The sequence below is a fragment of the Burkholderia sp. ZZQ-2 genome, assembly GCF_050768715.1.
Classification (GTDB): Bacteria; Pseudomonadota; Gammaproteobacteria; order Burkholderiales; family Burkholderiaceae; genus Burkholderia; species Burkholderia cepacia.
Genome location: NZ_LDVA01000036.1, coordinates 1 through 56,382 on the forward strand (window position 1 = coordinate 1; position 56,382 = coordinate 56,382).

At 67.1% G+C, this 56,382-nt stretch carries 53 protein-coding genes and 2 pseudogenes (1 of these 55 only partly in view); 29 read left to right on the forward strand and 26 right to left on the reverse strand.

Translation table 11 applies throughout. The annotated features are described in order from the left end of the window. The 4 genes and pseudogenes from ABY44_RS00890 to ABY44_RS00905 all read right to left on the reverse strand — a co-directional run. Positions 1-866, reverse strand: a pseudogene (locus tag ABY44_RS00890) (chemotaxis protein CheA); the annotation flags it as partial. A gap of 44 nt (positions 867-910) precedes the next feature. Beyond that, on the reverse strand, positions 911-1,192 hold the full coding sequence (locus ABY44_RS00895) for a hypothetical protein (RefSeq protein WP_011354481.1): 282 nt from the start codon (positions 1,190-1,192) through the stop codon (positions 911-913). Between the two features lie 75 nt (positions 1,193-1,267). Further along, positions 1,268-1,858, reverse strand: a complete 591-nt coding sequence (locus ABY44_RS00900) for a hypothetical protein (protein WP_034195965.1) — start codon at positions 1,856-1,858, stop codon at positions 1,268-1,270. A 111-nt stretch (positions 1,859-1,969) separates the two neighbouring features. Further along, positions 1,970-2,296 carry a hypothetical protein gene (locus tag ABY44_RS00905; protein WP_027789515.1) on the reverse strand — a complete coding sequence of 109 codons (327 nt, stop codon included), beginning with the start codon at positions 2,294-2,296 and terminating at the stop codon, positions 1,970-1,972. A gap of 1,742 nt (positions 2,297-4,038) precedes the next feature. Here ABY44_RS00905 and ABY44_RS00910 point away from each other — a divergent pair. Genes ABY44_RS00910 through ABY44_RS00930 form a run of 5 tightly spaced genes read left to right on the forward strand, consistent with a single transcriptional unit; the run spans position 4,039 to position 10,501 of the window. Then, positions 4,039-4,392 (forward strand): hypothetical protein, encoded by a 354-nt coding sequence (locus tag ABY44_RS00910; RefSeq protein ID WP_027789516.1) that lies wholly within the window; start codon positions 4,039-4,041, stop codon positions 4,390-4,392. Continuing rightward, positions 4,385-5,392, forward strand: coding sequence for a UDP-glucuronic acid decarboxylase family protein (locus tag ABY44_RS00915; protein ID WP_060173294.1), 1,008 nt, complete (start codon positions 4,385-4,387; stop codon positions 5,390-5,392). The genes ABY44_RS00910 and ABY44_RS00915 overlap by 8 nt, the downstream gene beginning before the upstream one ends. Next, complete coding sequence (galE, locus tag ABY44_RS00920) at positions 5,389-6,378, forward strand: UDP-glucose 4-epimerase GalE (protein WP_060173295.1); 990 nt, start codon at positions 5,389-5,391, stop codon at positions 6,376-6,378. Before ABY44_RS00915 ends, galE begins: the two co-directional genes overlap by 4 nt. A 35-nt stretch (positions 6,379-6,413) precedes the next feature. After that, the gene (locus ABY44_RS00925; RefSeq protein ID WP_060086278.1) at positions 6,414-7,817 is read left to right on the forward strand and encodes a UDP-glucose dehydrogenase family protein; all 1,404 of its coding nucleotides are present in this window, start codon (positions 6,414-6,416) and stop codon (positions 7,815-7,817) included. A 26-nt stretch (positions 7,818-7,843) separates the two neighbouring features. Next, the gene (locus tag ABY44_RS00930; protein WP_060173296.1) at positions 7,844-10,501 is read left to right on the forward strand and encodes a glycosyltransferase; all 2,658 of its coding nucleotides are present in this window, start codon (positions 7,844-7,846) and stop codon (positions 10,499-10,501) included. A gap of 44 nt (positions 10,502-10,545) precedes the next feature. Here ABY44_RS00930 and ABY44_RS00935 read toward each other — a convergent pair whose 3' ends face one another. Further along, positions 10,546-11,469, reverse strand: coding sequence for an AraC family transcriptional regulator (locus ABY44_RS00935; protein ID WP_027789521.1), 924 nt, complete (start codon positions 11,467-11,469; stop codon positions 10,546-10,548). A gap of 181 nt (positions 11,470-11,650) precedes the next feature. Here ABY44_RS00935 and ABY44_RS00940 point away from each other — a divergent pair, with 181 nt between their 5' ends. After that, a complete protein-coding gene (locus ABY44_RS00940) occupies positions 11,651-12,112 on the forward strand; it encodes a (2Fe-2S)-binding protein (protein WP_021162969.1) in 462 nt (153 codons plus the stop codon). A 2-nt stretch (positions 12,113-12,114) separates the two neighbouring features. Further along, positions 12,115-14,325, forward strand: coding sequence for a molybdopterin cofactor-binding domain-containing protein (locus tag ABY44_RS00945; RefSeq protein WP_431640745.1), 2,211 nt, complete (start codon positions 12,115-12,117; stop codon positions 14,323-14,325). A 221-nt stretch (positions 14,326-14,546) separates the two neighbouring features. On the opposite strand, the gene ABY44_RS00950 is transcribed toward ABY44_RS00945, so the two are convergent. Next, positions 14,547-14,690 carry a hypothetical protein gene (locus ABY44_RS00950; RefSeq protein ID WP_230948742.1) on the reverse strand — a complete coding sequence of 48 codons (144 nt, stop codon included), beginning with the start codon at positions 14,688-14,690 and terminating at the stop codon, positions 14,547-14,549. A 405-nt stretch (positions 14,691-15,095) separates the two neighbouring features. On the opposite strand from ABY44_RS00950, the gene ABY44_RS00955 reads away from it, so the two are divergent. Together ABY44_RS00955 and ABY44_RS00960 are read left to right on the forward strand one after the other, a co-directional pair. Further along, complete coding sequence (locus ABY44_RS00955) at positions 15,096-15,494, forward strand: winged helix-turn-helix domain-containing protein (protein ID WP_027789523.1); 399 nt, start codon at positions 15,096-15,098, stop codon at positions 15,492-15,494. Between the two features lie 515 nt (positions 15,495-16,009). Continuing rightward, positions 16,010-16,192: pseudogene (locus ABY44_RS00960) on the forward strand (lytic transglycosylase); the annotation flags it as partial. Positions 16,193-16,211: 19 nt separating this feature from the next. Here the strand turns inward: ABY44_RS00960 and asnB are convergent. Together asnB and ABY44_RS00970 are read right to left on the reverse strand one after the other, a co-directional pair. Next, positions 16,212-18,179: an asparagine synthase (glutamine-hydrolyzing) gene (gene asnB, locus ABY44_RS00965; RefSeq protein WP_060173299.1), complete on the reverse strand. Its 1,968-nt coding sequence runs from the start codon at positions 18,177-18,179 to the stop codon at positions 16,212-16,214. Between the two features lie 277 nt (positions 18,180-18,456). Beyond that, positions 18,457-19,290 carry a helix-turn-helix transcriptional regulator gene (locus ABY44_RS00970; protein WP_060173300.1) on the reverse strand — a complete coding sequence of 278 codons (834 nt, stop codon included), beginning with the start codon at positions 19,288-19,290 and terminating at the stop codon, positions 18,457-18,459. A 284-nt stretch (positions 19,291-19,574) separates the two neighbouring features. Here ABY44_RS00970 and ABY44_RS00975 point away from each other — a divergent pair, with 284 nt between their 5' ends. After that, positions 19,575-20,480 (forward strand): helix-turn-helix transcriptional regulator, encoded by a 906-nt coding sequence (locus tag ABY44_RS00975; RefSeq protein WP_060173301.1) that lies wholly within the window; start codon positions 19,575-19,577, stop codon positions 20,478-20,480. A 115-nt stretch (positions 20,481-20,595) separates the two neighbouring features. Here ABY44_RS00975 and ABY44_RS00980 read toward each other — a convergent pair whose 3' ends face one another. Together ABY44_RS00980 and ABY44_RS00985 are read right to left on the reverse strand one after the other, a co-directional pair. Then, positions 20,596-22,242: an NRAMP family divalent metal transporter gene (locus ABY44_RS00980; protein WP_060173302.1), complete on the reverse strand. Its 1,647-nt coding sequence runs from the start codon at positions 22,240-22,242 to the stop codon at positions 20,596-20,598. 116 nt (positions 22,243-22,358) lie between these two features. Continuing rightward, complete coding sequence (locus ABY44_RS00985) at positions 22,359-22,496, reverse strand: hypothetical protein (RefSeq protein WP_162923104.1); 138 nt, start codon at positions 22,494-22,496, stop codon at positions 22,359-22,361. Positions 22,497-23,565: 1,069 nt separating this feature from the next. On the opposite strand from ABY44_RS00985, the gene ABY44_RS00990 reads away from it, so the two are divergent. Then, positions 23,566-23,835, forward strand: coding sequence for a hypothetical protein (locus tag ABY44_RS00990; protein WP_060173303.1), 270 nt, complete (start codon positions 23,566-23,568; stop codon positions 23,833-23,835). Positions 23,836-23,943: 108 nt separating this feature from the next. Further along, entirely contained in the window at positions 23,944-25,431 is a 1,488-nt protein-coding gene (locus tag ABY44_RS00995; protein ID WP_060173304.1) for a carbohydrate porin, read from the forward strand. Between the two features lie 96 nt (positions 25,432-25,527). Here the strand turns inward: ABY44_RS00995 and treA are convergent, their stop codons facing one another. Beyond that, on the reverse strand, positions 25,528-27,291 hold the full coding sequence (gene treA / locus ABY44_RS01000) for an alpha,alpha-trehalase TreA (protein WP_060173305.1): 1,764 nt from the start codon (positions 27,289-27,291) through the stop codon (positions 25,528-25,530). A 311-nt stretch (positions 27,292-27,602) separates the two neighbouring features. Between treA and ABY44_RS01005 the strand changes: the two genes are divergently transcribed. Both ABY44_RS01005 and ABY44_RS01010 read left to right on the forward strand, forming a co-directional pair. Continuing rightward, on the forward strand, positions 27,603-28,991 hold the full coding sequence (locus ABY44_RS01005) for an MFS transporter (RefSeq protein ID WP_027789532.1): 1,389 nt from the start codon (positions 27,603-27,605) through the stop codon (positions 28,989-28,991). A 381-nt stretch (positions 28,992-29,372) separates the two neighbouring features. Further along, positions 29,373-30,584 carry a winged helix-turn-helix domain-containing protein gene (locus ABY44_RS01010; protein WP_060173306.1) on the forward strand — a complete coding sequence of 404 codons (1,212 nt, stop codon included), beginning with the start codon at positions 29,373-29,375 and terminating at the stop codon, positions 30,582-30,584. 61 nt (positions 30,585-30,645) lie between these two features. Here ABY44_RS01010 and ABY44_RS01015 read toward each other — a convergent pair whose 3' ends face one another. Further along, entirely contained in the window at positions 30,646-30,864 is a 219-nt protein-coding gene (locus ABY44_RS01015; protein WP_006480837.1) for a DUF1653 domain-containing protein, read from the reverse strand. Between the two features lie 57 nt (positions 30,865-30,921). Beyond that, positions 30,922-31,365, reverse strand: a complete 444-nt coding sequence (locus ABY44_RS01020; RefSeq protein ID WP_059698627.1) for a GNAT family N-acetyltransferase — start codon at positions 31,363-31,365, stop codon at positions 30,922-30,924. Positions 31,366-31,570: 205 nt separating this feature from the next. Here ABY44_RS01020 and ABY44_RS01025 point away from each other — a divergent pair, with 205 nt between their 5' ends. Both ABY44_RS01025 and ABY44_RS01030 read left to right on the forward strand, forming a co-directional pair. Continuing rightward, positions 31,571-32,194 carry an HAD hydrolase-like protein gene (locus ABY44_RS01025; RefSeq protein ID WP_059587015.1) on the forward strand — a complete coding sequence of 208 codons (624 nt, stop codon included), beginning with the start codon at positions 31,571-31,573 and terminating at the stop codon, positions 32,192-32,194. A gap of 383 nt (positions 32,195-32,577) precedes the next feature. Then, a complete protein-coding gene (locus ABY44_RS01030) occupies positions 32,578-33,156 on the forward strand; it encodes a DUF4142 domain-containing protein (RefSeq protein WP_060173307.1) in 579 nt (192 codons plus the stop codon). Positions 33,157-33,262: 106 nt separating this feature from the next. Here ABY44_RS01030 and ABY44_RS01035 read toward each other — a convergent pair whose 3' ends face one another. Both ABY44_RS01035 and ABY44_RS01040 read right to left on the reverse strand, forming a co-directional pair. Beyond that, complete coding sequence (locus ABY44_RS01035) at positions 33,263-33,862, reverse strand: GNAT family N-acetyltransferase (RefSeq protein ID WP_059698621.1); 600 nt, start codon at positions 33,860-33,862, stop codon at positions 33,263-33,265. A gap of 62 nt (positions 33,863-33,924) precedes the next feature. Continuing rightward, positions 33,925-34,839 carry a LysR family transcriptional regulator gene (locus tag ABY44_RS01040; protein WP_059698619.1) on the reverse strand — a complete coding sequence of 305 codons (915 nt, stop codon included), beginning with the start codon at positions 34,837-34,839 and terminating at the stop codon, positions 33,925-33,927. A gap of 109 nt (positions 34,840-34,948) precedes the next feature. On the opposite strand from ABY44_RS01040, the gene lysA reads away from it, so the two are divergent. Next, on the forward strand, positions 34,949-36,187 hold the full coding sequence (lysA, locus tag ABY44_RS01045) for a diaminopimelate decarboxylase (RefSeq protein WP_060173308.1): 1,239 nt from the start codon (positions 34,949-34,951) through the stop codon (positions 36,185-36,187). 46 nt (positions 36,188-36,233) lie between these two features. Here lysA and ABY44_RS01050 read toward each other — a convergent pair whose 3' ends face one another. Further along, positions 36,234-36,935 carry a helix-turn-helix transcriptional regulator gene (locus tag ABY44_RS01050; RefSeq protein WP_060173309.1) on the reverse strand — a complete coding sequence of 234 codons (702 nt, stop codon included), beginning with the start codon at positions 36,933-36,935 and terminating at the stop codon, positions 36,234-36,236. Between the two features lie 77 nt (positions 36,936-37,012). On the opposite strand from ABY44_RS01050, the gene ABY44_RS01055 reads away from it, so the two are divergent. After that, positions 37,013-37,381: a VOC family protein gene (locus ABY44_RS01055; RefSeq protein ID WP_059525640.1), complete on the forward strand. Its 369-nt coding sequence runs from the start codon at positions 37,013-37,015 to the stop codon at positions 37,379-37,381. 58 nt (positions 37,382-37,439) lie between these two features. On the opposite strand, the gene ABY44_RS01060 is transcribed toward ABY44_RS01055, so the two are convergent. Next, complete coding sequence (locus tag ABY44_RS01060) at positions 37,440-38,327, reverse strand: DMT family transporter (RefSeq protein ID WP_060173310.1); 888 nt, start codon at positions 38,325-38,327, stop codon at positions 37,440-37,442. Between the two features lie 126 nt (positions 38,328-38,453). Between ABY44_RS01060 and ABY44_RS01065 the strand changes: the two genes are divergently transcribed. Next, positions 38,454-39,911 (forward strand): PLP-dependent aminotransferase family protein, encoded by a 1,458-nt coding sequence (locus ABY44_RS01065; RefSeq protein WP_060173311.1) that lies wholly within the window; start codon positions 38,454-38,456, stop codon positions 39,909-39,911. A 165-nt stretch (positions 39,912-40,076) separates the two neighbouring features. Here the strand turns inward: ABY44_RS01065 and ABY44_RS01070 are convergent, their stop codons facing one another. Beyond that, complete coding sequence (locus tag ABY44_RS01070) at positions 40,077-41,510, reverse strand: nicotinate phosphoribosyltransferase (protein ID WP_060173312.1); 1,434 nt, start codon at positions 41,508-41,510, stop codon at positions 40,077-40,079. 74 nt (positions 41,511-41,584) lie between these two features. Then, positions 41,585-42,625, reverse strand: a complete 1,041-nt coding sequence (locus tag ABY44_RS01075) for a bifunctional nicotinamide-nucleotide adenylyltransferase/Nudix hydroxylase (protein WP_021162996.1) — start codon at positions 42,623-42,625, stop codon at positions 41,585-41,587. Between the two features lie 181 nt (positions 42,626-42,806). On the opposite strand from ABY44_RS01075, the gene ABY44_RS01080 reads away from it, so the two are divergent. The 3 genes from ABY44_RS01080 (at position 42,807) to ABY44_RS01090 (ending at position 45,269) form a co-directional block, all read left to right on the forward strand. Further along, positions 42,807-43,259: a type II toxin-antitoxin system RatA family toxin gene (locus tag ABY44_RS01080; RefSeq protein WP_027789550.1), complete on the forward strand. Its 453-nt coding sequence runs from the start codon at positions 42,807-42,809 to the stop codon at positions 43,257-43,259. A gap of 212 nt (positions 43,260-43,471) precedes the next feature. After that, positions 43,472-44,359, forward strand: coding sequence for a DUF4261 domain-containing protein (locus tag ABY44_RS01085; RefSeq protein ID WP_059698609.1), 888 nt, complete (start codon positions 43,472-43,474; stop codon positions 44,357-44,359). Positions 44,360-44,480: 121 nt separating this feature from the next. After that, positions 44,481-45,269, forward strand: a complete 789-nt coding sequence (locus ABY44_RS01090) for a lysozyme inhibitor LprI family protein (protein WP_060173313.1) — start codon at positions 44,481-44,483, stop codon at positions 45,267-45,269. A 173-nt stretch (positions 45,270-45,442) separates the two neighbouring features. On the opposite strand, the gene ABY44_RS01095 is transcribed toward ABY44_RS01090, so the two are convergent. From ABY44_RS01095 to ABY44_RS01120, 6 genes are read right to left on the reverse strand one after another with little or no spacing between them, the layout of a single operon-like run. Next, the gene (locus ABY44_RS01095) at positions 45,443-45,829 is read right to left on the reverse strand and encodes a hypothetical protein (RefSeq protein WP_060173314.1); all 387 of its coding nucleotides are present in this window, start codon (positions 45,827-45,829) and stop codon (positions 45,443-45,445) included. Between the two features lie 26 nt (positions 45,830-45,855). Next, complete coding sequence (gene speD / locus ABY44_RS01100; RefSeq protein ID WP_059686731.1) at positions 45,856-46,239, reverse strand: adenosylmethionine decarboxylase; 384 nt, start codon at positions 46,237-46,239, stop codon at positions 45,856-45,858. Continuing rightward, on the reverse strand, positions 46,236-46,385 hold the full coding sequence (locus ABY44_RS01105) for a hypothetical protein (protein ID WP_153489189.1): 150 nt from the start codon (positions 46,383-46,385) through the stop codon (positions 46,236-46,238). The genes speD and ABY44_RS01105 overlap by 4 nt, the downstream gene beginning before the upstream one ends. Continuing rightward, entirely contained in the window at positions 46,382-47,899 is a 1,518-nt protein-coding gene (locus ABY44_RS01110; RefSeq protein ID WP_060173315.1) for a DUF4178 domain-containing protein, read from the reverse strand. The genes ABY44_RS01105 and ABY44_RS01110 overlap by 4 nt, the downstream gene beginning before the upstream one ends. A 9-nt stretch (positions 47,900-47,908) precedes the next feature. Then, positions 47,909-48,949, reverse strand: a complete 1,041-nt coding sequence (locus tag ABY44_RS01115; RefSeq protein WP_060173316.1) for an SPFH domain-containing protein — start codon at positions 48,947-48,949, stop codon at positions 47,909-47,911. A gap of 27 nt (positions 48,950-48,976) precedes the next feature. Further along, positions 48,977-49,363, reverse strand: a complete 387-nt coding sequence (locus ABY44_RS01120) for a DUF350 domain-containing protein (RefSeq protein ID WP_027789557.1) — start codon at positions 49,361-49,363, stop codon at positions 48,977-48,979. Between the two features lie 121 nt (positions 49,364-49,484). Here ABY44_RS01120 and ABY44_RS01125 point away from each other — a divergent pair, with 121 nt between their 5' ends. The 6 genes from ABY44_RS01125 (at position 49,485) to ABY44_RS01150 (ending at position 55,182) form a co-directional block, all read left to right on the forward strand. Next, the gene (locus tag ABY44_RS01125; protein WP_431640750.1) at positions 49,485-50,999 is read left to right on the forward strand and encodes a polyamine aminopropyltransferase; all 1,515 of its coding nucleotides are present in this window, start codon (positions 49,485-49,487) and stop codon (positions 50,997-50,999) included. Next, a complete protein-coding gene (locus tag ABY44_RS01130; protein ID WP_060173318.1) occupies positions 50,999-52,618 on the forward strand; it encodes an NAD(P)-binding protein in 1,620 nt (539 codons plus the stop codon). Before ABY44_RS01125 ends, ABY44_RS01130 begins: the two co-directional genes overlap by 1 nt. Positions 52,619-52,742: 124 nt before the next feature. Further along, positions 52,743-53,501: an N-acetylmuramoyl-L-alanine amidase family protein gene (locus ABY44_RS01135; RefSeq protein ID WP_060173319.1), complete on the forward strand. Its 759-nt coding sequence runs from the start codon at positions 52,743-52,745 to the stop codon at positions 53,499-53,501. Between the two features lie 54 nt (positions 53,502-53,555). Next, positions 53,556-53,945 (forward strand): lysozyme inhibitor LprI family protein, encoded by a 390-nt coding sequence (locus tag ABY44_RS01140; RefSeq protein WP_059698594.1) that lies wholly within the window; start codon positions 53,556-53,558, stop codon positions 53,943-53,945. Positions 53,946-54,007: 62 nt separating this feature from the next. Then, positions 54,008-54,586, forward strand: a complete 579-nt coding sequence (locus ABY44_RS01145) for a hypothetical protein (protein WP_060173320.1) — start codon at positions 54,008-54,010, stop codon at positions 54,584-54,586. A gap of 50 nt (positions 54,587-54,636) precedes the next feature. Beyond that, a complete protein-coding gene (locus ABY44_RS01150; protein ID WP_060173361.1) occupies positions 54,637-55,182 on the forward strand; it encodes a GNAT family N-acetyltransferase in 546 nt (181 codons plus the stop codon). On the opposite strand, the gene ABY44_RS01155 is transcribed toward ABY44_RS01150, so the two are convergent. Next, positions 55,162-56,097 carry a LysR family transcriptional regulator gene (locus ABY44_RS01155; protein WP_060173360.1) on the reverse strand — a complete coding sequence of 312 codons (936 nt, stop codon included), beginning with the start codon at positions 56,095-56,097 and terminating at the stop codon, positions 55,162-55,164. The genes ABY44_RS01150 and ABY44_RS01155 overlap by 21 nt on opposite strands. Positions 56,098-56,246: 149 nt before the next feature. On the opposite strand from ABY44_RS01155, the gene ABY44_RS01160 reads away from it, so the two are divergent. Beyond that, positions 56,247-56,382 carry the start of an FAD-dependent oxidoreductase gene (locus ABY44_RS01160; RefSeq protein WP_060173321.1) on the forward strand. It continues 1,043 nt past the right edge of the window, so the window shows 136 of its 1,179 coding nt (coding positions 1-136); it begins with the start codon at positions 56,247-56,249; the stop codon falls past the right edge of the window.

Sequence of the window (56,382 nt, forward strand, 5' to 3'; positions counted from 1 at the left end):
GCCGGCGCGGCGGCAACCGGCGCGATCGACGGCACGGGCACGGGTACCGGCACCGACACGGGCGCCGCCTGCACCGAGGTCGTCGCCACCGGGCGGACCTGCGCCGGTGCCGGCGCGGCTGCGCCCAGCGGCGGCAAGCCCATGCGGTCACGCACGATCGGATCGCGATACTTCACGTCGTCGGCGACCGTCGCTTCCACGCTCGGCGCCACGTTCGAACGTGCGAGCGGCGTCGTCGTGCCCGGGCACAGATGCCCGGTCGCTTCCACCGCACGCCGGTTCGCGTCGCTCTGGCAGAGCAGCGCGAGCGCCACGTCGGTCAGGCCCATCGCACGGAATTCACGCGCATCGAGACGCCGCACGCAGGCCTGGTCGACCAGCGTCGTGCCGCCCGTCGCGCCGAACCCCGGGAACGACACGCCGACGCTCACCGATCCCATGCAGGTATCGGACAGCGTGGTCGTGAGGCCCGGCGCCTGGATCGCGGGGTTCGTCTTGATCGTCTGCGTGCCGGAGTAGTTGACGTTTTCCGACGACTGGGTGTTGTACGGGTTGGTGCCGGGCGCGCCGGACGACTGCAGCGACTGCGGCGTCACGTTCGTGCCGCCGCTCGTGCTGGACGGCATCGTCACGTTCACGTTCACGCTCGAATTGCCGCTGCTGCGAACCCCGCTGGAGCTGGTGGCGTTACCGCCGCGCGAGCTCGTGGTGTTCGTGTTCATGCTCGAGCCGCCGCCCTGGCTGACTGCCGTCGACGACGTCGACGACTGCGCGCTCGAAGTCGAATCGGCGGTTTGCGCTTGGGCGCCGATCGTGGTCATCGCGAACATCGCAGCGCATGCCACCTTGATCCTGTTGCTGTTCATTTCACTCTCCGGACGAGGTTTTACCTCCCACCCAGGCAACCGTACTAATTCCCCTGATTCCCTTCAGCTTTGCCTGCTTCCCCGAACTGCTTCCAGCCGTTGCCCAGCTGGGACCACGAGCCGGCCGACATGCCCTGCCACTGCTGGGCGTCTGGTCCGCCGATGGCACTGCCCGAAGAAAGCGTTTGTTGTTCTGACGGTTTGGTTGTCTGGTCAGGGTTGTTTGACGTCTGCAAATTCGATTGCACGTCGTTGGCAATACGGTCAGCGCCATACGCCGTCAGAGACGCGAGCATCAGAGCGGCGGCAATCAGTTTCTGCTTCATGCCAACTCCTTACGTGACAACAATGTGGGCAAAAGAGACCAGCGTCGCTGGGAAACTGGTCCCCCCCACACCTGACTAATGACTGCTTCCGGTCGCACTTGAACTGGCGTTGCTTCCGCCCGATGCGGACGGCGAGCCGGCCGAACCGGTACTCCACACGGTCGACGAGTTGTAGTGATTCGAACCCGTGATCGCGCCTGACCCAGCACTGCCGGTCAGCCCAGCGGCACCCGCGTTGGCATTGCCCTGGTCGTTCGCGCTGCTGGCCGTGTAGTGGTTTGCACCCAGCACGATCGTGGCACTCACCCCTCCCGACAGCGCATTCGCGTTCTCGTTCGTTTTGCTGTTTCCACCGTACGAGCCTGCGGCACCGATACCGCCGCCTGCCGCGAACGCGCCCCCGTTCGTGCCCGAACCGCTGGCCGTCGAGGTCGTGTTGTGGAAGGCGGATGCCGTGCCGGCGGAACCAGCGGGTGTCACCGTACTGCCCGCGTTCGCGCCCGCCGTCGAAGTCGAATTGCTGGTATAGCTGCCAGAGCCGACCAGAACCGAACCGGAAACACCCGCCGCAACGGACTGTGTCTGGTTGGTCGTGGAGGAACCCGCTGCCAATGCAGCCGACGATATGACGGTGAGCGCTGTCGCGAAAATGACTTTGGCTTTCATAGCAATTCCTTGCTGTGAGTAAGTTCGGCGGTGGCGGAGCCGGGTCTACCCCCATCGAGCGGAACCCGGCATCCGTACCGCCAGCCAATGACGAACGCTACGCGTCGCGGCTTAATAGTGGTGAACCGTCCAGCCGATCGAGCCGGCATTCGCGCCGCTGGTGCCACCTGCCTGTGCGCCACCGAAGCCGAAACCGCTAACCGACGACGATTGCGTGTGGTTCGTGTACGAGACCGAACCGCTGCCCGGGCCACCGGCAAGTGCGCCGGCTGCACCGAGTGCCGAGCCGGAATCGGTCGCGGTGAAATGGCCGAAGCCGGCAACGCCTGCCATCGTCGAACCGCCGCTCGACGAGCTGCTGCTCGACACCGTGCCGCTACCTGCGAACGCTGCACCCGAAACCGCCAGAACTGCTGCTGCAATCAGAAGCTTCTTCATGGTCGACTCCAAAACGGCGTGGACGGAGTGAGTCAGGAAGATCGCACGCCATCAACCTTCCTGACTTGAGCAATCCTCGAAATTAAGGATCACTATCAAATTAAGAAATCATGCTGCCTTTTCAATTTCTGTTTTTGCGAATTTGGCCAGACGAAGCTTAGTCTCGTGTTTTTTGGTTATCCAAATTTTTTTGGTAGGTGTTTTCTATTATTTTTATGAACATTGGATTTATTAAAAAAACACAATCGGCCTGACAAGCCGGAAAGATGCAGACACATTTCCGGCCCGCGATATTCGATACCCCGCCGGTCGGCGTGCCGGCACGCGGCACTCCATTCCGGAATCGAAAATTCGCGAATACATTAACCACCGCAAATGCAGCGACGTTGAAAAATACACCTTTTATTCAGGCGACAACGGGCCTGCATTGCAGCCAGGTGGCATGTCGTCTCCCTGAGCTGTCGACGAAAGGTCTTCCGGATAATCCGGCCGACGGGCGTTCGATCTAATCCGGCCGGCGCCGGCATGGGCCAGGCGCGATCGAAGCGGCCCTGCACGGCCGAAGACGAATCGGCATCACGCTGTCCGGCACGAACAGCCTGATCCATCCCGATGAACCGAATGAAAGTGAGTGTCGCTGTCGCCCGACTGCCGTGCGGCGCGACAACCGCGCCAGCACGCGAAGCGCGCGGCGGGCAAGAAACCGGGACAGCGCAACCCGCGATGCTGGCACAGCGTCGCGAGCGTCACCCCGGCCTTTCCGACTACCCCACTGATGCGCAAAGTACGCGCCGATCAACCTACAGCTTATGGTCTTCATCGCCGTTTCCCCGACTGCTTATTGACGAGTTGGCCGCCCCACCTGTTCGTTGCTTCGTGTCGACCGCCCGCCGGTGCGTCCAGTACCGCAAGCAGCGTGCCACTCGTTATTCCACCGGAGATTGCACACGGCAAACGGCCGCCACGGCTGCCTGCATCGCCAGGAACGACATTTTTTGTTTCAGGAATGTATCGTAATGGCGGTTCGACACCCCCGGCGCTTGTCGGGCGCCGCGACGCAACTGCCGGATTTGACGGACGAATCCGGCTCGCAGGCATGGGCCGGGTGGTCAGATGAACGAGTGTTTCAAACTTGAGAAGCGCATGGCCGCGCAGGGCCGGCGGAGCCGGCATTTCGGGTTGCGAACCGCCGGTCGACGTGCGTACGGCCCCTGCCGTGCCATCACAAACGAGAATCGATTCGCCCGGCACAATGCCCGGAGAGCCCGGTACATCAGCCTCCTGCATGCCGTCGGCACGCGTTTCTCCGGATGACCGAAACGAATTTGATTCATTCGTGAAAATACCGACAGGATCACGCTCTACTCAAGCGTCGAAATAACCGTAAAAATTAAAACTTTCGCACCGGCGTAATAATTAAAACAAATGAAAACACGCGGCCTCGCCCGGACGCCACACAACATTTTTTCACTTTCATTCCCTAGCCTTTCATTCACCCGATCTCCAGATGGGCTGCACGTTCGAGAAACGTTTTAGTCCTTTATCCGCTCATTTCTCATTGATGAAACATTCCCGTTCAACACCTTCTTGACGAATCGAATCCCGCAAAATCCTGATTTATCTCGTGTTTCGTCGTATCGAATCGCATCGATCCGGCAATCGGCCTGCCTGCTTTTCTGGCCCCACGATTCACGCATGAAACAGAAGCGCGCATATCACGCTGCAATCTCGCCGCCGCGCCCGTGCGCATCGTGTCGACATCGTTCATGGCATGCCGATTGCCTGATATCCGGCTCTCACCGAGCGGCACGCCGTGGCACAAGATCACGAACGGCGGCCTGCTCGTCAATCAGCGTATCGGGGAAAAGGCGATGAAGATCACCACCGATCGATCGACGCTCGCGTCGTTCAAGCATCAACGGGGTAGTCAGCGAAACCGGAGCGCCTGTCGCGGCGCTTCGTCGACATCCGCACATGCGAACCGGCGCTTGCCGAAGCGACACCCGTGCAGCGGGATGGAACGCGTGCGCGCCGCCGTCGAACTGATCGACGTGTGGTTCCCCGAGCTGAACGACGAAGGTGAAAGCCATGAATGACAGGGTCACGCTCGAGACGCGCGCCGGGCAGCGTGTCCTCGTCACGGGCGGCGCCGGCTTTCTCGGCAGCTATGTATGCGAGCGCCTGGTCATGGAAGGCGCATCCGTCACGTGCATCGACAGCCTGCTGACGGGGCGCAAGCTCAACGTCGCCGACCTGAAGGCGTCCGGCCGCTTCGAGTTCGTGAAGGGCGACGTCTCGCTCGGCCTGCCGCAACTGCAGGTGGACGAGATCTGGAATCTCGCGTGCGCGGCATCGCCGCCCACCTACCAGATCGATCCCGTCCACACGATGATGACGAACGTGCTCGGCATGCACCACTGCCTCGCGCTCGCGCGCAAGACGGGCGCGCGCGTGTTCCAGGCGTCGACCAGCGAGATTTACGGCGACCCGGCCGTGCATCCGCAGACGGAAACCTATCGCGGCAACGTGAACACGATCGGCCCGCGCGCGTGCTACGACGAAGGCAAGCGCGCGGCCGAGGCGCTGTGCTACGACTACTACCGCATGCACGGCATCGACGTGCGCGTCGCGCGCATCTTCAACACCTACGGCCCGCGGATGTCGCCGCGCGACGGCCGCGTCGTGTCGAACTTCATCGTCGGCGCGCTCAACGGCGCGCCGCTCGAGATCTACGGCGACGGCATGCAGACACGCTCGTTCTGCTTCGCGACCGATCTCGTCGACGGCTTCTTCTGCCTGATGAGTGCCGAGCGCAACATCGGCACGCCGGTCAACATCGGCAACCCCGGCGAATTCACGATGCTCGAACTCGCGGAGAAAGTGCTCACGATGACGGGCTCGAAATCGGAGATCCTGTTCCGGCCGCTGCCGATCGACGATCCGCACCAGCGCAGGCCCGACATCTCGATCGCGGCGGCCGAGCTCGGCTGGCGGCCGGCCATCGATCTCGACGAAGGGCTGCGCCGGACCGTCGACTATTTCAGCCGGGAACTGTGGCTCGAGCCGGTGCTGCGCATGACCGGGGCCACGGCATGAAGGTGCTCGTGACAGGCGGAGCGGGCTATATCGGCAGCCATACCTGCAAGGCGCTCGCGGCCGCGGGACACGAGCCGGTCGCCTACGACAATCTGTCGACCGGCCATCGCGACGCCGTTCGGTGGGGGCCGCTCGTCGCGGCCGACATTCTCGATCGCGACGCGCTGTCGAAGGCATTCGCCGTGCATCGGCCCGACGTCGTGATCCATTTCGCCGCGCTCGCCTACGTCGGCGAATCGGTGCTCGCGCCCGAGCGCTATTACACGGTCAACGTCACGGGCACCTGCATGCTGCTGAGCGCGATGCGCGCGGCCGGCGTCGGACGGATCGTGATGTCGTCGTCGTGCGCGACGTACGGCATTCCGGATGCGCTGCCGATCTCGGAACGCACGCCGCAGCGGCCGATCAATCCGTACGGCTTCACCAAGTACGCGATGGAACGGATGGCCGCCGATTTCGAGCGCGCGTACGGAACCAGGTGGGTCGCGCTGCGCTACTTCAACGCGGCAGGCGCGGACCCTGACGGCATGATCGGCGAATGCCACGAACCGGAAACGCACGCGCTGCCGCTCGCGATCCGCGCGGCACTCGGCACGGGCGACGCGTTCCAGGTGATGGGCACCGACTACCCGACGCCCGACGGCTCGGCGATTCGCGACTACGTGCACGTGAGCGACCTCGCCGACGCGCACCTGCAGGCGACCGCCTATCTGTGCGGCGGCGGCCACAGCGTCGCATTGAATCTCGGCACCGGCAAAGGGACGTCGGTGCTCGACGCGCTGCGCGCCGTCGAAGCCGTGACGGGCCGCCGCGTGCCGACGGTGACGGCCGCGCGCCGCCCGGGCGACCCGCCCGAGCTGTACGCCGACGCCACGAAAGCCGCGCTCGTGCTCGGCTGGCGGCCGCGTTTCACCGCGATCGAACCGATGGTCGAACACGCCGCGGCATGGTTTCAGAAAGCACTGCAAGTCGAATCCGGCAAGTGAGCAAGTTTCCTTGAACGCCACCCAGGGGAATCACCATGAATGTGCGGATCGCCATCGTTGGCACCGGTTACGTCGGGCTGGTGAGCGGCGCGTGCTTTGCGGATCTCGGGCATGACGTCGTCTGCATCGACAACAATCGCGGCAAGATCGACGCGCTGAACGAAGGCCGCATCCCGATCTACGAACCGGGCCTCGACGCACTCGTCGCACGCAACGTCGAACGCGGCACGCTGCGCTTCAGCAGCGACCTCGCGGCGAGCGTGCGCGATCGCGATGCGGTATTCATCGCGGTCGGCACGCCGACGCTGCCGGGCACCGACCAGGCAGACCTGCAGTACGTCGAGGCAGCCGCGCGCGAGATCGCGTCGAACCTGACCGGTTTCGCGGTCGTCGTCACGAAGTCGACGGTGCCGGTCGGCACCAACCGGGTCGTCGGGCAGATCGTCGAACGCCACGCGCCGGCAGGCGTCGACGCGGCGATCGCATCGAATCCGGAATTCCTGCGCGAAGGCTCGGCGATCGACGATTTCATGCATCCGGACCGCGTCGTGTTCGGCGCCGAGCATCCGCGCGCGATCGAGATCATGAAGGCCATCTATGCGCCGCTCGAAGCGACGGGCCACCTCGTGCTCGCGACCGAGATCGAAACGGCCGAACTCGTGAAATACGCGGCGAATGCGTTCCTCGCGGTGAAGATCAGCTACATCAACGAGATCTCGGACCTGTGCGAAGCGGTCGGCGCCGATGTCGAACTGGTCGCGAACGGAATGGGCCTCGACCGCCGCATCGGCGCATCGTTCCTGAAAGCCGGCCCCGGCTGGGGCGGCTCGTGCTTTCCGAAGGACACGCGCGCGCTGAAGGCGACGGCGTCCGAACACGCGGTACCGCTGCGCATCGTCAGCGCGGCGATCGAATCGAACGCGCTGCGCAAGGAGCAGATCCTGCGCCGCATCGAGAAGGCCTGCGGCGGCTCGATCAAGGACAAGCGCATCGCGGTGCTCGGCCTCACGTTCAAAGGCCAGACCGACGACGTGCGCGAAAGCCCGAGCATCGACGTGATCCAGCTGCTCGTCGGCGCGGGCGCGCATATCCGCGCGTACGACCCGGCGCGTCCGCACGAAGCGTCGCGGCTGCTGCCGCAGGTATTCATGGAGGGCTCCGCGATCGACGCGGTGCGCAGCGCGGACGCCGTCGTCGTGATGACCGAATGGAAGGCGTTCGAGGCACTCGATCTCGCCGACCTCGCGGATCACATGGCCGACCCCGTGATGCTCGACATGCGCAACCTGTTCAGCGAACGGCTGGCCGTCGACAGCGGCTTTCGCCGCTACGAACGCGTGGGCCGCTCGTGCGGCGAACGCACGCCGGCGGCCCCGGCGCCGGAACAACAGCACGCCAGCGAGGACACCCGGCCGCAACGCGGCCTGCTTCAAGACTGATGATCTGACCTTGACGGGAGAGCACCATGAAGAAGCTGGTTGCGTCGCTTGCGGGCGGCTCCGTGCCGGATACCGCCGATACCGCCGAACCCGACACCGAAGCCGTTCGCACCGACTCGCAGCAGGCAGACGTCCCGCTCGTCGTCCCGTTGATGGACAGCGGGACCAGGATCGTCTTCCACATCCTCGCGCTGTGCTGGTTCGTCGCGCTGGGCATCTTCTGGCGCTGGTGGCTGCGCGACGAGCACTATGTCGACGCGTTCCGCTTCGGCGTCAACTGCTTCGTGCTGTTCTGGACCACCTTCATTCCCGGCTACTTCATTTTCATCATCCGCTCGGCGGTCGTGCCGAACCCCGCGCTGCCGGTGCCGCGCGACTGGCGCGTCGCGATGGTCGTCACCAAGGCGCCGTCGGAGCCGTTCGACATCGTCCGCACGACGCTGCTCGCGATGCTCGACCAGACCTACCCGCACGATACGTGGCTCGCCGATGAAGACCCGTCGCCCGAGACGCTCGACTGGTGCCGCGAGCACGGCGTATTCGTGTCGACGCGGCGCGGCATCGCCGCGTACCACCGCGCGAGCTGGCCGCGCCGCACCAAATGCAAGGAAGGCAATCTCGCGTACTTCTACGACATGGTCGGCTACGACAACTACGATTTCGTGTCGCAGCTCGACGCCGACCACGTGCCGACCCGCACCTATCTCGAGGAGATGCTGCGGCCGTTCGTCGATCCGAAAGTGGGCTACGTGTCGGCACCGAGCATCTGCGACAGCAACGCGGCCGGGAGCTGGAGCGCGCGCGGGCGCGTGAACGTCGAGGGGCCGCTGCACGGCACGATGCAGGCCGGTTATGCGGGCGGCCTCGCGCCGCTGTGCATCGGCTCGCACTATGCGGTGCGCTGCCGTGCGCTGCGCGAGATCGGCGGGCTCGGGCCCGAGCTCGCCGAGGATCACTCGACCACGATGATCTTCAATTCGAAGGGCTGGCGCGGCATGCACGCGCTGAACGCGATCGCGAACGGCGAAGGGCCGCGCACGTTCGGCGACCTCGCCACGCAGGAGTTCCAGTGGTCCAAGAGCGTGATGATCATCATGCTGCGCTACACGCGCCATTACTTCATGGGGCTGCCGCTGAAGCTGAAGGCGCAGTTCCTGTTCTGCCAGCTGTGGTACCCGCTGTGCGCGCTCGCGATGGCCGGCAGCGTCGTGATTCCGGTCGTCGCGCTGCTCACCGGCCGCGTGTGGGCGCACGTCGACTACCTCACGTACCTCACCTACGCGCTGCCGCTGGCCGTGCTGCTCCTGTGCGTCGTGACGTGGGCCACGCATTCGACCCAGTCGTGCCGCCCGCTGAATACGAAGCTGCTGTCGTGGGAAGGGCTGTCGTTCGTGTTCGCGCGCTGGCCGTGGGTCGTGCTCGGCTGCGCGTCGGCGGTGTTCGACTTCGTGCGCGGCAAGGAATTTCCGTTCAAGGTCACGCCGAAGGGCGGCACGATCGAACAGGACGCGCCGCTGCGCGTGGTCGCGCCGTACCTGCTGATCTCGCTGTTCTGCAGCCTGCCCGTCGTCACGGTCGAGAACCCGCGCAATGCCGCGGGCTTCTATCTGTTCTCGACGCTGACGAGCATCCTGTATCTCGTGATCGCGGCCGTCGTCGCGGTGAATCACGGCAGGGAGCAAGGGCTCGAATGGTCGGCGTTCCGGCAGATGTTCTTCAGCCGCCTGCCCGTGCGCAACGCGCTGTTCGTGTTCGCGCTCGCGATGCTGCTCGCGGGCATCGGGCTGCGCGCGCCGAAAGGCTGGCAGGCGATGATGTGGCGCTCGGGCCTGCCGGCCGTGGTCGCGCCCGCGCCGGGCGAACCGGTGAAGCAGCCCGAACTCGGCGCATACGATCCCGACAACACGCTCGCGGCCGACCGGGATCTCGCGTTCGACCATGTGTTCGTGTCGTGGAACGCGCCCGACATCCGCGCGGAAATCGACGCAGCCTACCGGAACGCGCAGGCACGGAACCGCTCGCTGATGCTGACCGTCGAGCCCTGGGCGGCGGGCGACACGCGCCCAGGCGCGCTGCTCGCGGATATCGCGCTCGGGCGCTACGACACGCGGATCGCGGCCACCTGCTCGGCGCTCGCCGCGTTGAAGGGCCCCGTGTTCGTGCGCTGGGGCCACGAGATGGAGGCCGACACCGGGCGCTATCCGTGGGCCATCGGCGATGCGCCGGCCTACGTGGAGGCGTACCGGCGCGTCGTGACCACGTGCCGCGCGATGACCGACCAGCTCCGCTACGTGTGGTCGCCGGCCGGCAACCGCAACCTCGACGACTATTTTCCGGGCCGCGGTTATGTGGACGCCGTCGGCCTGTCCGTGTTCGACTGCCCGCGCTGCGCGACCTGGCCGGCCGGCGGCCATGCGTCCGCCGCGAGCATCCTGCGGACCAAATACGAGCGGGTGACCGATTACGGGCTGCCGGTGATGATCACGGAACTCGGCGTCGACGGGTCCGGTTCGCGCAAGCGCGAGGCGCTCGACGAACTCCAGCGGTCGCTGTGGCGCTATCCGCTGCTGAAGGCGGTCGTGTATTTCAACGCGGTCGATACGCCGGGCGCGTGGCCGGCGCATTACGTGCCGGACTGGCGGATCGCGCCGACGTTCCTGCAGACGACGGTGGTTGCCCGATGAAATGACCGGCGACCGGCGACCGGCCGCGCGCCGGCTGCCGGCCGTCAGCCGAGCAGTTCCTTCTTCCGCAGTTGCACGACGTCGCGCATCGGCGGCGCGCCGAACAGCCGGCTGTATTCGCGGCTGAACTGCGACGCGCTTTCGTAGCCGACGACGGCCGCCACCGACCCGACATCGCCGCCCTGCCGCAGCAACAGCCGCCGCGCCTCGTGCAGCCGCAGCTGCTTCTGGTACTGCAGCGGGCTCAGCGTCGTCACGTGCTTGAAATGGTGGTGCAGCGACGACACGCTCATGTTGACCGCCTGCGCGAGCGACTCGACGCGCATCGGCTCCGCGAAGTGATCGCGGAGCCATTCGATCGCGCGCGCGATCCGGTGCGTCTGGCTGCCCGCGATCGCCATGTGCCGCAGCCGCGTGCCCTGCCCGCTCGTCATCAGCCGGTACAGCAGTTCCTTTTCGATCAACGGCGCGACGACCGGAATGTCGGCCGGCGTATCGAGCAGCCGCGTCAGGCGCAGCGCGGCATCGAGCAGCGGCGGCGTGAGCTCGGCGAGCGCGATCCCCTCGCCTTCGGGGCCCGCGTCGGGTTCGGGCAGCCGCATCTCGGCCGCGAGCTCGACGATGCGCTGCGGATCGAGCGTCAGCGACAGGCACAGGTAAGGCGCTTCCGGCGACGCGTGCGTCACGCGCGACAGGATCGGCAAGTCGATCGATGTAATCAGGCAATTCTGCGTGTCGTACTCGTAAGCCTGGCCGGCGACGATCACGCGCTTCGCGCCCTGCGCGGCGATCACGAGCGCGGCCCGCGACACGCCGCAGCCGAGATCGACCGGACGCGAGTGCCGGTGCAGCATCAGGCCCGGCACGGCCGTCGAATGCGAGCCGTCCGCCGGCGCGAAACGGCCGATCAGCGTCGCCAGCTCGCGCCGCCCGGATTCGCGCGACGTCACGATATCGGTCATGTCCATGACACTTCCTCGATAGATTTCCTCATGTCGCGGGAGCATAGCGAAACCGCCCGGAGCCTGCCGGGGATTTGCAGGATTGTTCAATAAATTTGCAGGATTGGGTAGACGCAAAAGCCGGTGCCTCGCGCACACTGCCCGCTAACCGGGCGCATGCCGGGTTTTCCCCACGGAGACAATCAAAATGCCTACCTCCTTTGTCCTGAACGGCAAGAACGTCACGCTCGACGCCGATCCGTCGATGCCCGTCCTCTGGGCGATTCGCGAACACGCGGGACTGACCGGCACGAAGTTCGGCTGCGGCATGGCGCAGTGCGGCGCGTGCACCGTGCATCTCGAAGGCCAGGCCGTCCGCTCGTGCGTGCTGCCGCTCGCCGGCATCGCGGGCAAGCACATCACGACGATCGAAGGACTGCAGAGCAAGCCCGCGCAGGCCGTGCAGGCCGCCTGGGTCAAGCTGCAGGTGCCGCAGTGCGGCTACTGCCAGTCCGGCCAGATCATGTCGGCCACCGCGCTGCTCGAACAGAACCCGAAGCCGACCGACGCGGACATCGACGCCGCGATGAACGGCAACCTGTGCCGCTGTGCGACCTACGCCCGCATCCGGGCGGCGATCCACGACGCGGCCGCGACGCTGGGAGCCTGACCATGACGATCGAACTCGACAACACCGGGTCGGTGCGCCCGTCGCGCCGCACGTTCCTGAAGGCCGCGGGTGCCGCGGCCGCCGTCAGCCTGACCATCGGCTTCGAATGGGCCGGCCTCGGCCGCCGCGCGCTGGCCGCGACCGCGCCCGCCGCGGACTTCGCGCCGAATGCGTTCCTCCGCATCACGCCCGACGGCGCCGTCACGGTCATAGCGAAGCACGTCGAAATGGGCCAGGGTGCGTATACGGGCATCGCGACGATCGTCACCGAGGAGCTCGACGCCGACTGGTCGACCGTGCGCGTCGAAAGCGCGCCGGCCGATGCGGAACGCTACGCGAATCTCGCGTTCGGCACGATGCAGGGCACGGGCGGCAGCTCGGCGATGGCGAACTCGTGGCAGCAACTGCGTGAAGCGGGCGGCAAGGCCCGCGCGATGCTGGTGTCGGCCGCGGCGGCCCGCTGGAAGGTTCCGGCCGGCGAGCTGACGACCGCCAACGGCGTCGTCACGCACGCGAAGAGCGGCAAGAAGGCCGCGTACGGCACGCTCGTCGCCGATGCGTCGAAGCTGCCGGTGCCGGACAAGGTCGCGCTGAAACAGCCGGCCGATTTCAAGCTGATCGGCAAGCGGATTCCGCGCGTGGACGCGTCGCCGAAATCGAACGGCACCGCGCATTTCACGCTCGACACGACCTTCCCCGGCATGCGGGTCGCGCTGCTGCAGCGCCCGCCGCGCTTCGGCGCCACGGTGAAATCGTTCGACGCGACGGCCGCCAAGGCCGTGCCGGGTGTCGTGTCGGTCGTGCAGGTGCCGGGCGGCGTCGCCGTCGTCGGAACCGGCTTCTGGGCCGCGAAACAGGGTCGCGACGCGCTGAAGGTCGAATGGGACGAAGCGCACGCCGAAAAGCGCAGCTCGGACGAGATCATGCGCGAATACCGGCAGCTCGCCGACAAGCCGGGCACGTCGGCCCGCAAGGACGGCGACGCCGATGCGGCGATCGCGGGCGCCGCGCGCAAGATCGGCGCGACGTACGAATTCCCGTATCTCGCGCACGCGCCGATGGAGCCGCTCGACGCGGTCGTCAAGCTGACGGCGGACAGCTGCGAAATCTGGGCCGGCGACCAGTTCCAGACGGTCGACCAGGCCAACGCGGCCAGGACGGCCGGCCTGAAGCCCGAACAGGTGCAGATCCACACGCTGTACGCGGGCGGCAGCTTCGGCCGGCGCGCGAACGCGTGGTCCGACTACGTGGTCGAGGCCGTGTCGATCGCGAAGGCGCTCGGCGCTGACGGCAAGCCCGTCAAGCTGCAATGGACGCGCGAGGACGACATCCAGGGCGGCTTCTACCGGCCGATGTACTTCCACAAGCTCGACGCGGGGCTGACCGCGGACGGCAAGCTGGTCGGCTGGCGCCACCGGATCGTCGGCCAGTCGATTCTCGCCGGCACGCCGTTCGAAGCGTTCATGGTCAAGAACGGCATCGACGCCACCTCGGTCGAGGGCGCGGCGAACCTGCCGTACGCGGTGCCGAACGTGTCGGTCGAGCTCACCACCACCAAGGTGGGCCTGCCCGTGCTGTGGTGGCGCGTGGTCGGCAGCTCGCACACCGCGTACGCCGTCGAGGCGTTCATCGACGAAGCCGCGCACACGGCGGGCAAGGATCCGTACGCATTCCGCCGCGACCTGCTCGCGAAGGAGCCGCGCATGCGCGCGGTGCTGGACCTGGCCGCGCAGAAGGCCGGCTGGGATCCGGCCAAGCCGCTGCCGAAGGGCCGCGGGCGCGGGATCGCCGTCGCCGAGGCGTTCAAGAGCTATGTCGCGCAGGTGGCCGAGGTGTCGGTCGACGCGGACGGCAAGGTGAAGGTCGAGCGCGTGGTGTGCGCGGTCGATTGCGGGATCGCGATCAATCCCGACATCGTCGCCGCGCAGATGGAGGGCGGCATCGGCTTCGGGCTCGGCGCGGTGATGCACAGCGCAATCACGCTGAAGGACGGCCAGGTCGAACAGCGCAACTTCGACGGCTACCACGTGCTGCGCATCGCGGAGATGCCGAAGGTCGAGGTGCATATCGTGCCGTCGGCCGAAGCGCCGACCGGGGTCGGTGAGCCGGGCGTCGCGCCGGTCGGGCCCGCGGTCGCGAACGCGATCTTCGCGGCAACGGGCAAGCGGCATTACGTGCTGCCGTTCGATTCGGCGGATAGCGCGAAGGCTTGACGGCGAGGCGACACGCCGGCCGCGGGGCGGAGACGCCCTGCGGCCGGCGTTTTCAATGCATCGCGGGAATGTCGTGCTGGTTCGAACCGACGCCGCCCGACCTCGCGCGGCCCGTCGGCCCTCTTACTCCTGCTCGACTTCCGGCCAAAGCCTCGGAAACAGAAACCGGCGGCTGCTCAGCGGCAATCCGAACGAAAGTTCACCGCGATGCGAAGGCGAAGTCAGCAGAGTGCAGTCGCCAGCGGGGTATCGCGTACGGCAAGCAACCGCTGCGACGAATCGACGAGTTCGGCGGCCTGCTCGAGCAGCGGATCGTGTCCGCGATCTTCGGGAAACAACGGCTCAAAGGTGGCGACGGTCGTCATGCTTCCGTGCAGGGTTTCATGTAGGGTTCGATGTCGGCAAGTGTGGCCACTTATGTCACTGATTTATATGGATTTCCCATCAAACCATGTAGGGTTCGATGTCGTGTTCCCATCCCCTGCCGCCGATCCGGATCACGCGCATGTTGCCCCTGCGGCTCCCCCCGCGTTACGTCAGACGTAACGCCCGTAACGTCAGCCGCCGATGCTACGTAACAATCCTTCACCTTTGCTCGGACCCTTTCCCTACCCGCGGCACGCCACTCCTTGAAAATTCTTTTAAATTCAAGGCCACAGTGCCGTCCGCTCGGGTGCCGCCCCCTGTCGTGACGTGACGATCCCTTCCCTGGCCCGGAAGTTGCAGCACAGGACCCGCAAACACTCCTTTATGGACATGCGAGGGCCACCATGGATTGCAAATACCTGTACATCGACAACATAAAAATCAACTTCGTGCGCCGCACGATCGAAATCGACAACAAGATCGTCGACGTCACGCCGCGTGAATTCGACGTCGTCGAATTCCTGCTCGACAACATGAACAAGATCGTGCCGCGGCAGGCAATCCAGGAAGCCGTGTGGGGCCGTGAACTCGGCGTGTCGTCGCGCACACTCGACACCCATATCTCGCGTATCCGCTCGAAGCTGCAACTCGATCACGACAAGAACCTGCGGATCATTCCGATCTATGCGGTCGGCTATCGCCTGGTGCTGTTCGGTGCGGCGATGACGCACGTCGAGCGCCACGAAGCCGCGCCGATCCTGCGCGCGGCACCGCAAGCGGTGATGGCCGCCGACTACGCCTGACGATTTACCCGCGAGCCGCATGCATGCGGCTCGCCTGCGAGCTCCCCCCACCGCGCTGTGCCGATCCGCAGCGCTTCGCGGCACGCCCGTCGGGCGCGGCCCGCACGCCGCCCGGCCCGCCAGCCAGTCGCGACCCGACCGCCGCCTCCGGGCGGCGGTCGCTTTTGGGTGCCGGCGGCCGCACGACATCACGCTTCGTCCGCGTCGTCGCGTCCACTCGGGCCGCCGCCGATGCCCGCGACTACGGAATCCGGCGTGACACACGACCATCGCCGTCCCTACAATCGACCCGGTAGCCGCGCGCCCTCCGCGCCGCCGGCCCCGGAACGAACGGAACGATCATGAAGATGCGCGATTCGCGAACCGCCGTCGCCCGCCTTTGCGCGTTGGCCGCGCTGGTCGCACTCGTGTGCACCGCGCCGCCCGTTGCGCGCGCGGCGAACGACACCACACTTCACGTCGCGTCGATGACGCCGGGCGATCCGGATGACGGCAGCGACGGTCGCGACACGCGGCCCGCACGCCAGCGACGGATGGATGCCGCTGCAACCACCCCGCCCGATCGCGTGCGCCGGCAAGCTTCGCCGGCGGCTTCCGCCGATCCGCCTTCGTGCCATGCGCGGCCCGTGATGACGATGTGTCGCGGCCTGCACTCGAACGACGCGAAGCGGCGCTGCATGCGCTGCCTCGATCAGTAACGACGCGCAGCGCGCCGCCTCATGCGGCGCGCTGCGCCTCCAGCCACGCCTGGAACATCAGTACCGTCCACAGCTGGTGCTGCCAGTTCATCCGGCCGGTCACGTGCTGCCGCCACAGACGTTCGACCGCGTCCGCATCGAAATAGCCTTCCTCGCGCAACCGCGACGGCCGCAGCAGCGCCTCGGCCCAGTCGCGCAGCGCGCCGCGCAGCCAGTGATCGACGGGCGCGCAGAAACCCTGCTTCGGCCGGTCGATCAGCGCGGACGGCACGTAGCGGTCGAGCAGCCGGCGCAGCAGCGCCTTCGATTGCCCTTCCGGCAAGCGCACGTGCGCCGGCACGCGCCACGCGAATTCGACGACGTGATGATCGAGGAACGGCATGCGCGTTTCGAGGCTCACCGCCATCGCCGCGCGATCGACTTTCGCGAGGATGTCGGTCGGCAGGTACGTGAGCGTGTCGATCGCCATCGCCTGCTCGGCGAAGCTCAGGTGCGCGGGCCATGCGGATACGGTGTCAAGCGGCGTCGCCGGCTCCTGCCCCGACAGCGCGAGGCGCTCGGGATGATGCACCGACGACATCAGCAGCCGGTACAACCCGATGCGGCTCTCGGCGGTCATCACGTGGCCGAGCTTGTGCAGGCGATCGCCGATGCGCGCCGCCGATTCGCGTGCCTCCACGCCGCCCCACGCCCCCTGCGCGACGGCCGCAAGCTGATCCGCGTGATCGGGCCGCAACGCATGCAGCGCGGCGGCGATCCGCGCGCGCACGGCGCCCGGCACGCGATGCAGCTTGCGCCACAGGCGCGGCGTCAGGAAGTAGCGCGTGTAGCCGCCGAACAGCTCGTCGCCGCCGTCGCCGGACAGGCTCACCTTCACGTGCCGGCGCGTCAGTTCCGACACGAGAAAGGTCGGAATCTGCGATGCATCGGAAAACGGCTCGTCGTAGATCGACGGCAGCTTCGGCACGACGCCGAGCGCGTGGTCGGCCGTGACGTAGAGCTCGGTATGGCGCGTGCCGAGATGGCGCGCGACGGCCTTCGCATAACCGGCCTCGTCGTAGCCGACCTCATGGAAGCCGATCGTGAACGTATCGACCGGTGTCGACGATTGCGCCTGCATCAGCGCGACGATCGTCGACGAATCGACGCCGCCGGACAGGAACGCGCCGAGCGGCACGTCGGCTTCCATCTGCCGCGCGACGGCCTGGCGCAGGACCACGTCGAGCTGGCCCACCGCGTCGTCGGCACTGCCCTCGAACGGCTCCGCGCGACCGTCCTCGATCACCTGTTCGAGCGTCCAGTACGCACGCAGGCGCGGCGTGTCGCGCGCATGCTCGAACTGGATATACGTGCCGGGCGGCAGCTTGTGGATGCCGCGATAGATCGTATGCGGCGCGGGCACGCTCGACTGGCGCAGGTACAGGCACAGCGCATCGCGATCGATCGCGCCGTCGAAGCCCGGATAGCCGCGCAGCGCCTTCAGTTCGGACGCGAACACGAGCGCGTCGCCGATCCGGCCGTAGTAGAGCGGTTTTTCGCCGATCCGGTCGCGCGCGAGCGTCAGCACCCGCGATGCGCGATTCCACAGCGCGAACGCAAACATGCCGGTCGCGCGCCGCAGCGTCGCGTCGACACCCCACGCGACGATCGCCGCGATCAGCACCTCGCTGTCGGAGTGGCCGCGCCACGCCGGTGCGCGCCCCGCGCGCTCGAGCTCCGCGCGCAGTTCGCGATGGTTGTAGATTTCGCCGTTGAAGACCATGACGTAGCGACCGCACGCGGATGCCATCGGCTGTCGGCCGTGTACCGACAGGTCGACGATCGCGAGCCGTCGGTGGCCGAGCGCGATGCCGGCCTCCGGGTCGACCCAGATCCCCTGCCCGTCCGGCCCGCGATGCGCAAGGCTCGCCGTCATGCGCGCGAGCGTGCCGCGCGCTGTCTCCTCATCGCAGGCGACGCTATTCAAAAAGCCGTCGATTCCGCACATTGATTTGTCTGCCCCTGTTGACCAGTTCCGTCACGCACGGCGCAACCTCGCGGCCCGCCATCCGGCGTGACGACCGGGCCATATTACGAAGAAATAAATCAGCAATAATTCATAGGTGAACTCGCCAATCACTCGAAAAAACCGCTGTCAAGCATCGTGTGCGCGGCACGCCGGCGCGCGCGGCCGCAGCGGCCCGTCGGGCCGGCCACGCACGGGCCGGCCCGACGGTCATCGGTCACGGGGAAAAAACGGGGACGAACGCGGCGGACGCGCGGCGTCAGGACGGCAGCCGGCGGGCCGCCAGATATGCGAGCTGCGCGCGGTTCTGCACGTTGAAGAGTTTTTCGAGCGAGCGGATATGGTGGCCGACCTTGTGCAGCGATGTACGCAGCGCACTCGCGATCTCCTGGTCGGACAGACCGTGCACGAGGCGGTCGAGCACCTGTAGTTGCTCGTCGCCGAGCGCGAAGCCGCGCATGCGCGCGATGCGTGCCTCGAGGAACGGCAGCGCGACACGATGCACCGCGAGGCTGACCGACAGCGCGCCGCCGATCACGCGATCGTCGATCCATTCGGTGCCGTGCGTCTCCGACGTCACGTTCACCGCGACACGCAGGTCGAGGCGCGGCGCCGACAGGCCGAACAGCACGCCGCTGTTCATCGCGTGCGCACGCAGATGGCCGGCGAGCGCCAGCATCTTGCGGTCGCCGCTGCCCTGCGCGGCCGCCTCGATCTCGTCGAGCTGCCACGCGACCGGAAAGCCGCTCTGCCGCACCTGCGCGAACCGCGGGTCGCTCTCGTAGAGCATGCCCTCGAAAAACGGCTGCATGAACGTCGCGGGAGCGAGGTCGCGAAGCAGGTGCGCGCACAGGATGCGCCGCCCGATCATTTCGAAAGCGCCGTAACCGAGCGTACTGAAACCGATTTGCCGCAAGCGCGCATGGCACTGCGCGAAATCGACCAAAGCCGGGTCGGTTTTACCGAATTCGATTTGCGCGCCGGTAAAAACGTCGTGCCCGATTGCCTGATATTCATTCGAATAAGCCGCGGCCGTTGCGATATCGGCCTGCGAAAACCATTCGACGCGTGGTGCGCCGTCAGCGTATGTCATGAGGAGCCCGCCCTTTCCCAATATGTGAACCTGCGCCCCGTCACGATCTGGTCTTGTCTCGATGGATTTTCTGGTCTTCGTTATTTGCGTGCGAATAGGAATCTTCCGCCGCCATTAGTATTACGGCATATTACGCGTACACAAGCGTTTTTGTACAATGCCCCCGCGCTGCGTCATGGATGACGATCCGCGCATATCACACCGATGCTCGATCGCACCGCCGCGACGGCCGTACACGATACGGCCGCCGTCAGGCGAGATGCGTCGATTCCGAGGGATGGCACATGTCCGACATTGCATTGCATGAAGAAGCGGTCGCCTCAACCTTTCCCCGCCCGTCGCACGGGCCCAGCGCGTGCCCCGACGCGCTGCGGGAGCGCCCCGTACAGGTCGTCTGGTGCGACGACGTGAAACGCGGCGACGTCACGCAGCCGCACGCGCCGAAACTCGGCGTGGCCGATACGCTCGCGCACGCGCAGAGCACGGCCGAGCGCAGCCGGATCGTCGCAAGCCTGCTGCACCTGACGGGTTTCTCGACGTTCGCGTACTTCGCGCTCGAATTCGCGCACGAGCGGGTCGAAAGTCTCTACCTGCACGAAGCATTCACGCCGTCCACCTACCGCGGCGACTACGTGCGCCACCAACATCACGACGTCGATCCGCGCACGCTCGGCGCACGCGTGTGCAACATGCCGATCGTGTGGGATCTGCAGCAGCTGCGCCGCGAACACCGCGAGCGCGACGCCGGCCCGCGCGCGACGCCGGCCGCGCTCGACGGCTTCCTGCAGACGATGCAGGACGACGGGATGTGCAGCGGCATCATGTATTCGATGGCCGTGCCCGGCACGCGGCTGCATGCGTTCATGAGCTTCACCGCGCCGCGCCGCACGCGCGAATGGATCACGCCGGCGACGATCGAGCAGGCGCTGTCGATCGGGCTGTCGGTGCACAAGTTCGCGTCGCCGCAGCTGATCTCGACATCGCGCGAGCGCGCGGTGAACGGGCTCACGCCGTTCGAGCAGGAACTGCTGATCGGCATCGCCGAAGGCGCATCCGACAAGGAGATCGGCCGGCGTCTCGACACCAGCGCGCACAACGTCGACTATCACCTGCGCAAGCTGCGCAAGCGCTTCGGCGTCGCGAACCGGATCCAGCTCACGTACCTGACGTCGAAGCTCGAATTGATCTGACCATCGCGCGGCGCGTGCGACGTGCCGCAAGCAAGCGCGTAAACGCACATGCCGGCCACGGAGGCCGGCATGTGCGGGCTGCGGCCCGGCGCCGCTTCCTGGAATACGGCCTGCGTTACTTCAGCAGCGTCATCTGCACCACCTTGACGATCACGAGACCGACCGCGATCACGAGATAGCCGCGCAGCACGGCCATCCAGATTCGCGTCGCCAGCGTCATGTTCTGCGGCTCGAGCGTATCGAGCGGCGGCATGCGCCACGTGTCGCGCAACGTGCGATCGATCGCCGGTTCGATCACGCGCTTGTTGCGACGGATCAATACCGTCGCGATGTAGCCCGTGATCGCGAGCACGGTGCCGCCGACCAGCACGTCGACGATCGCTTCGCCGCTGATATCCGGATACAACACCGACGCAGTGAGGATGATCGACAGCAGCACGAGCACCCAGATCACCGCACCGGTGAACACGTTGAGCTTCGTCGAGTTGACCCACGGGCCGAGCACCTGGCGGTCGTTGCACAGCACCAGCAGGAACACCGTCGCGCTCGGCAGCAGCACGCCCGCGAGCGTCTGCACCGCTTCGGTCAGCAGGCCGAGCGGGCTGCCCGGAATCAGCACGAGCGTGGCCGCGGCCGCGACGATGCCGAAATACACGAGATAGAAACCCTTCGCATCGGACACGCCGCGGTGCAGCGAGTGGCGGATCTTGAACACGTCGCCGATTGCATAGGCCGTCGACAGCGACACGGCCGCCGCGCCGATGATGCACGCGTCGAGCAGCGCCACCGCGAACAGCGTTGCGCTCGTGCGGCCGGCATACTTCTCGAGGCCCGCGATGATGCCGCCCGCGTCGGCGAAGTTGCCGGCTTCCGGATGCCCGTTGAACAGCGCGGCGCTGAAACCGATCATGGCGACCGCACCGATCAGCACGAACGCGATGCCGATCCACAGGTCGGCCTTTTCATACTTCATGAAGCGCGGCGTGATGCGCTTGTCGATCACGTAGCTCTGCTGGAAGAACAGCTGCCACGGCGCGACGGTCGTGCCGACGATGCCGATCACGAGCAGCATCACGTCCGACAGCTTCGCGTGCGCGGGCCAGTTCGGCACGAAGAAATCGCGCGTCATCTGCGCGACGGGCGGATGGATCGACACGAGCACCGGCACGAGCAGCAGGCTCAGCACGCACAGCCCGATCGCGAACCGCTCGAATCGCCTGAAATCCCCGGTACTCACCGCGGCCATGGTCAGCGCCGCGGCCACGCACACGCCCGCGACCTTCGGTAGCCCGAAGAAATCCAGCACGAACGTGATGCCGATGAACTCGGTGACGATGGTGAGCGCATTGAGCAGGAACAGGTCGATCACGCTGAACGCGCCCCAGAACTTGCCGAAGCGCTCGAAGATCAGCCGTGCGTGGCCGACACCCGTCACCGCGCCGAGGCGCAGCACCATTTCCTGGTTCACGTACAGCACGGGCACGAGCAGCAGCAGCGTCCACAGCAGCGTCGTGCCGTAGTTCTGGCCGGCCTGCGTGTAGGTGCCGAATGCGCCGGCGTCGTTGTCGCCCACCATCACGATGAGGCCCGGGCCGATGATCGCGAGCAGCGTGCGCAGGCGCGCCCACCACGAGCCGCGCGTGCCGGTGTCGTGATGCGCGATCGTACCGAGCGCACCGCGGATGTCGCCAAGGTGGGCCTCGTCGAGCACGGCGGCGCGTTCGACGGCGATCGGTGGAGAAACGTTGGATGGCGTGGACATGATGTGTTCCGTACGGCTAATGGTTATCTGGTGAGCGTGCGACCTTGGGATGCGCGCGGGGCGACCGCCCGATGGCGGCCGCGCGTGCGCATGCCGAGGCGCGCTCGGCGCTTCTTTCAGCGGATCAGCGATTTCAGCCGGTTCAACAGGCGGGAGAACACCCGCGGACGGGCGTCGAGCATCAGCATCGCGTCGTAGTGGTTGCGCGATTCCGTGACGTGCGGGAGATTCGACAGCAGAAGGCCGAAGTTCATGGTCTGGCTCCGTGCGGCGACGGCGAGCGTGCCGGCCGCGTGGTGGGCGCGGGGCCAGTCCGGCGCCTGAACGGCGTGTCAGGCTAGTCGGCCGGATTGTCCCTGCGACCCGGGTTCAAAAGGGTCTGTGCGTGCAACGGGCATAAGGGACAACTGTCACTGTCGTTCATGGCGGCTCCTGTGCGGTGTTCCGGAGAACACGGTTGACCGCCGTCAGACGTGCGGGCCGGCATTCGCGCGCCGGGGAAAGGCGTGCGCGAACGCGGCCGCCTGCCGGGCGGCGGTGAAACCGGGCGGCGCATGCGAAAACGCATCACGCTAACCGGCGCGAATCAGGGTGCACGTAGGAATTTGCTGCGGAATACTGCTGCGCGCACCGTTTGCCCGGGGGACAAACGGCGGCTTCGATGAGGCGCGGACGTCGGTCGCTCAGGCGGAAATTTCGTTCGAAGATCGACTACTGCAGGCGTCCAAGGCGGCGGCCCCAAGAGTGAAGATGCCGGATTCTATGGACGGCCCGAAAGTGAAGTCAACCCCGCCAAACCCCATTTCCCGAAATAAATTTCCGCCTTCGCGGCACTGAAAGAATTGCCCTTGAAACGACGTGCCGAAACCTTTCAGCGCGTCACGTCGCGGTCACCATCCGATGTGTGCGAACAACGGCGCGGCACCGGGCCGTCGCCTCGTCGTGGCGGCCTCGCACCCTCGCGCTCCACGGCGATGCATCCGCTACACACGGCGCCTTTCATGCGTTTTTTACTTGCACTGCAGCAAACGACGCGAATACAATCCGCCGCAATTCATCACCGGAGTCCCTCCGTGGACACATGCTCTAGTTGCAGTTCGACGCCGGTCCAGGCCGGCCACGCCATCGCGAGATAGCAGCCAGACGCATGTCTTACGCCGCTAGCTCGCATTCGTCGGGTTAGCGCGCTTCCTTCCGGGCCGGCCATCGCCGGTTCGTCCGTTGCACGCTCCGTTACGTTCCACCCTCCGATCGCAGGCCGCGTCACGCGCCCGCGCTCGATCACGTCGTCCGGCCTTCGCCGGACCGGACGGAGGCAGCGTCATGTTTCTTCAATCGCTCGCGGTCAGGCTCAAGCGCATCGTGCATGTCGCACGCGACCGCTCGTTCGTTTCCGGCCTCTCGCCACTTGCCCATGCGCTCGGCAACTGGCGCAGCTCGGCGCTCGCCCACGTGCCGGCAGCGCCCCGCCCGCTCGACTGCCTGCTGTTCGCCGTGATGGCGGCCGCGGTCGCGCTCGTCGCGCTGCTGTGCTCGGCCGCGCCGCGCCTCGGCTTCGCGCAGGTGTGGCGTATCGGCGGCTGGCTGCCGTAAGCCCCGCCCCGCGCGGCGGTGGCATGTGCCATGTACCGCCGCGTCAAGCTCTCCGCACCACGTTTTCGTTTCTTCAGCCAAACTAATCAAACCACCGACGGAACCCACATGAAGAACTACCTCGAACCCGTCCCGCGCTCGTTCCGCCTCAATGCGCTCGCCGCGCTGCTGCTGTCGCTCGCCGCCGCGCCCGCGTTCGCGCAATCGTCGCCGCCGGCCGCGGCCGAACCGGCGGCCGGCGCCAGTGACGCCGCCGTTCCCGCACAACAGGCCGCCGATGCTGCCGCGCCCGCGCCCACCAGCTTCGGGGAGCGCTCGAACCTGCTCGGCAACATGGGCGGCCTGCGCGACGTGCTGGGCGATCACGGCATCACGCTGAACCTGCAGGAGACCAGCGAGTACCTGTACAACACGTCGGGCGGCACGGGTCGCGGCGGCGCCTACCAGGGGCTCACGCAATTCGGCTTCGACGTCGACACCGGCAAGGCGGTCGGCCTGCCGGGCGGCACGTTCAACGTGTCGGCGCTGCAGATTCACGGCACCAACCTCACGCAGCGCTATCTGCAGACGCTGCAGACCGCGACCGGCATCGAGGCGAATTCGACCACGCGCCTGTGGGAGCTCTGGTACCAGCAGTCGCTGCTCGACGACAAGGTCGACGTGAAGGTCGGCCAGCAGAGCGTCGACCAGGAATTCATGGTGAGCCAGAACGCGGCGGCCTTCATGAACGCCACGTTCGGCTGGCCCGTGCTGCCGTCGACCGATCTGCCGGCCGGCGGCCCCGCGTATCCGATGTCGTCGCTCGGCGTGCGGCTGCGCGTGAAGCCCGCCGATGCGTGGACCGCGATGGTCGGCGTGTTCGACGGCAACCCGGCCGGCCGCACCGACGGCGATGCGCAGGTGCTGAACGCGCACGGCACCAACTTCAACCTGCGCAGCGGCGCGTTCGTGATCGGCGAAGTGCAGTATGCGCTGAACGCGCCGCCCGCCGATCCGAAGGCGCCGCAGCCGGCCGGCCTGCCGGGCACGTACAAGCTCGGCTTCTGGTATCAGTCGCAGCATGCGAACGATCCGCGCTACGGCACCGACGGCCTGTCGCTCGCGAATCCGGCGAGCAACGGCATGCCGGCCACGCATCGCGGCAACTACAGTTTCTATGCGGTCGCGGACCAGATGGTGTGGCGGCCGTCGGCGGACAGCCCGCGCTCGGTGGGCGTGTTCGTGCGCGTGATGGGCGCGCCGGGCGACCGCAATACCGTCGATTTCGCCGCCAATGCAGGCGTGACGTTGAAGGCGCCGTTCAAGGGACGCGACAACGACGTCGCGGGTCTCGCGGTCGGCTACACGAAGATCGGCTCGCATGCGCGCGGCCTCGACGGCGACACCGGCGCGTACACGACACCCGGCTATCCGGTACGCCGCGCGGAGACGGTCGTCGAGGCGACCTACCAGTACCAGGTCACGCCGTGGTGGCAATTGCAGGCCGACCTGCAGCACTTCTTCCGTCCGGGCGGCGGCATCCCGAACCCGAACGCGGCCGGTGCGCGCATCGGGGACGAAACGGTGGTCGGCGTGCGCACGACGATCGTGTTCTGACGCACGCCGGATGCAGACACGGGCCGGACGGCCGCTCACGCGACAGTCCGGCCCGTGCGTTCTCTCGCGGAGCAAGCGCGCGGCCCGTGCCGCGCGTCACTCGCCGTACAGCCCGAGCAGTTTCAGCGTGACGCCGTTGGTCCAGCCGAAGCCGTCCTGCAGCGGATATTCGCCGCCCCCGCCGCCGCCCGTGCCGGCACCTTCGACCACGTACTTCTCGACGAGCTTGCCTTCGGTCGCATACACGTGCTTCACGTCGGACAGGAAACGCGTGCCGATGTCCTTCGCGAGCGCCGGTTCGCCGTAGCGCCGCAGCCCGTCGATCGCGATCCACTGCAACGGCGCCCAGCCGTTCGGCGCGTCCCACTGCTGCCCCGTGTTCTCGGTGGTCGTCGCGAGGCCGCCCGGCTGCAGCAGCGTCTTGCGCACTTCCCGCGCGGTCGCCTTCGCGCGCTCGGGCCACGCAACGCCCGCGAACAACGGATACAGCGCGGCGGCCGTCACGGCGTCGCGCGGCTTGCGCAACTGCCAGTCGTAGTCGCCGTAGTAGCCGCGACGGTTCCACAGATAGCGGTTGATCGCGGCCGCACGCCGCGCCGCGCGCCCGGAAAAATCGGTCACGCAGGCCACGTCGCGCGTGAGCGCGCAGCCCTTCACGATCGTCGTCTCGAGATGGAACATCAGGCTGTTCAGGTCGACCGGCACGATCGACGTCGTGCGGATCGTCGCGAGCGTCTTGCCGTCGCCGAACCAGCGCGAGCTGTAGTCCCAGCCGCTTTCGGCGCCCGCGCGCAGGTCGCGGTACACCTCGTTCGCCGGACGCCCCGGCGCCGACTTCGCGGTCGTCACGTCCTCGAGATACGACTCGTCGCGCGGCGTATCGCTCGCATCCCAGTAGCGGTTCAGCACCGCGCCGTCGGGCATCGCGACCACATTGCGGGCGGCCTGCCCGCGCGGCGTCGTGGTTTCGCCCTGCATCCAGTACGCGTACTCCTTGCGCAGTTCCGGCAGATATTTCTGGTAGACCTTGTCGCCTTCGGCCTGTGCGGCAAGCGTGACCATATAGGCGAAGAACGGCGGCTGCGAGCGGCTCGCATAGTACGTGCGGTTGCCGTTCGGGATGTGCCCGATCGTGTCGATCAGATGGGCGAAGTTGTCGAGCATGTCGTCGACGAGATCCTCGCGGCCCGACACCTGCAGCCCGAGCATCGTGAAATAGGTATCCCAGTAGTAGCCTTCGCGGAAGCGGCCGCCCGGCACGACATACGGCTTCGGCAGCGGAATCAGCGAACTGTAGGGCGGCACCGTCGTGCTCGTGCGCGTGAGCTGCGGCCACAGCCAGTCGATGTGCTGGCGCAGCGTCTGGTTCGGCGGCGGCGTGACGCCGCCTTCCGGGGGCGGCGTGAAATGCTGGCCGACGAACGCCTTCAGCGAGAAGCCCGGCTGCGATTTCTGTTGCTGATACAACTGCACGATCGTCGCGGGATCGCTGTCGGGCGTCGCGTCGACGAAGGTCTTCTGGTCGGGATAGATCTGCGCGGTCTGCACCGCGACGAACAGGTCGCCGTAGAGCTGGCTCGGCGGCGGCAGCAGCGTGCCCGACGCGGGGCCGGCAACCGCGGCCGTCACGGGCGCCGCCGACTGATCGACCGCCTGCGCGGCGGCCCGGTTCGCGTTGTCGGCCTGCGCAGCGCAGCCGGCAACGGCGAGATACGCGACGGCCAGCGCGGCGGCCCAGCGAAGACGCGGCGCGGGGCGCCCGAGCGGCGGTGAGCGACGGAGCGGAAAGCGGGTTGAGACGCGGGTTGGGATGCGCGTTGAGATGCGAGATGCAATCGATGCGGCACGACGTGACGTCATGACGTGTCCCCTCCTTTCGATGGTGAGCGGGTCGGCACGAGGTCTCGTTCGCGCGCGCGCTCGTCTCGATGGCCCTCGATCGATGCGCGTCGTTTTGTGTTGCGAGTGGGCCTGACTGTCGCACGAAACGTGCACATCAAGCAAGTTTCGATTCGCGCGGCTCGCGCAGGCATGCTCGGCGTTTGCGCAGTCGTTCTTTCCGCGCCGCCCGCGAAAAGAACGACTGTTGCAATATGCGGAACATCTGTTGTCATACGTGACTCAATGGTCACATTGTGGGCATAATGGCGTCTTTACCGCGCGCCCAGCCCATGTCGCCCGTCTTTCTAGCACCGCTCATCGTTGCCTGTGCGTTGTTCATGGAAAGCGTCGACGCGAACATCATCGTCACCGCCCTGCCCGCGATGGCGAGGGACTTCGGGCACAACCCCGTCACGTTGAACATTGCGATCACGGCCTACGTGGTCGGGCTCGGCGTGTTCATTCCGATCTGCGGCTGGCTGGCCGACCGCTTCAGCGCGCGCTCCGTGTTCCGCACCGCGATCGGCATCTTCGTCGTCGGCTCGCTGATGTGCGCGGCATCCAATTCCCTCGGCGTGCTCACGTTCGCGCGCTTCATCCAGGGCGTCGGCGGCGCGATGATGGTGCCCGTCGGCCGCATCATCATTTTCCGCGCAGTGCCGCGCTCCGATCTCGTGCGCGCGATGAACTACCTCGCGATTCCCGCGCTGTTCGGGCCCACGGTCGGGCCGCTCGTCGGCGGCTTCATCACGACCTACCTGCACTGGCGGATGATCTTCTTCATCAACGTGCCGATCGGCATCTACGGGATCTACCTCGCGAGCAAGCACATCGCGAACACGCACGAGCCCGACCCGGGCCCGCTCGACTGGTTCGGATTCCTGCTGTCGGCCAGCGGCGCCGCACTGCTGCTGATGGGCCTCACGCTGATCGACGGTGCGCTCACGTCACGCTCGAACGCCCTCGCCATGTGCGTGACCGGCACCGTCCTGCTCGCGCTCTACGTGCCGTACGCGCGCCGCAAGGAACGCCCGGTGCTCGACCTCAGCTTCCTCAAGATCCCGACGTATCACGCGAGCGTCGTCGGCGGGTCGCTGTTCCGCATCGGCCTCGGCGCGGTGCCGTTCCTGCTGCCGCTCGCGCTGCAGGAAGGGCTCGGCATGAGCGCGTTCCATTCGGGGCTCATCACGTGCGCGTCCGCGTTCGGCGGCGCGATGAGCCGCTCGACGGCCACCCATACGCTGCGCCGCTTCGGCTTCCGCACGGTACTGATCTACAACGCGGCATTCGCGGGGCTCGCGATCGCCGCGTACGGCGTGTTCCATCCCGGCATGGCGACCTGGGCGATCTGGCTGATCGTGCTCGTCGGCGGCATCTTCCCCGCGCTGCAGTTCACGAGCCTGAACTCGATGATCTATGCGGACATCTCGCCGCGCGACGCGGGCCGCGCGACCAGCCTCGGCAGCGTCGTGCAGCAGATGTCGCTCGGTCTCGGCGTGACGGTGGCCGGCCTCGTGCTGCACGTTTCGCACTGGCTGCAGGGTCATCAGAAGATGGTGTGGTCGGATTTCTGGCCCGCGTTCGTCGTGGTCGGGCTGTGTTCGTTCGCATCGATTCCGATCACGCGGCGGCTGCCGCCCGGCGCTGGCGACGAAGTCGCGCGCGGCAAGCGCCAGTAGCAATCGGTCGGACGAGCGGAAATGGCGACAGGGCAGAACGGGCAGCAGGGAAAACCGCCCGCGAAGCAAACCGGAAAAAACAAAAAAATCAGCGGACATCCACACGGGGCCGGTGCACAGCCGCATGGATGTCCGCTCAGGGCTCCGGGTCTCCCGATGGGGGTTGAGAATCCCGGATTCGCTTCCTGCGTGCCATGGACATATGTGCGTCGGAAGCGGAATCGTTGCGCGCACATTTCGTCGCGCCATGGACTGCACTATAGGGAAACTTGCGAAACGTATCTGTCAACCATTGTCAGACACGTTGCATCGGCACGTCGCACGCGCGCGCCGCTTTCGCGCTAAAGTGGTTCCCGACCATCACTCCCGGCCGCCCCTCCGATGCTTACGCTCTCGCCCGCCGCCGCCCGCGCCCTGCATCTCGCCGCGCAGGGCCTGCTGACACCGCCCCGCCGCAAGGCGACCAAAGCCGACGTGCTCGACACGATCCGCCGGATGGCGCAGCTGCAGATCGATACCATCCACGTCGTCGCGCGCAGCCCGTATCTCGTGCTGTTCAGCCGTCTCGGCGATTTCTCGCCGCAGTGGCTCGACGAGCATCTCGCCGAGGCGCGCCTGTTCGAATACTGGTCGCACGAAGCGTGCTTCCTGCCGGTCGAGCAGTTCGGCCTGATGCGCTACAAGATGCTCGATCCGTCGGGGATGGGCTGGAAATATGCGGCCGAATGGCATGAACAGAATCGTCCCGAGATCGAGCGGCTGCTCGTGCGGATTCGCGAAGAAGGCCCGGTGAAGTCGGCGGATTTCGTCCGCGAGGATGGCGTGAAGGGCAACGGCTGGTGGGATCGCAAGCCCGAGAAGCGCCACCTGGAAGTGCTGTTCACGACGGGCGACCTGATGGTGTCGGAACGCCGCAATTTCCAGCGCGTGTACGACGTGCGCGAGCGCGTGCTGCCCGGCTGGGACGACACGCGCGACCTGCCGCCGCGCGAAGCCGTGCTGCCCGCGCTGCTCGACTACACGTGCCGTGCACTCGGCGTCGTGCGCGCGGACTGGGTGGCCGACTACTATCGGCTGCCGCGCCGCTCGTACCGCGCGGAGCTCGAGCAGCTCGCCGACGCGGGCGACCTGATCCCGGTGGCGATCGACGACTGGAAGGAGCCGGCCTACGTGCATCGCTCGCTCGAAGCGTTGCTGCCGGCCGCCGAGGCCGACACGCTGCGCTCGACGGTCACGACGCTGCTGTCGCCGTTCGACCCGGTCGTATGGGACCGGCGGCGTGCATCGACGCTATTCGGTTTCGATTACACGATCGAATGCTATACGCCCGAGCACAAGCGGCGTTATGGCTATTTCTGCCTGCCGGTGCTGCATCGCGGCCGGCTGGTCGGGCGCGTCGACGCGAAGGCGCATCGCACGCTCCGCACGTTCGAACTGAAGGCCGTGCATGTCGAGCCGGGCGTGCGGTTCGGCACGGGGCTCGCCGCCGACGTCGCGAAGGCGGTGAAGAAACTCGCGGCATGGCACGGCACGCCGGAAGTCACGACCCGGCACGCACCGCCGGAACTGGTGAAGGCGCTGGCCGGCGACTGATACCCGCACATTCGGCTCGCGCAGCCGGCCCGCAAGGCCGGCTTACGCGGCCGGCCGAGGATCAGTCGCGCAGCTTGCGGAAACGCGGCGTGCCGTCTTCGAGGTTCCCGTTGAACATCGCTTCCGGCCGCACCCACAACCCGCGCGCATGCGGCCACAGGTGTTCGTACACGACCACCGATTCCTCGGTTTCGGAATGGCGGGCAACGCCGATGTAGCGATACAGCCCGCCCTTGTAGTGGCGATGCGTCGCGAGCTGTTCGGCTTCCTGTTCGGTCATGATCGGTTTCTCTTCGGCAAAAACGGAAAGCGCGTATTGTATGCGCTGCGCCGCGCGTCAGCGTTTCGCGTAGATGTCCGGGCGGCGGATCTCCATCACCCGCTCGGGGTTCGCGCACGGCCCGAAGCCGACCGGCCGATACAGCTCGTGCGCATCGGACGTCACGAGCATGATGCGGCGCAGGCCCTGCACCATCTCCTGCGCGAACACGTGGTCGATCAGCGCGCGGCCGTAGCCGTTGCCGCGTTCGGCCGGCAACACGAACACGTCGCACAGGTACGCGAACGTCGCGTGATCGGTCACGAGGCGCGCGAAGCCGACGAGCCGGTCGCCGATATACGCGCCGAAGCACAGGGAACCCTCGATCGCCTTCTCCACCACGTCGCGCGGAATACCCTGCGACCAGTACGCGTCGCGATGCAGGAAGTCGAAGATCGCGTCGACGTCGAGTTCGTGTTTGTCGGTGGAAAATCTCAGCGTGGCGGGGGTGGCAGCAGGCACGTCGGTCTCCGGTCGGGGTGGTGGAAAGCGAAGCGTCGACGATACCGCGCAGCGCGGCGAGGGACAAGGGACAGCACCGATCATCCGGACGACGCGAAGAAGCTGCTCGACCCTCCCGTTTCGCCGCGGGCGCAACCAACCGTGCGGGCGACGGGCTCCGATTCGGTGACAATGTCGTCTGCCCGATAACCCGCCACGCTGCTTCATGCCCTACCGCCTCATCGCATTCGACTTCGACGGCACGCTCGCCGATTCGCTCGACAGCTTTCTCGCAGCGCTGTCGGAAGCGTCGCGCATGCACGGCTTTCGCGACGCCACGCCCGAGCTGCGCCCGGCGCTGCGCGGGATGTCGGCGCGCGACATCATTCGCGCGCTCGACGTGCCGATGTGGAAAGTGCCGCGCGTGACGATCGACATGCGTCGCCTGATGCGGCCGCGCGTCGCGCAAGTGGCGTTGTTCCCCGGCGTCGGCGAAACGTTCGACGCGCTCGCCGCGCGCGGCATCCGCATCGCGATCGCCACGTCGAACACCGAGGAGATCGTGCGCGACCGGCTCGGCCCGCACGCCAGCAGCCGCGTCGAACATTTCGCGTGCGGCATTCCGCTGTTCGGCAAGGCACGTCGCCTGCGCGCACTCGTTCACGAAGCCGGCCTGCGCAACGACGAAGTGCTGTACGTGGGCGATGAAATCCGCGACGCCGACGCGGCACGACGCGCGCGCATCGCATTCCAGGGGGTCGCGTGGGGCTACACCGCGCCGGACGCGTTGCAGGCACATTGCGCGACGCCGTTGCTGCCGCGTCTCGACGCATTGCTCGACCGCGTGTGACGCGTTCGCGCGCATCGCGAGCCGGCCAGCGTCGACGCTCGACGCGCACGTCACCGCGGCGTGACGATGACTGCCAGATGACACCCACATGCATCCCGCACGCCGCATGCGCGCAAAAATTGCCGCCGCCACGCACGCGACAGGTACGCAATACCTGCCGACACGAATGCTCATCGATTCGTCTTACCAACCGTTACACAAACCACAGCGCGGTTGCACCTGCTACCGGATCGCCCTCCTAGAATCAGTCGGGCCGGGAAACACTTCGACCGGCGCCGCGGCAGAGCGGCGGTCGAATCCGGCCCGGGCGCGCCCGGTCTCTCGCACAGCGACGGATCACCCGATCCGTTTTTCAACCAGAGCCCCGATTGAAAGGAGGTCCCATGAACCGCTTTCCCCACGTCTCGCGCCTTGCTTTGTCTGCCGCTGGCCTGCTTCTCGTCGCCGTGACGGCGACCGCGCAAACCGCACAACCGGCACCGGCTGTACCGGCCGCACCGGCCGCCGCTGCGACGCGCATCCACGAAGCCGACCAGGCATTCATCACGGACGGCACGAAAACGGTGTCGACGCAGCACGACGCGGCGCGCATCGCCGATTCGCGCACGTCGGACAGCCAGGTCAAGGCGTTCGCGCAACGCGTGTCGGCCGACGATGAAAAGATCATCCAGGCGATGCGCGCAGCCAGCCCGCGCGGCGTCGACGTACCCGCCAACGACCCCGACACGGCCGTGCTGAACAGCATCAAGACCCTGCGCGGCGCCGAGTTCGACAAGGCGTACATCGAGCAGGTCGCGCTCGCCGGCCAGCAGAAGGCCATCTCGGCCTTCCAGGCCGAAATCGCATCGGGCCGCGACACGAAGCTGAAGGAAGTCGCACGCCAGTCGCTGCCGATCCTGCAGAAGCATTACGCCGACGCGCAGAAGCTCGCGGAGCGCCACCACCTCGCATCGGCGCAGTAACGCGCCGCCGCGCCGCGCGTCGTGCGCGGCGCACGGCTTCTTCCCCTGCCGTCGCGTCGCCTCCCCTCCGGCGACGCGACGCCCACCAGGCGTCATACGCGACAGGTTATGTCGCGAGCTTCGCCATCAACCGAGCCCTCACCTCCGGCCATTCGTCGTCGATGATGCTGAAGCGCACCGAATTACGCTTGCGGCCATCCGGCATGATCCGTTCGTGCCGCACGATGCCTTCCTGCTTCGCACCGAGCCGCAGGATCGCCGCGCGCGATTTCTCGTTCAGCTCGTCGGTCGTGAACTGCACGCGCACGCATTGCAGCACGTCGAACGCATAACCCAGCAGCAACCATTTCGCTTCGGTGTTCGCACGCGTGCGCTGCGCCGATTCGCTCAGCCACGTATGGCCGATCTCGAGCTTGCGGTTCTTGCGATCGATCTTCCAGAAACGCGTGCTGCCGATCGCACGGCCCGACGCGCGATCGACGATCGTGAACGGCATCACCGTGCCGGCCGAATGCCCCTGCAATGCCGTGTCGATGTAGGCGTCGATCGTGTCCGGGCCCGGCACGACCGTGACCTTCAGGTTCCACAACCGGCCGTCCGCGGCAGCGTCCAGCAGCGCCTGCCGATCGGATCGCTCGAGCGGCCGCAGTTCGACGCGTTCGCCGGTGAGAATCGGTTGTTCGAGGGAAGCGGAAGCATCGGTCATGAGCGGTTCCGGAAAAGACAAAAAACGGCGATGGCGGCGAAACGCCCAATCATACGGCCGCGTCAGCCGAGGACTGCGGCCAACCGGCGGCGGATCGCCTTCGCCTCGCCGCGCAGCGCATCGGTGAACGCGTCGACGAGCAGGCTTTTCGGCCGGTGCTCGGGCACGATCACGCTGACGCGATACGGAAACGACCGCGTGAGCGGCCGCACGTGCAGGTCGCGCCCGACGAAATCGAGCGCGGTCAGCGGATTGACGATCGCGACGCCGAGCCCCTGCCGCACGAACGCACACACCGACACGGCCGACGGCGTGTCGACGACCGAGCGCGGCGCCACGCCGAGCTGCGCAAACGCCTCGTCGATCAGGATGCGGTACGGATCGTTCAGCGACAGGCTCACGAACGGGCGATCGGCGAGATCCGGCAGATCGATCGCATCCTGCGCGAGCAGCGGATGGCCGTCGGGGAGCACGCATACTTCGTCGACTTCGAGCAACGGCGTAAGCACGGTGCCGGCCGGCGCGACGTCGTGCTCGGTCAGCCCGAGGTCGTAACGCTGCGCGGTCAGCCACTCTTCGAGCATCGGCGATTCCTGCGTTTCGACCGACAGGCTGACGCCCGCATGGGCGTCGCGAAACCGGCGCGCCGCGCCGGGGAGGATCGCGTGCGAGAACGCCGGCAGCGCGATCACCGACAGTTGACCGTCGCGAAACTCGCGCAGGCGCGCGGCCGTGGCCGCGACGCGTTCAAGCCCCACATACGCGAGCCGCACGTCGTCGAACAGCGTGAGCGCGGCCATCGTCGGCCGCAACCGGCCGTGCGCGCGCTCGAACAGCGCGAAGCCGACGACCTGCTCCATGCGCGCGAGCTCGCGGCTGATCGTCGGTTGCGACGTATAGAGCATCTCGGCCGCGCGCGTCGTGCTGCCGGTGACCATCAGCGCGCGAAAGACCTCGATATGGCGGTGCGTGAGCATGATCGTCTATATCAAATGTGAATCGAATTTTGATAAATAGGCATTTTACTGCATAGATAAACGGGCGCATCATTCACGTTATCCGTTCATTCGACCCGATTCATCCGCCATGTCCCTCGATTCCCGCCAGCTCGCGACGCTCGCGCAGCAATACGGCACCCCGCTGTGGGTGTACGACGCCGACGTCATCCGCGACCGCATCGCCCAACTGCGTCAATTCGACGTGATCCGCTATGCGCAGAAGGCCAACTCGAACGTCCATATCCTGAAGCTGATGCGCGAGGAAGGCGCGTGCGTCGATGCCGTGTCGCTCGGCGAGATCGAGCGCAGCCTCGCGGCGGGGTTCAGCCCGGCCGGCGAGCCGGAAGGCGTCGTGTTCACCGCCGACCTGATCGACCGCCCGACGCTCGCGGCGGTGCTGAAGCACGGCGTGACCGTGAACGCCGGCTCGCTCGACATGCTTTCGCGCATCGGCGAGCATGCGCCCGGCCACCGCGTGTGGCTGCGCGTCAACCCCGGTTTCGGCCACGGCCACAGCAACAAGACCAACACCGGCGGCCCGCAGAGCAAGCACGGCATCTGGATCGACGACGTGCCGCGCGCGATCGAGATCGTGCGCCAGTACGGGCTGAAGCTGGTCGGCATCCACATGCATATCGGGTCGGGCGTCGACTACGGCCACCTGTCGCAGGTGTGCGATGCGATGGTCGACCTCGTCACGTCGCTCGGCCATGACATCGACGCGATCTCGGCCGGCGGCGGCCTGTCGATCCCGTATCGCGACGGCGAGCCGCGCGTCGACGTCGGGCACTACTTCAGCCAGTGGGACGCCGCGCGCAAGCGGATCGAACGGCATCTCGGCCACCCGGTGCGCATCGAGATCGAACCGGGCCGCTTCCTCGTCGCCGAAGCCGGCACGCTCGTCACCGAAGTGCAGGCCGTCAACCGCCGGCCGAAGCACGATTTCGTGCTGATCGACGCGGGCTTCAACGACCTGATGCGCCCGTCGATGTACGGCAGCTACCACGCGGTGTCGGTGCACGCGCACGATGGCGCGCTGCCGGCCGGACGGCCGCTGGTCGACCTCGCGATCGCGGGGCCGCTGTGCGAGTCGGGCGACGTGTTCACGCAGGACGCGGGCGGCGTGGTCACGCACCGCAAGCTCGCACAGCCGCAGATCGGCGACCTGCTGTTCCTGCACGACGCGGGCGCGTACGGCGCGTCGATGTCCTCGAACTACAACAGCCGGCCGCTCGCGCCGGAAGTGCTCGTCGATCGCGGCACGCCGCGGCTGATCCGCCGCCGGCAGACGATCGACGAATTGCTCGCCCTCGAAACGTTCGAGTAAGGCCGGCACGACGGAACGGGGTGCGCGGCCTGCGCACCTCGCCCCCTCACCTCACCGTCACGCGCACGTCGGCGCCTGCCGCACGCCACGCCTTCAGCAACGCCGCGCGCCGCCGCGGATAGCGCACGTCCAGCCGTTCGAGCGCGACGATGCGATCCGTCCGGAAATGCCGGAAATCGTTCCGGCCTTCGCACCACGCCGCCAGGATGCGCACGTCATTGAAATAGCCGAGCGCGAACGGCCACACGATCCGTTCGCCGCCCGTTTTCCGGCCTTCATCCAGGTAGCGGATCCCGAGCTTGCTTTCGGTACGGATCGCCGTGCGCACGACACCCATGTCGACGGTTTCCCGATCCACGATCGTGCGCGGGCCGACGAGCAGCGTCGTGCATTCCATCTCGCGGCGCAGCTCGGCGGGCAACACCGCGGAGATCTTCGCGAGCGCGTCGGACGCAGCCGTCGTGAGCTGCGCATCCGCGAACTTCCCGACCCAGCGAAAACCGAGCATCAGCGCTTCCAGTTCCGTTTGCGAGAACATCAGCGGCGGAAGCATGAACCCGGCACGCAGCACATAACCGACACCGGGCTCGCCGTCGATGTCCGCGCCCTGCGCCTGCAGCGACGCGATATCGCGATAGACCGTTCGGAGGCTGACGCCGAGTTCCCCGGCCAGCACGCGGCCGCTCACCGGGCGGCGGTGGCGCCGCAGCACCTGCAGCAGCGCGAGCAATCGTTCGGCACGCGTCATCGTTCCATGCTGCCATTTTCTGACAGCATCCGTTCATAGAATGGGACGCATCTTAATCGATCCCAGGACGGCCCCGCATGACCTCTCCGAATCTCGTTCTTCTGTATGTCGACGACCCGACGCGCAGCGCGCAGTTCTACGCGCGCCTGTTCGGGCGCCCGCCCGTCGCCGCGTTTCCCACCTATGCGGCATTCACGTTCGACAACGGGCTGCACCTGGGACTGTGGTCGACCAGTGCGCGCGATTTCGTGTCGGGCGGCGCCGGCCACCGCTCGGAGCTGGCATTCATGGTCGACGACGACCACGAGGTGCGGCGCCTGTACGAAGCGTGGAAGGCGCTCGGCGTGACGTTCGAGCAGGCGCCGATGACGGCCGTGTTCGGCCTGACGTTCGTCGCGCTCGACCCGGACGGCCACCGCTTGCGCGTGTGCACCCCGGACGATTGAGCGCGAACGGGCGCGACCTGCGGCGGGTCGCGCCCGTTCCCTCCACCACGCGCGCGCGTCAGCCCGCGCGCCGCACGGGTGCCACTTTCGAGAAGTATTTCGCGCCCGCCACGCAGCCGACCACGACGACCGTCACGACGACCATCGACGGCGGTACCGTCTCGTGCAGCAGCCCGGCCGCCAGCAGCAGGCCGAAGAACGGCTGCAGCAACTGCAACTGGCCGACGCTCGCGATCCCGCCGAGCGCGAGCCCGCGATACCAGAACACGAAACCGATCAGCATGCTGAACAGCGACACGTACGCGAGCCCCCACAGTGCGGCGGCATCGACGCCGTCGAACGACGCAGGCGAGGTAATCCACGTGAGCGGCAGCATCAGCGGCAGCGACAGCACGAGCGCCCACGAGATCACCTGCCACCCGCCGAGCTGGCGCGACAGGCGCGCGCCTTCCGCGTAGCCCAGCCCGCATGCGACGATCGAGGCCAGCATCAGCGCATCGCCGACCACCGACGCCTGGCCGCCGTTGCGCAACGCAAACGCAGCCACCGCACCGCTGCCGACGATCGAGAAGATCCAGAACGGCAGCCGCGGCCGCTCACCGCCGCGCCACACGCCGAACAGCGCGGTCGCGAGCGGCAGCAGCCCGACGAACACGATCGCGTGCGCGGACGTCACATGCTTCAGCGCGAGCGCCGTCAGCAACGGAAAACCGACGACGACCCCGAGCGCGACGATGGCCAGCGACACGGCCTCGGCTCGCGTCGGCCGCCGCTGCTTCAGCACGACGAGCAGCAGCAGGCCGAGCGCGCCGGCGATCGTCGCGCGTGCGAACGTGAGGAACAGCGGGTCGAGCCCCTGCACCGCGATACGCGTCGCGGGCAGCGAGCCGCTGAAGATGATCACGCCCAGCAGGCCGCTGAGCCATCCGTTGGTCGTCTTTTGCACGGGAAATCCTGAACGGGGAAAGTGGATCGCCGATGATCCGCCGCCCGTGAAAAGCGCGTAAGCTACAGCCCAATACAATTCCGACAAACTGTACTGGACAACCGTCCGTACAGTTCATTCTTCGCCATGAGCCATTCCGCCCCGCTTTCCGTTCCGCCCGCGGCGTCGCGCACGCGCGTGGAAACCGTGATGGACACCTTGCGCGCGCGGATCGCGAGCCGCGCGCTGATGCCCGGTGCGCGCGTACCGTCGATCCGGATGATGGCCGACGGGCTGGGCGTGTCGAAATCGACCGTCGTCGATGCATACGAGCGGCTCGCGAGCGAAGGCGTGCTCGTCGCGCGGCGCGGCTCGGGCTTCTACGTGTCGGGGCACGCGCCGCCGCTCGCGCTCGCCGATCTCGGCCCGCGTCTCGATCGCGAGCTCGATCCGTTGTGGCTGTCGCGCCAGTCGCTCGAGGCCGCGCCGACGACCGTGAAGCCCGGCTGCGGATGGCTGCCGCCGTCGTGGCTGCCGGACGAGAGCCTGCGCCGCGCGCTGCGCGCCGTGTCGCGCGACGAATCCGACGCGCTGACCGATTACGCGACGCCGCTCGGCCTGCCCGCGCTGCGCCAGCAGCTCGCCTGGCGGCTCGCGCAGCACGGCGTCCACGCGGAACCCGCGCAGATCATGCTGACCGACGGCGGCACGCATGCGCTCGACCTCGTGTGCCGCCTGCTGCTGGAGCCGGGCGACACGGTCGTGCTCGACGATCCGTGCTACTTCAACTTCCAGGCGCTGCTGCGCGCGCATCGCGCGCGGATCGTCAGCGTCCCGTACACGCCGAACGGGCCCGATCTCGCGCGCTTCGAGCAGGTGCTGGCCGAGCACCGGCCGCGCCTGTACATCACCAACGCGGCGCTGCACAACCCGACCGGCGCGACGCTCGCGCCGCCCGTCGCGCACCGCCTGCTGACGCTCGCGGCCGAGCACGGCCTGCTGATCGTCGAGGACGACATCTTCGCGGATTTCGAGAGCACGCCCGCGCCGCGCCTCGCGGCCTTCGACGGGCTGTCGCGCGTCGTGTCGATCGGCAGCTTCTCGAAGACGCTGTCGGCCGCGGTCCGCTGCGGCTACGTCGCAGCGCGCCCGGAATGGATCGATGCGCTCGTCGACCTGAAGCTCGCGACGTCGTTCGGCCATGCGCAGATCGGCGCGAACGTCGTGCACCGGCTGCTCGTCGACGGCACGTACCGGCGCCATCTCGACAGCCTGCGCGCGCGTCTCGCGGATGCAATGGGCGAGACGATCCGGCGCCTCGCACGCGCGGGCCTCGGGATCTGGACGGAGCCGCGCGGCGGCCTGTTCGTGTGGGCGGAGTTGCCCGACGGGCTCGACGCCGCGCGTGTCGCACGCCATGCGCTCGATCACGATGTGGTGCTCGCGCCGGGCAACGTGTTCAGTGCGTCGCACGGCGCGACCTCGTTCATGCGCTTCAACGTGTCGCGCTGCAAGGGCCCAGCGGTGTTCGATGCGCTGGCGCGGGCGATGGAGGCGGTGCGGGCGGCGGACACGGCGGGGCACGTGCTCGCCCGCGAATCGTGACGGCAGGCGAGCGCGCTCGATGGTTTCGATGAAGGCGACATCAATTTCGTGTCGGCGCCTGCGAACGTACTGACGGGAGAAGTCGACGCAGACGCGGTGCCGTGCACGCCCGTCGCCCACACCACCTGAACGCGAACGACGCGGCGGGATACCCCGCCGCCCGCGTCACACCTCCCCTGCGTGCGCCCTCGCCCGCACCTCGGCAAACGACGTATCGACGAGCAGGCGCCCCGTATCGAACACCGTCTCGAGCGCCTCTTCCCACTCGCCTTCCAGCATCCGGTCGTCCCACGCAACCGGCAGCGTCGTCGTCCGATAGTCGCCGGTTCGATCATTGCGCAGCAGCGTGAGCCGCCCTTTCTTCGAGCGCTTGCCCAGATCGGTGACCGGATCCTTGCGAACGTCGTGCCACTCCCCGCCGCGCCGGATCGCCGAGCACTTCATCGCAAAGCGCTGCGTATCGCGGTTCACCTGTTGCAGCAGCGCGCCGCCCATGCCGAACACCACATTGCCGGCCGCGTAACCCGCGTCGTCGAGCGCGGAAAGGATCGCTTCGATCGACAGCTCGTCGACACCATCGCCCTGGATCACGCGCACGCGGTTCAGCACGCGCCGCCCCTTGCCGTTCACGGTCGAGCCGAACGACGCGTCCAGCGCACGCACGGTCTGCAGCACGATCTTCACGGGGTCGCCCGAATCGGGACGCACGACCAGCGTCGCGCCCGAATCGAGCACGGCCTGCCGAAGCTCGCCGCCCCACAGGTCGAGTGCGGCGAACAGATCGTAGGAGTCCGACACGACCGACACGATCGCGCCGGGCAAGCCGAAGCGCGCAATCATGTTCCGGTACGCGTCGGCCTCGCCTTCGCGCCCCCACGACGTGATCGTGCTGTGCTCCGCCGCCGGCACCGAGTACGCGGCCATCGGCTCGCGATAGAAGCGGTTCGCGGCCAGCACGCCGAGCACCGTGTCCGAGCCCATGAAGTTCACGAGGTGCGCCGCGCCGCCGATCGCGGCCGACTCCGCGCTCGACACGCCGCGCGCGCCGAAGTCGTGCAGCTTGAACGGCAGTTGCGCGAGGTCGTCGTCGGTCTTTTCGAGGAAGCGGCGGATCGTCTGCCGCAGGTGCCAGCTGCGCGTCGCGACCGTCACCGGATACCAGACGCGCAGCAGCATCGTCTCGAGATACGACGCGAGCCAGAACACCTGCGGGTCGTCGCATTCGACCGTCATCAGCACGTTGTGCACCGGCACGACCGAACCCTCCGGCACCGCGCGGATCTTCACCGGCAGATAACCGTCGTAGCGTTCGACGATATAACGCCAGCCTGCTTCGTTGAACGGTTCGCCGTGCACCGTGAAGAAATCGCGCGCCTCGTCGATCATCGCGTGCGTGATCGGCTTGCACAGATATTCCTTCAGCAACATCTGCAATCCGAAGAACACCGTGCGGTCGTAGCGGCCGCCACGCGATTCGACGTACGAGAACATCGCCTGCGCGTCGGGCGGATATTGCAGGAAGTGGGAAGCCTTGTACGAATCCGTGTTGAGGATCGGATTGGCAAGAACCGCGGCAAAGCCGCCGAGATCGTTTTGCATGGCTAGAGCTCCTCTAGGCCGTTGAAGTGCCGCCGCGTCTGTCGCGGCGGACCGGAATGCGGGGAATCAGCGGATCACAGCTTCCCCAGGAAGTGGTACGCGATGTCGAAGTGATCCTCGAACATCACGTTGCGCATCTGCGCGAATTCGTTCAGCGGCACCCAGCGCGCCTTGTCGGCGTCGTCGCTGCCCTTCACGCGCGGCAGCTCGCCGGTCGGGAAATTGAACAGGCACGCGTGCGTGATCGTGCGGCCGCGCAACGAGCGCGTCGGGTGATCGAACACCTGGCGATCCTTGATCGAGCCGCGCAGCACGGGCTCCGGCAGCTTCAGGCCGGTCTCCTCGCGCAGCTCGCGGATGCAGGCCGCGTCGAGCCGCTCGTCCTGGTTCACGAACCCGCCCGGCAGCGCCCACAGGCCGCGGCCGGGTTCGCTGCGGCGGCGCACCAGCAGGATATGGCCCGAGTGCACGACCACCGCGTCGACCGTCACGAACGTGACCGGATACGGGGCGGCCGCCCACGCCTTGCGATACGCGGCGATGAATTCGGCTTCCGACTTCAGCTGCGCGAATTCCGGCTGCGTGCGGAAACGCTCGAGCCAGCCGAACACGGGTTCCGGCACGGCCCATTGCACGAAGCTGTTGGGGCGTTCGGCGAAATACTGGTCGCGGATCTCGGTGGCGGAAATGTCTTCCGTCGCGTCGACGTCGACGAGCTCCCATTGCGGGAACATCCGCAGGTAATACGATGTGGCGTCCTTCTCGTGGCCGATCAGCCCGACCTTGCGCTGCGCGACGTCGCCGAGCGCGGACGCGACGGCGTCCTGCACCCAGCGCACCCAGTCGCCGTCGTTGTAGGTCGAATCCTGCAACGGCGCGATCGTCACGCGGTCGCGCTCGGACGCGTCGAGCAGCGAAGCCAGCATCTGGCGGCGCTCGTCGAACGAGAATGGATCCTTGATGGTGCGGGGCTTGTCGGTCGACCCGATCAGCACGCACACGCGCTCGGCCCGACTCAGTGCCGACTTCAGCACGTTCAGGTGACCACGATGCGGAGGCTGGAAACGACCAATGAAAACGAGCGCGTCGAAGCGCCGGTTCTGTTGCGTACTCATGAGGCTCCCTCAAGAGATTGAAACGCTTCGGGTCTTTCCCGAAGGGTTGGTGTGAATCCTAGGGGAAATCCCGGAGGGCGTCAATCGAGCCCTTGCTCGACTTGACGAAGTATGAAGAAATGCTCCGAATCGGCGGGTTACACTCGGTTCCATCCCAATCCGCGCCATTGCACCCGCCATCATGAGGATCTCAGTCAGCCGGACCGTCGGCGTCGATCGCAGGCGCCTCTTCACGTGGTCGCAGGATTACGCGCGGCGGCTCGTGTGGGACAGCTTCCTCACCGATGCCTATCTGCTCGACGGCATGACGGCCGACGTCGGCGTCGATGCGTTCTGCCGCAGCCAGTCGGGCGCGACGATGGTGTCGCGCTACATCTCGTACCGTCCGCCGCAGGTCGCGGCCGTCGAAATGGTCGACGGCCCGAAAGTGCTCGAACGCTTCAGCGGCAGCTGGAACTTCACCGAGCACACGCCCGGCACGACCGAGGTGAAATTCACGTACCACTTCCGCGCCCAGCCGGCCTGGCTGCGCTGGCTGCTCGAACCGCTGATCGGCGCGTTCTATCTCGTGCAGACGCGCCGGCGTCTCGATTCGTTCAAGCGCTGGGCTGAAGCGGAAGCGCTGCCGCACTGACCGGCGAGCGCGGGCCGCACGGCCCGGCGTGTCTGCCCCCCGCCTGCCGAACGCATTCGAACGCGCCGTCGCCTCACCGCCACGCGCTCATCGCGCATTTGCCAGATTCGCCGAACCCGTGGAAACTACGGGCGGCCGTCACCCTGACGGCGCGCCCCGACCGAGAGAACGGGGCCCCCTCCCTGAAACGGCTTCGACACGAACATAATCCGATGAGCCTGATATCCCGATTCTTTGGCCGCAAGGAAGTACCCGAAAACCCCGTCGCGCTGGCCGCGGCACCCGACGTCGAGAATCCGCTGAGCGTGGCGGTCGTCTTCGACGGCCCGCTGCAGGTCGATATCGCCGCGCTGACGGCCGCACTGCGCGCGTACCACCCGAGCATGAAGCAGGCGCGCGTCGAAACCGAGCCGACGCTCTCGCAGGTGTTCGGGCTCGCCGGCTGGGGCAACCACGTCATCCGGCTCGTCGGCTTCGATGCGCCCTATCCGTCCGACGCGCTGGAAGCGTGCGTCGCGCCCGCCCACTACGGGCAGGACCTGAAACAGCAGGTGCGCGCGAGCCGCAGCCACGTGATCCTCTACTACGCGGGGCACGAAACGAATCCGCTCGACCAGTACGTCGCACTGGCGGCCGTCGCCGGCGCGCTGGCCGAACAGAACGGCCTCGCAGTGCTGAACGAGCACGCGCACACGTCGCTGCCCGCGGGCGTTTTCAACGCGAAGGAACTCGGCGACGAAAGCCTCGAAGTGCTGCGAAATATCCCGCTGAACCTGTTCTTCTGCGGCTTCGTGAAATACGAGGTCGAAGGCGTCCAAGGCGTATGGATGCGCACCTATGGCGCCGACGTGTTCGGCCTCCCGGATTTCGCCGCGCTCGCGGAAGGTCATCACGAAGGCGAGCGTTATTCGGGCATCTTCAACAGCGTGATGCATTACCTGCTGGAAAGCGGCGCGCGCATGCATGCGGGCGAAACGATGCAGGTCGGCGCGGAAACGTTCATGAAGCTGCGTGAACCGCTCGAGCACGAGTACTACCTGCGGGGGCCCGCGCCGGTGCTGGTGGCCGAGCTGATCTCGGCGGACGAAATCAATCGCTGATTTCGCCCCGTCGTATCCCGCTGCATGGCGCACGGGTTCAACGCTTCGCGAACCGCGTGCGCCGTTGCGTCACCTGACGGCGGCATGACAGCCGCCGTTCGAACCCGTTGAGGAGTCGCCCGTGTTCGGCATCCGCCCCGGTCTCGCGCTGGCCGCCATCGGCCTCTCGTTGTCGGCCCATGCCGACGGCATCCAATGCGCACGTGCGACGACGCGCACCGAGCACCTGATCTGCGCCGACGAGGCACTCATGTCGGCCGACAGCGCATTGTCGAACGCGTACTACGATGCAGTCGGCATCGCCGCCGATCAGCAGGCCGTGATCCGGTCGCAACGCGCATGGCTCACGCAGCGCGATGCCTGCGCCGACGCTGCCTGCATCGCCACCGCGTACCGTGATCGCACGGCAGCGCTGAAGCAGGTGAAACACGCGGGCTGGAAGACCTACCACGACCCGGCGCTCGGCATCTCGTTCGAATACCTCGCGAACCGGCAGGTGAAGAAGCCGTGCCCGGAAGGCGGCAGCGACCATTGCGTCGCGATCGTCGGCCGCAACATGACCTATAGCAGCAGGTTCATCTCGTTCGAGATCGTCGACGGCGCGCTGGAGCCGGTCGCGGAAAAGGAAGCGGGATTCGTGAAGCAGGATGACGGCAAATGGGTGACGTCGTACGGCCCCGGCATCCCGCAGGAAGTCGAGCGCATCTCCGGTCCCGGCTGGCACGGCATGAGCGCGACGATCATGTGCCGCATCAGCGATCCGAAAACCGGCTTTTACTCGGCAGCCGGCGAATGCTACTGGGCCGTGCTGAGCAACGGCAAGCGCTCGGCCGTCGCGGGGACGCAGGGCTTCGTCGGCACCGACGACGCGACGCTGCACAGTGTGTCGACGTTCCGGTTCGATCGTTAGCGGCCGGAGCGTCACGGTGTCCGGCATCCCGGATACGACTCGCCGGGCAGCGATGCGTCATCTCGATGACGTCCCGGCAGCATGTCGCCACCGCCGGCCATGATGAAATCACCTTTTCCGCCCCGATTCGCGACGGCCGCGGCACCCGCCGCGCCGCCCGGACCAACTTCGCACTAACGGGCGCCGTCACGGCGCAACGGGAACGTCTGCGCACCGGCGTCGCGGCGCAACGTCACCTCCATGCCGGTCAGCCATCCTGACGATTTCAGGATCGGGCGCGCCACCGCATACAGCCGGTCGGCGCTGGCGCCGTACAGGTACAGATACCCGTCGTTGCCGTCGCGATGCAGCTCGGTCTCGCCCAGTTCGCCGACCCCTGCCCGCTTCACCGCGCGATCCAGCCGTTGCTCCAGCGCATGAAGGCGCGCCGTGTCCTTCTCGTCGTAGTCGAAGTGCACCATCACGACCGGACTGGGTGCCTTCGGCTGCACATCCGCGGCAGCATGGCCGGCGAGCAGTGCCCAGCCGAGCAACGCGAAGAATCGGATGCTGTTTTGCATTTCGGCGACGAGAGTCGAACAACCGCTCACGTCGCCGCACCGCCGCGCGCAACCTGCTGCCGGACTTGCGCCTGCGTGCCGAGCGCAGCGGCAATCGCATCGACCGCCTCGGCCGCACGCGCCGCGCCGCACATGAACGCGTCGACGGCCGCGAAGCGATGCTCGGGCCACGTATGGATCGTGATGTGCGATTCGGCGAGCAGCACGACACCCGTCACGCCGTGCTCGCCGCCGAAATGATGGAAATGCGCGCCGATCACGCGCGCGCCCGCCTGCCGCGCCGCTTCGGTGAGCAGCGTCTCGAGCCGTGCGGCGTCGCGCAGCAATGCCGCGTCGATGCCGGCCAGGTCGGCCAGCACGTGCGAGCCGAACGTCGCGCGCGGCGGCGCGATCCCGTCGCGCGCGGTCATTTGTGCGACCCGTACGACGAGTAGCCGCTGCGGGCCGACGAACTGCCCCAGCCACCGCCGCCCGAACCGCTGCCGCCGATCGATGCGCAGCTGAACAGCGTGACGACGATCAGGCCGTAGACACCGTAGAGGATGTACCGGATCACGCGTTGCCCCCGTCCGACGCGAAGCTCTTCCACAGCCATTCAGGCAGCCACAGCACCAGCAGGCCGACCAGCACGTAAACGGAGCGGCCGCTGAACGAGAACAGCGAGCCCATGTTCAGGATCACGAGCAGCGCGCTGAACACGAGCGGCAGCGGCGCGAAACTGTGCGGGCCTTTCCGGCCGAACAGGCCGGTCGACGCGGTGGCACCCGTTGCCGCCGCAGCAGCTGCCGTCGCGAGCGCCGGCGTGCCGAAGCGTTCGGCGAGCGTGCTGCCCGACAGCGGCCGCGCGCGCGACCAGACGATCTCCGCGTCGCTGCGCTCGCGCGTCAGCTTGTCCTTCTGCCAGCCATAGTCGATGATCGACGTGCGATCGCCGACCTGCACGCGCCAGTTGAACGCGCCGACCACGTAGACGACCTCCGAGTCGTATTCCTCACGCAGGCGGTAGGTCTTGCCGCCGTCGGTCACGTCGGACTCGCTGCCGATCGTCGGCCACTGGTCGAGCACCTGCACACGCTCCCAGCGCCCTTCGCTCTGCACGAGCCACAGGAAACGGCGCTTCGGGTTCAGCAGCAGGTATTCGTCCCACGTCTCTTCGTCGCCCGGCACGCGGCAACGCATCATCCCGATCACCGTGTACTTCACGCCGTCGAACGTGCCGATCGCGCCGAGTTCCAGCGCCCCCTTCACCGCTTCGAGCTTGCGCTGCGCCGCGAACACGGTCTGCTGCTCGGCCGTGCACTGCACGCCCGCATGGCAACTGCCGCACACCACGTAGTCGGCCAGGTTCGGCGCATACGACAGCGGCGCGCCGCAGCTCGGGCACGCGAACGGCACCATCTCCGCACCGCGCTTCTCGCGCGTATCGTTGTCGGTATCGCGCAGCCCGGTGAACGCGAGCGCGTCGAACTCCAGCGCTTCGCCCGTATAGACGGCCGGACTCCCGCCGTTCGAATCGGCGTCGGAATAGTCGTACGTCGCGAATGCGTTGCCGGTCCGCAGGTCGACGACGCGCGCCTCCCAGCCGGCATCGACGCGGAACGGCAGCTCGCCGTCGCCGCCCGTGCAGCGCGCGGTACGCACGTCGGACACGAGAAACGCGCGGCCGCCGTGGTCGATCCGCATGCCCGGCTCCAGTGTGCCGAACGCGGGCCACGCGCCGCCGGACGCATCGTCGGGCTCGCGCACCGTCACCGCGTACTGGCCCGACGCATCCGACAGCCAGCCGAACGTGCCGTCGTCGAACACGACATACCACTCGCTCCACACGCCGGCGTCGTAGGTCATCTGGATGCGCCCGAGCACCGTGAACGTGCGCTTGCCGTAGCGCCCGGCCGTGCCGATCTGGATCGGCGACGCATCGTCGAGCACCGTGGCCAGTTCGCCGATCCGCTCGACGTCGGTCCCGCGCTTGAGCAGCGTGCTGCGGCAGAACGCGCAGACGGCCATCACCGCCGCCGCCGAGCGAAACTCGACCGGCGCGCCGCACTGGGGGCACGAGGTACTGAACATGTGCGACGCTTACCGGGTGAGCTTTGCGAGGATCTCGGCCTTCGCGCGCGAATATTCGTCTTCGGTCACGAGGCCCTTGTCGAACAGCGCCTTCAGCTGTTCGAGCCGCTGCACGTAGTCGGTGCCTTCCGCCGGCGCGGCCGCCACCGGCGCTGCAGTGGCCGCGGGCGGTACAGCCGGCGCCGGTTGCGCGGCGCCCGCGATCTGTCCGGCCATCGCCTGCCCGATCGCCGCGCCCGCGGCGAGCCCCGCGCCGACGCCCGCGATGCCGCCCGGGTTCTGCGCGGCGAGCGGAATCGCCTGCGCGGTCTGGTATTGCGTGGCGCGCGCGAGATCGCCGGCCATCCCCGCGCCGATCCGCAGGTCGAGCGCCTTCTGCAGCTCGGCCGGCAGCGACACGCTCTCGACCGCGAACGCGTCGAGCGCGAGACCGTAGCGCGTGAACACAGGCGCCAGCGCGTCGGCGACACGCTGCGACAACAGCGACTGGTTCGCGGCCATGTCGACGAACGGCACGTCGGCCGAGCCGAACGTCGTGCTCATCGCGGTCACGACGAGGTTGCGCAGTTGCTGTTCGACCTCGTCGACCGTGTACTGCGCGCGCGTGCCGCTGACCTCGCGATAGAACGCGGCCGCGTCGACGATCCGGTACGAGTAGATGCCGAACGCGCGCACCTGCACGAAGCCGAATTCGCGGTCGCGGATCGTCACCGGCTGCGCGGTACCCCAGCGGCGGCCGAGCTGCAGCCGCGTGCTGAAGAAATAGACGTCCGACTTGAAAGGCGACTGAAAGAGTTTGTCCCAGTTCTTCAGGTACGTGAGCACCGGCAGCGTATTCGTTTCCAGCGTGTACAGCCCCGGCTGGAACACGTCGGCCACCTTGCCTTCGTTGACGAAGATCGCGACCTGCGTTTCGCGCACGGTCAGCTTGCCGCCGTACTGGATTTCCTGGTCTTCCATCGGATAGCGCCAGGCCAGCACGCCGTCGGTGTCTTCCGTCCATTGCAGGACGTCGATGAACTGCTTGCGGATAAACGATCCCAGACTCATGTCGGTCTCCTCGAAACGCGTGGCGCGTCAGGTCAGGCAGGCGGCATTGATGATGCCGACGACGAGCGACGCGGTGCCCATCAGGCCGCCCATCGCGACGTTGCGATCCTCGATCGCATGATTCATGCCGGGCATCAGGCGCGTCAGCGCCGCATAGGTGATCAGCTGCACGACCATCGCGCCGACGGCCCAGATCACGACTTCGCCGAATGTGGAATTGTGCGCGATGCTGGACGCGAGCGTCAGGCAGAAGCCGATCAGCGCACCGCCGAACGACAGCGTCGCGGCCGCGTTGCCGTCGCGGATCAGCGCCAGTTCGTCGAACGGGGTGACCTTCAGGTACACTGCCGCGAACACAAGAAGCAGCACGAACGCCGACAGTAAATGAACCGCATAGAGATAGGCACTATTCATTCTTTCCCTCGGATTTTGTGCTCGGTTCGCCGCCCCGTCGCCGGCCGGCCCGCGCGGGGCCACCGGACAAAATTCCGCGCCAGTATATCCACATTGCCGAACACTGCACAACGGATGCGCCATGCTGCATAAGCGTGCGCTCGTCCTGTCGATTCTCGTGCTCGCGTCGTGCGGGCTCGGCTACGAACTGATCAGCAGCGCACTGTCGAGCTACCTGCTCGGCGATTCGATCCTGCAGTTCTCGTCGGTGATCGGCAGCTACCTGTTCGCGATGGGGATCGGCTCGTGGCTCGCGAAGTTCGTCGAGGACGACGACGTGCTCGACCGCTTCGTCGATATCGAGTTGCTGGTCGGCCTGCTCGGCGGCGTGTCGGCCGCGCTGCTGTTCGCGGTGTTCGCCTGGCTCGCCGCGCCGTTCCGCGCGGCGCTTTACGCCCTGGTGCTCGCGCTCGGCCTGCTGATCGGGATGGAGATCCCGCTCGTGATGCGCGCGTTCCAGCAGCGTCGCCAGGCATTCCGCCATACCGTCAGCGAAGTGCTGACCTTCGACTATCTCGGCTCGCTCGCCGTGTCGCTGATCTTCCCGCTCGTGCTCGCGCCGCGCCTCGGCCTGCTGCGCACCAGCTTCCTGTTCGGGCTCCTGAACGCCTTCGTCGCCCTGTGGACGACGCACCTGTTCCGCGACGAGATCCGCAACGTGCGCGGCAAGCTGATGCGCGCGTCGCTCGTGATCGGGCTGCTCGTCGCCGGCTTCGTGCTGTCGGACCGCATCACGCACTGGGCCGAACACGGCGTGTACGGCGACGAGACGATCTATTCGGAAACGACACCGTACCAGCGCATCGTGCTCACGCAATGGCACGACGACATGCGGCTGTACCTGAACGGCAACCTGCAGTTCTCGTCGCGCGACGAGCATCGTTATCACGAAGCGCTGATCCACCCGACGATCGAGGCATTGCCGTGGGCGAAGCGCGTGCTCGTGCTCGGCGGCGGCGACGGGCTCGCGGTGCGTGAACTGCTGAAGCACCGCAACCTCGAACAGATCACGCTCGTCGATCTCGACCCCGCGATGACGAAGCTGTTCTCGACGTCCGCCCCGCTCGTCAAGCTGAACCAGGGCTCGCTGAAGGACCCGCGTGTGCACGTGATCAACGACGACGCGATACGCTGGCTCGAATCGAACGCCGACGTGTACGACGCGATCGTGGTCGACTTCCCCGATCCGACCAACTTCGGGCTCGGCCGGCTGTATTCGGTGCCCGTGTTCCGGCTGCTCGCGCGCCACCTGTCGGAGAACGGCTATGCGGTGATCCAGTCGACGTCGCCGTATTTCGCGCCGCACGCGTACTGGACCATCATCGCGACGCTGCACGAAGCGGGGCTCAACACGTGGCCGTACCACTGCTACGTGCCGTCGTTCGGCGACTGGGGCTTCGTGATCACCGGCAAGCGCCGCGATTTCACGGTCCCGACGCACTACTCGGTGCCCACCCGCTGGCTCGACGCGCAGACGGCCGCCGAGATGTTCCACTTCCCGGCCGACATGCCGGCGCTGCCGATGTCGCCGAACGAACTCAACGACCAGCCGCTCGTGCGCCGCTTCGACGACGACTGGAAGCACGTGCTGCGCTGATGGACCGCCGCACGTTCCTCGTCGCGTCGGCCGCCGCATCGCTCGCCGCCTGCGGGCGCACCGGCTGGATCGAGACGACGCCGCGGGTCGGCTACCCCGGCATGCGCGAAGGCCATGCGCTGCGCGACCATGCGACGCTGCCGCCGCCTTCCGGCACGATCGAAACCGACGTCGCGATCCTCGGCGCGGGTGCCGCCGGGCTGTCGTGCGCATGGCAGCTTGCGCGCGCAGGGCACACGCGCTTCACGGTGCTCGCGGGCCCCGAATTCGGCGGCAATGCCGCCGGCGGCCGCTTCGGCGATCTCGGTTATCCCAAGGGCGCGCACTACCTGCCGCTGCCGTCGCTCGAATCCGCGCACCTGCGCGACATGCTCGCCGATCTCCGCGTGATCGAATCCGCGCCGTTCTCCGCACGCCCTGTGTACGACGAACGCGCGCTCGTGCATGCGCCCGACGAACGGCTCTTCATCGCCGGCCAGTGGCAGGACGGCATCGTGCCGACCGCCGGCCTCGGCGCAGACGAACTCGCGCAACAGGCGAAGTTCTTCGCCTACACCGACGGGCTGCGCACCGCGCGCGGCGCCGATGGCCGCAAGGTGTTCTGCATCCCGATCGCCGAATCGTCGCGCGACCCGCGCTGGCGTGCGCTGGACCGGCGCTCGTTCCGCCAGTGGCTGCTCGACGAAGGCTACACGGCGAAGGCGTTGCACTGGTACCTGAACTACTGCTGCCGCGACGACTATGGCGCCGGGTACGAGCGCGTGTCCGCGTGGGCCGGCCTGCACTACTTCTCGTCGCGCGGCGGCCACGCGGGCGATGCGAGCGACGGCGCGGTGCTGACCTGGCCCGACGGGCTGCACACGATGGTGACGAAGCTGAGCGATTCGATCACCGCGCGCACCGGTTCCGGCGCGTGGTCGCGCGACGGCTTCGCGGTGCGCGCGACCGAACACGCGGGCGGCGTCGACGTGCTGTGCGCGCGCGTCGGCAACGACGGTGCGCTGTCGACGTTCATGCTGAAGGCGCGGCGCGTCGTGAGCGCGATGCCGCTGTTCGTCGCGGCGCGCGTGTTTCCGCAGCTCGGCGCATACGGCTTCGACCCCGCGCGCGACCTGCCGCCGCGCGCGCCGTGGCTCGTGTCCAACTTCCTGCTCGACGGCATGCCGGCCGAGGAAGCGGGCGTGCCGCTCGCGTGGGACAACGTCGTCTACGACGGCGCGGCGCTCGGTTATGTCGTGTCGACGCACCAGCTGATCCGGATGTCGCCGCCGACGCGTTCGGTGTTCTCCGCCTATCAGGCGTTGAGTACGCAAACGCCGGACGACACGCGCCGCTGGCTTGCCCAGGCCAGGCCCGATGCGTTGCGCGAACAGGCGGCGATCGACCTGCAGGCCGTCTACGGACGCGAACTCTGGAAGCACGCGACGGCGCTCGAGATTACCGTGCGCGGTCATGCGATGGCGACGCCCGACGTCGGCTTCCTGAGCCGGCCGAGGCTGCTCGCGCTGCGCGAGGCCGACGGCCCCGTCGTGTTCGCGCATGCGGACCTGTCCGGGCTGTCGCTGTTCGAGGAAGCGTCGTACTGGGGCATGCTCGCCGCCCGGCGCGTGCTGGCCTGACCGCCGTCATCCGTCATTGCGGCGGCGCCGCCAGCCGCTATAATCGCGCGACATTCCGACTGCATTGAGCAGGCCGACGGTGCCGTGCCGTCCGACGCGCCGTATGCCCTCCTCGACAACAACAATGACGAACCGAACCATCCGACGCCTTCGCCCGTTCGTGCGCGCCGCCGCGCGCGTGCTCGCGTGCGCCCCGCTGCTCGGCGCGCCACTGGCGCTGCATGCCGCCGACACCGTCGGCACGCCCGTTGCCGCCTCCGGGCGCTACATCGTTGTCGACACCGGCCATACGCCCGCTCACCCGGGCTCCACCGGCGCGAGCGGCCGCGTCGAATACCTGTACAACCTCGACCTGTCCGCGGCGGTCGCCGAAAAACTCGCCGCGCATGGCGACCGCGTGCTGCGCACGTCGGCCGACGGCCGCGAGATCTCGCTCGACCAGCGCTCGACCCAGGCGCCCGACGCGAACCTGTTCGTGTCGATCCATCACGACTCGATGCAGCAGCAGTTCATCGACGCGGGCCGGCAACGCGAATTCCGCGGCTTCTCGGTGTTCGTGTCGGAACGCAATCCGCACTATGCGGAAAGCCTGCGTTGCGCGAAGGCGATCGCCGAGCGGCTGGTCGCGGCCGGCGAACGGCCGTCGCTGTATCACGCGCAGCCGATCCGCGGCGAGAACCGCCCGCTGATCGATCCGGCACTCGGCATTCACCGCTTCGACGATCTCGTCGTGCTGCGCACCGCGCCGATTCCGGCGGTGCTCGTCGAGGCCGGCGTGATCGTCAACCCGGACGAGGAAGCACGGCTTGCGCGTCGAGAGACGATCCAGAAGCTGTCCGCCGCGATCGCGGGCGGGATCAACGCGTGCACCGCGCCGCAATAAACGATGAAATCGCCCATCGGGCCCAACGGTTTTCACCCAGTCAGGAGCATCACCATGAAAATGAAGAATCTGCTCGCATCCTGCGCACTGCTCGCGCTTGCCGTTCCGTTCGCCGCGCACGCGGCCGGCTGCGGGAAGCCACGCAGCGCGTTCGACCAGGTGTACTGCACCAGCACGCAGTTCTCTCAGTCCGATCGCGATCTGAACGACGAATACGGCCGCCTGCGCAAGCAACTGAGCGGCGACCAGCAGGCCGCGCTGAAGGCCGGCCAGCTCGCATGGCTGAAGCAACGCGATGCGCAGTGCAGCGAAACGCGCAACAACAGCTACCTCGTGGATATCCAGTGCGCGAACGACATGACGCAGTCGCGGCTGTCGTTCCTGCGCGAGCGTGAGCGCGAGTGCTCGAGCACGGGTTGCGTGACGTCCAGGCTCGGCGAGTAAGCTCGCCGGACGCGGTGTGCCGCCGTGCAGGTCGCGGCACGCCGCCTTCGAAAGACACGACGATGCGGCACGAATTCTCCGAAGTCCTCAACGACCTGATCGACTGTTTCCTCGTCGGCGATCTTCTGCTGCTGAAGCGCTACAAGGAAACCCATCGGCTGCCGGACAACGTCGCGTCCGAGTTCACGACCGGCGACAGCGGCGACAACGCCGTGCTCGAAGGCGTCGTCATTCCGCTGGCCGGTATCGAGAACCATCCGTATACGGTCATCTTCACGCTGGACGACGACACGCCCGAACTGCTGAAGGCCGGAAGCCGCCTGCAGCATCGGCGCGGCGGATACGTGCTGCGCGTCGAACACCGTTCGGTGATGCTTTACACGTGGCGCATTCTCGAGCGCTTCAACGACGAATCGGTGAACGCGCTGCTTGCGCGTTATCGCGAACCGGGCCGGCCCGTGATCGACCTCGACAACGGCTGGTACGACGTCGAAGTCCTCGGTGGCGAAGTGCCGCGCGACGGCTGGTACGAACCCGCGTTCGAGTTCGTGCTGAAGCGGACCGATACGCCCGGCGACGCGTCGCAAGTGGACCTCGGCTACCGTTTCGCGATCGACGGCGGCCTGGATCCGGCGGAATGAATCCCGCGCGCGGCAACGCGGCAAACGGCACACGATTCGACGAGGCACGCATGACACCGAACACGACGACGATCGACATCCGCACGGCCACCTCCGCCGACGCGCCGGCCATCGCCGGCATCCACGTCGCAGCGTGGCAGGCGACCTACACGGACATCATGCCGGCGGCGTTCCTCGCCGGCCTGTCGGTCGAGAAACGCACGGCCTCGTGGCGCTGTGCGTTCGACGCCGGGCGGCCGCACGTCGCACTCGCGGTGTCGGTCGCGGACAACACGCCGGCAGGCTGGATCGCCTATGGTCCGACACGCGACACCGACAAGGATCGTGCGTGGGGAGAAATCGAAGCGATCTATCTGCACCCGTCGTATTGCGGCCAGGGAATCGGCGCGGCGCTGGTCAACCATGCATGCCGGTCGTTGCACGACCTGGGCCATGCGTGGGTATCGCTGTGGGTCTTGCTCAAGAACCGTCGGGCCAGGGCGTTCTACGAACGCGAAGGCTTCGTCGCCGAAGACGACATCAAGACGTTCGAGATCGACGGGACGCCGATCGAGGAGGTGCGTTACTGGCGCGCGTTACCGAAGCGATCGCGTTGACGGTTTCGCCTCCTCCACCGCCAACCGCGCCTGCATCATCTGCAGCAACTCGCGGATCTTCGCGTTGACCGAATTCCGGCTCGCATAAGCGGCAAGCAGTTCCAGCGGCGCAGGCGCCATCTCCAGCGGCACGCGTACCAGCCGCCCCTCGGTCAGCTCGACCGCGCACGCGCGCTCGACGAGAATCGCGAAGCCGATCCCGTTCACCGCGGCCAACCCAGCCATCTCGCCGCTGTTGACGCGATACCGGCTCGCCACGGAAATCTTGTGAATCCTCCCGTCACCGTCGGCGAACTGCCACGGCTGCCCTTTCAGCGTGCTCAACGTCGTGATGCACGGCAGTTGCCCGAGCTGTTCCGTCCGGGTCGGCAACCCGACCCGCGCGACGAGCGACGGCGCAGCCACGACGACGCTCGGCAAACTCACGAGCGGCCTGACGACGAACGTGCTGTCGTCCAGCCTCCCGCGATTGACGATGATCGACAGGTCGATATCGTCGCGCAGCGTCGACACACCGGCGAGGCTGGTATCGCAGTCGATTTCGACGCGCGGGTGACGGCTCGCGAATTCCGCGACGATCGGCCCGAGCATGCGCGGCCCGATTTCGCCGGGCACGCAGAGCTTCAGCACGCCGCGCAGCTCCGTCTGCTGCGACGTCAGTTCGGATTCGGCCTGCGTCAGCGCATCGAGCATCGGTCGCGCGCGCTCGTGCAGCAAACGCCCGGCCTCGGTCATGCGCAAGTGCCGCGTACTGCGCTCGAGCAGGCGCACGCCGAGCCTCGACTCCAGTTGCGCCACGTGACGGCTCACGTTGGAACCCGGCATCTCGAGCACGCGCGCGGCGCCGGCGAAGCTGCCTTCGTCGACGACCGACACGAACACACGCACCGCATTCAGATCCAGCTTGCTCCGCATCATTAGCCCATTTCAGGTATCAAAGCGTGCCGATTTTCACGGCTTATCCCGCCGGAGACCATAATTTACGATGCTCATCCCGTCAATGCGACGCCGATGCGCAACTCCGCGACCCGGCGAGCACGCGTACGACACAAGGAAGGAGCACGATGGAAATCGCCATTCTGGGCGCCGGCGTTGCCGGCATGAGCACCGCACTCGCACTCGCCGGGCGCGGCCACCGGATCCGGTTGTACGAACGCCGGCCATCGGAATCGACGATGGGCGCGGGCGTCGTGCTGTGGC

Coding starts and splice junctions, on each gene's coding strand:
- ABY44_RS00895 (WP_011354481.1), bottom strand. CDS start 1,192: ATGAAGCAGAAACTGATTGCCGCCGCTCTGATGCTCGCGTCTCTGACG.
- ABY44_RS00900 (WP_034195965.1), bottom strand. CDS start 1,858: ATGAAAGCCAAAGTCATTTTCGCGACAGCGCTCACCGTCATATCGTCG.
- ABY44_RS00905 (WP_027789515.1), bottom strand. CDS start 2,296: ATGAAGAAGCTTCTGATTGCAGCAGCAGTTCTGGCGGTTTCGGGTGCA.
- ABY44_RS00915 (WP_060173294.1), top strand. CDS start 4,385: ATGAATGACAGGGTCACGCTCGAGACGCGCGCCGGGCAGCGTGTCCTC.
- galE (WP_060173295.1), top strand. CDS start 5,389: ATGAAGGTGCTCGTGACAGGCGGAGCGGGCTATATCGGCAGCCATACC.
- ABY44_RS00925 (WP_060086278.1), top strand. CDS start 6,414: ATGAATGTGCGGATCGCCATCGTTGGCACCGGTTACGTCGGGCTGGTG.
- ABY44_RS00930 (WP_060173296.1), top strand. CDS start 7,844: ATGAAGAAGCTGGTTGCGTCGCTTGCGGGCGGCTCCGTGCCGGATACC.
- ABY44_RS00935 (WP_027789521.1), bottom strand. CDS start 11,469: ATGGACATGACCGATATCGTGACGTCGCGCGAATCCGGGCGGCGCGAG.
- ABY44_RS00940 (WP_021162969.1), top strand. CDS start 11,651: ATGCCTACCTCCTTTGTCCTGAACGGCAAGAACGTCACGCTCGACGCC.
- ABY44_RS00945 (WP_431640745.1), top strand. CDS start 12,115: ATGACGATCGAACTCGACAACACCGGGTCGGTGCGCCCGTCGCGCCGC.
- ABY44_RS00950 (WP_230948742.1), bottom strand. CDS start 14,690: ATGACGACCGTCGCCACCTTTGAGCCGTTGTTTCCCGAAGATCGCGGA.
- ABY44_RS00955 (WP_027789523.1), top strand. CDS start 15,096: ATGGATTGCAAATACCTGTACATCGACAACATAAAAATCAACTTCGTG.
- asnB (WP_060173299.1), bottom strand. CDS start 18,179: ATGTGCGGAATCGACGGCTTTTTGAATAGCGTCGCCTGCGATGAGGAG.
- ABY44_RS00970 (WP_060173300.1), bottom strand. CDS start 19,290: ATGACATACGCTGACGGCGCACCACGCGTCGAATGGTTTTCGCAGGCC.
- ABY44_RS00975 (WP_060173301.1), top strand. CDS start 19,575: ATGTCCGACATTGCATTGCATGAAGAAGCGGTCGCCTCAACCTTTCCC.
- ABY44_RS00980 (WP_060173302.1), bottom strand. CDS start 22,242: ATGTCCACGCCATCCAACGTTTCTCCACCGATCGCCGTCGAACGCGCC.
- ABY44_RS00985 (WP_162923104.1), bottom strand. CDS start 22,496: ATGAACTTCGGCCTTCTGCTGTCGAATCTCCCGCACGTCACGGAATCG.
- ABY44_RS00990 (WP_060173303.1), top strand. CDS start 23,566: ATGTTTCTTCAATCGCTCGCGGTCAGGCTCAAGCGCATCGTGCATGTC.
- ABY44_RS00995 (WP_060173304.1), top strand. CDS start 23,944: ATGAAGAACTACCTCGAACCCGTCCCGCGCTCGTTCCGCCTCAATGCG.
- treA (WP_060173305.1), bottom strand. CDS start 27,291: ATGACGTCACGTCGTGCCGCATCGATTGCATCTCGCATCTCAACGCGC.
- ABY44_RS01005 (WP_027789532.1), top strand. CDS start 27,603: ATGTCGCCCGTCTTTCTAGCACCGCTCATCGTTGCCTGTGCGTTGTTC.
- ABY44_RS01010 (WP_060173306.1), top strand. CDS start 29,373: ATGCTTACGCTCTCGCCCGCCGCCGCCCGCGCCCTGCATCTCGCCGCG.
- ABY44_RS01015 (WP_006480837.1), bottom strand. CDS start 30,864: ATGACCGAACAGGAAGCCGAACAGCTCGCGACGCATCGCCACTACAAG.
- ABY44_RS01025 (WP_059587015.1), top strand. CDS start 31,571: ATGCCCTACCGCCTCATCGCATTCGACTTCGACGGCACGCTCGCCGAT.
- ABY44_RS01030 (WP_060173307.1), top strand. CDS start 32,578: ATGAACCGCTTTCCCCACGTCTCGCGCCTTGCTTTGTCTGCCGCTGGC.
- ABY44_RS01035 (WP_059698621.1), bottom strand. CDS start 33,862: ATGACCGATGCTTCCGCTTCCCTCGAACAACCGATTCTCACCGGCGAA.
- ABY44_RS01040 (WP_059698619.1), bottom strand. CDS start 34,839: ATGCTCACGCACCGCCATATCGAGGTCTTTCGCGCGCTGATGGTCACC.
- lysA (WP_060173308.1), top strand. CDS start 34,949: ATGTCCCTCGATTCCCGCCAGCTCGCGACGCTCGCGCAGCAATACGGC.
- ABY44_RS01050 (WP_060173309.1), bottom strand. CDS start 36,935: ATGACGCGTGCCGAACGATTGCTCGCGCTGCTGCAGGTGCTGCGGCGC.
- ABY44_RS01055 (WP_059525640.1), top strand. CDS start 37,013: ATGACCTCTCCGAATCTCGTTCTTCTGTATGTCGACGACCCGACGCGC.
- ABY44_RS01065 (WP_060173311.1), top strand. CDS start 38,454: ATGAGCCATTCCGCCCCGCTTTCCGTTCCGCCCGCGGCGTCGCGCACG.
- ABY44_RS01070 (WP_060173312.1), bottom strand. CDS start 41,510: ATGCAAAACGATCTCGGCGGCTTTGCCGCGGTTCTTGCCAATCCGATC.
- ABY44_RS01075 (WP_021162996.1), bottom strand. CDS start 42,625: ATGAGTACGCAACAGAACCGGCGCTTCGACGCGCTCGTTTTCATTGGT.
- ABY44_RS01080 (WP_027789550.1), top strand. CDS start 42,807: ATGAGGATCTCAGTCAGCCGGACCGTCGGCGTCGATCGCAGGCGCCTC.
- ABY44_RS01085 (WP_059698609.1), top strand. CDS start 43,472: ATGAGCCTGATATCCCGATTCTTTGGCCGCAAGGAAGTACCCGAAAAC.
- ABY44_RS01095 (WP_060173314.1), bottom strand. CDS start 45,829: ATGCAAAACAGCATCCGATTCTTCGCGTTGCTCGGCTGGGCACTGCTC.
- speD (WP_059686731.1), bottom strand. CDS start 46,239: ATGACCGCGCGCGACGGGATCGCGCCGCCGCGCGCGACGTTCGGCTCG.
- ABY44_RS01110 (WP_060173315.1), bottom strand. CDS start 47,899: ATGTTCAGTACCTCGTGCCCCCAGTGCGGCGCGCCGGTCGAGTTTCGC.
- ABY44_RS01115 (WP_060173316.1), bottom strand. CDS start 48,949: ATGAGTCTGGGATCGTTTATCCGCAAGCAGTTCATCGACGTCCTGCAA.
- ABY44_RS01120 (WP_027789557.1), bottom strand. CDS start 49,363: ATGAATAGTGCCTATCTCTATGCGGTTCATTTACTGTCGGCGTTCGTG.
- ABY44_RS01125 (WP_431640750.1), top strand. CDS start 49,485: ATGCTGCATAAGCGTGCGCTCGTCCTGTCGATTCTCGTGCTCGCGTCG.
- ABY44_RS01130 (WP_060173318.1), top strand. CDS start 50,999: ATGGACCGCCGCACGTTCCTCGTCGCGTCGGCCGCCGCATCGCTCGCC.
- ABY44_RS01135 (WP_060173319.1), top strand. CDS start 52,743: ATGACGAACCGAACCATCCGACGCCTTCGCCCGTTCGTGCGCGCCGCC.
- ABY44_RS01140 (WP_059698594.1), top strand. CDS start 53,556: ATGAAAATGAAGAATCTGCTCGCATCCTGCGCACTGCTCGCGCTTGCC.
- ABY44_RS01145 (WP_060173320.1), top strand. CDS start 54,008: ATGCGGCACGAATTCTCCGAAGTCCTCAACGACCTGATCGACTGTTTC.
- ABY44_RS01150 (WP_060173361.1), top strand. CDS start 54,637: ATGACACCGAACACGACGACGATCGACATCCGCACGGCCACCTCCGCC.
- ABY44_RS01155 (WP_060173360.1), bottom strand. CDS start 56,097: ATGCGGAGCAAGCTGGATCTGAATGCGGTGCGTGTGTTCGTGTCGGTC.